58 protein-coding genes and 1 riboswitch (2 of these 59 only partly in view) are annotated in these 55,413 nt (G+C 73.8%); of the genes, 19 read left to right on the top strand and 39 right to left on the bottom strand.

Annotated elements, in window-relative coordinates; genetic code table 11:
- On the top strand, nt 1-429 hold the 3' portion of the coding sequence (locus tag RDV89_RS04870) for a YihY/virulence factor BrkB family protein (RefSeq protein WP_315731817.1). The gene continues 615 nt to the left of window position 1, outside the view; the window shows 429 of its 1,044 coding nt (coding positions 616-1,044); the start codon falls outside the window, past its left edge; it ends in the stop codon at nt 427-429.
- Between the two features lie 32 nt (nt 430-461).
- The gene (locus tag RDV89_RS04875) at nt 462-758 is read left to right on the top strand and encodes a DUF4235 domain-containing protein (protein WP_315731818.1); all 297 of its coding nucleotides are present in this window, start codon (nt 462-464) and stop codon (nt 756-758) included.
- Between the two features lie 19 nt (nt 759-777).
- On the opposite strand, the gene RDV89_RS04880 is transcribed toward RDV89_RS04875, so the two are convergent.
- From RDV89_RS04880 to RDV89_RS04940, 13 genes are all read right to left on the bottom strand, one after another.
- Entirely contained in the window at nt 778-2,175 is a 1,398-nt protein-coding gene (locus RDV89_RS04880; protein WP_315731819.1) for a serine hydrolase domain-containing protein, read from the bottom strand.
- A gap of 7 nt (nt 2,176-2,182) precedes the next feature.
- Nucleotides 2,183-5,083 carry an aminomethyl-transferring glycine dehydrogenase gene (gcvP, locus tag RDV89_RS04885; protein ID WP_315731820.1) on the bottom strand — a complete coding sequence of 967 codons (2,901 nt, stop codon included), beginning with the start codon at nt 5,081-5,083 and terminating at the stop codon, nt 2,183-2,185.
- 72 nt (nt 5,084-5,155) lie between these two features.
- Nucleotides 5,156-5,267, bottom strand: a riboswitch (glycine riboswitch).
- A 128-nt stretch (nt 5,268-5,395) separates the two neighbouring features.
- Nucleotides 5,396-6,010: a MerR family transcriptional regulator gene (locus RDV89_RS04890; protein ID WP_438823259.1), complete on the bottom strand. Its 615-nt coding sequence runs from the start codon at nt 6,008-6,010 to the stop codon at nt 5,396-5,398.
- Between the two features lie 178 nt (nt 6,011-6,188).
- Entirely contained in the window at nt 6,189-6,656 is a 468-nt protein-coding gene (locus RDV89_RS04895; RefSeq protein ID WP_315731822.1) for a bifunctional nuclease family protein, read from the bottom strand.
- 33 nt (nt 6,657-6,689) lie between these two features.
- Complete coding sequence (ftsR, locus tag RDV89_RS04900) at nt 6,690-7,436, bottom strand: transcriptional regulator FtsR (protein ID WP_315731823.1); 747 nt, start codon at nt 7,434-7,436, stop codon at nt 6,690-6,692.
- Nucleotides 7,437-7,438: 2 nt separating this feature from the next.
- A complete protein-coding gene (locus RDV89_RS04905; protein WP_315731824.1) occupies nt 7,439-7,945 on the bottom strand; it encodes a zinc-ribbon and FHA domain-containing protein in 507 nt (168 codons plus the stop codon).
- A gap of 109 nt (nt 7,946-8,054) precedes the next feature.
- Nucleotides 8,055-8,438, bottom strand: coding sequence for a glycine cleavage system protein GcvH (gene gcvH / locus RDV89_RS04910; protein ID WP_315731825.1), 384 nt, complete (start codon nt 8,436-8,438; stop codon nt 8,055-8,057).
- A gap of 48 nt (nt 8,439-8,486) precedes the next feature.
- Entirely contained in the window at nt 8,487-9,227 is a 741-nt protein-coding gene (locus RDV89_RS04915; RefSeq protein ID WP_315731826.1) for a DUF881 domain-containing protein, read from the bottom strand.
- Nucleotides 9,220-9,552, bottom strand: coding sequence for a small basic family protein (locus RDV89_RS04920; protein WP_315731827.1), 333 nt, complete (start codon nt 9,550-9,552; stop codon nt 9,220-9,222). The genes RDV89_RS04915 and RDV89_RS04920 overlap by 8 nt, the downstream gene beginning before the upstream one ends.
- The gene (locus RDV89_RS04925) at nt 9,549-10,463 is read right to left on the bottom strand and encodes a DUF881 domain-containing protein (protein ID WP_315731828.1); all 915 of its coding nucleotides are present in this window, start codon (nt 10,461-10,463) and stop codon (nt 9,549-9,551) included. Before RDV89_RS04925 ends, RDV89_RS04920 begins: the two co-directional genes overlap by 4 nt.
- Nucleotides 10,460-11,119 carry a cardiolipin synthase ClsA gene (gene clsA / locus RDV89_RS04930; RefSeq protein WP_315731829.1) on the bottom strand — a complete coding sequence of 220 codons (660 nt, stop codon included), beginning with the start codon at nt 11,117-11,119 and terminating at the stop codon, nt 10,460-10,462. The genes RDV89_RS04925 and clsA overlap by 4 nt, the downstream gene beginning before the upstream one ends.
- Nucleotides 11,120-11,195: 76 nt before the next feature.
- Nucleotides 11,196-12,242, bottom strand: a complete 1,047-nt coding sequence (locus RDV89_RS04935; protein ID WP_315731830.1) for a hemolysin family protein — start codon at nt 12,240-12,242, stop codon at nt 11,196-11,198.
- On the bottom strand, nt 12,239-13,594 hold the full coding sequence (locus tag RDV89_RS04940; protein ID WP_315731831.1) for a hemolysin family protein: 1,356 nt from the start codon (nt 13,592-13,594) through the stop codon (nt 12,239-12,241). Before RDV89_RS04940 ends, RDV89_RS04935 begins: the two co-directional genes overlap by 4 nt.
- Before the next feature lie 269 nt (nt 13,595-13,863).
- On the opposite strand from RDV89_RS04940, the gene RDV89_RS04945 reads away from it, so the two are divergent.
- Nucleotides 13,864-15,354 (top strand): DUF1800 domain-containing protein, encoded by a 1,491-nt coding sequence (locus RDV89_RS04945; protein ID WP_315731832.1) that lies wholly within the window; start codon nt 13,864-13,866, stop codon nt 15,352-15,354.
- 19 nt (nt 15,355-15,373) lie between these two features.
- Entirely contained in the window at nt 15,374-16,654 is a 1,281-nt protein-coding gene (locus RDV89_RS04950; protein ID WP_315731833.1) for a DUF1501 domain-containing protein, read from the top strand.
- A 9-nt stretch (nt 16,655-16,663) separates the two neighbouring features.
- Here RDV89_RS04950 and RDV89_RS04955 read toward each other — a convergent pair whose 3' ends face one another.
- Genes RDV89_RS04955 through cobT form a run of 3 tightly spaced genes read right to left on the bottom strand, consistent with a single transcriptional unit; the run spans nt 16,664 to nt 19,819 of the window.
- Nucleotides 16,664-17,476 (bottom strand): TrmH family RNA methyltransferase, encoded by an 813-nt coding sequence (locus tag RDV89_RS04955; protein WP_315731834.1) that lies wholly within the window; start codon nt 17,474-17,476, stop codon nt 16,664-16,666.
- 4 nt (nt 17,477-17,480) lie between these two features.
- Complete coding sequence (gene cobA / locus RDV89_RS04960; protein ID WP_315731835.1) at nt 17,481-18,749, bottom strand: uroporphyrinogen-III C-methyltransferase; 1,269 nt, start codon at nt 18,747-18,749, stop codon at nt 17,481-17,483.
- A complete protein-coding gene (gene cobT / locus RDV89_RS04965; RefSeq protein WP_315731836.1) occupies nt 18,749-19,819 on the bottom strand; it encodes a nicotinate-nucleotide--dimethylbenzimidazole phosphoribosyltransferase in 1,071 nt (356 codons plus the stop codon). Before cobT ends, cobA begins: the two co-directional genes overlap by 1 nt.
- Nucleotides 19,820-19,896: 77 nt before the next feature.
- Here cobT and RDV89_RS04970 point away from each other — a divergent pair, with 77 nt between their 5' ends.
- A complete protein-coding gene (locus tag RDV89_RS04970; protein WP_315731837.1) occupies nt 19,897-20,418 on the top strand; it encodes a YbhB/YbcL family Raf kinase inhibitor-like protein in 522 nt (173 codons plus the stop codon).
- 7 nt (nt 20,419-20,425) lie between these two features.
- Here RDV89_RS04970 and RDV89_RS04975 read toward each other — a convergent pair whose 3' ends face one another.
- The 3 genes from RDV89_RS04975 to RDV89_RS04985 form a co-directional block, all read right to left on the bottom strand.
- Nucleotides 20,426-21,088 carry an FMN reductase gene (locus RDV89_RS04975; protein ID WP_315731838.1) on the bottom strand — a complete coding sequence of 221 codons (663 nt, stop codon included), beginning with the start codon at nt 21,086-21,088 and terminating at the stop codon, nt 20,426-20,428.
- Nucleotides 21,085-22,227: an LLM class flavin-dependent oxidoreductase gene (locus RDV89_RS04980; RefSeq protein WP_315731839.1), complete on the bottom strand. Its 1,143-nt coding sequence runs from the start codon at nt 22,225-22,227 to the stop codon at nt 21,085-21,087. The genes RDV89_RS04975 and RDV89_RS04980 overlap by 4 nt, the downstream gene beginning before the upstream one ends.
- A 94-nt stretch (nt 22,228-22,321) precedes the next feature.
- Nucleotides 22,322-23,437: a SpoIIE family protein phosphatase gene (locus RDV89_RS04985; protein WP_315731840.1), complete on the bottom strand. Its 1,116-nt coding sequence runs from the start codon at nt 23,435-23,437 to the stop codon at nt 22,322-22,324.
- A 59-nt stretch (nt 23,438-23,496) separates the two neighbouring features.
- Between RDV89_RS04985 and RDV89_RS04990 the strand changes: the two genes are divergently transcribed.
- On the top strand, nt 23,497-24,546 hold the full coding sequence (locus RDV89_RS04990; RefSeq protein WP_315731841.1) for an alpha/beta hydrolase: 1,050 nt from the start codon (nt 23,497-23,499) through the stop codon (nt 24,544-24,546).
- Nucleotides 24,543-25,085 carry an RDD family protein gene (locus RDV89_RS04995; protein WP_315731842.1) on the top strand — a complete coding sequence of 181 codons (543 nt, stop codon included), beginning with the start codon at nt 24,543-24,545 and terminating at the stop codon, nt 25,083-25,085. Before RDV89_RS04990 ends, RDV89_RS04995 begins: the two co-directional genes overlap by 4 nt.
- Nucleotides 25,086-25,118: 33 nt before the next feature.
- On the opposite strand, the gene RDV89_RS05000 is transcribed toward RDV89_RS04995, so the two are convergent.
- Complete coding sequence (locus tag RDV89_RS05000) at nt 25,119-25,889, bottom strand: sulfite exporter TauE/SafE family protein (RefSeq protein WP_315731843.1); 771 nt, start codon at nt 25,887-25,889, stop codon at nt 25,119-25,121.
- Complete coding sequence (locus RDV89_RS05005) at nt 25,886-26,689, bottom strand: ABC transporter ATP-binding protein (RefSeq protein ID WP_315731844.1); 804 nt, start codon at nt 26,687-26,689, stop codon at nt 25,886-25,888. The genes RDV89_RS05000 and RDV89_RS05005 overlap by 4 nt, the downstream gene beginning before the upstream one ends.
- Before the next feature lie 74 nt (nt 26,690-26,763).
- On the opposite strand from RDV89_RS05005, the gene RDV89_RS05010 reads away from it, so the two are divergent.
- Both RDV89_RS05010 and serB read left to right on the top strand, forming a co-directional pair.
- Complete coding sequence (locus RDV89_RS05010; RefSeq protein ID WP_315731845.1) at nt 26,764-27,489, top strand: Rv1486c family protein; 726 nt, start codon at nt 26,764-26,766, stop codon at nt 27,487-27,489.
- 49 nt (nt 27,490-27,538) lie between these two features.
- The gene (gene serB, locus RDV89_RS05015) at nt 27,539-28,765 is read left to right on the top strand and encodes a phosphoserine phosphatase SerB (protein ID WP_315731846.1); all 1,227 of its coding nucleotides are present in this window, start codon (nt 27,539-27,541) and stop codon (nt 28,763-28,765) included.
- 12 nt (nt 28,766-28,777) lie between these two features.
- On the opposite strand, the gene RDV89_RS05020 is transcribed toward serB, so the two are convergent.
- The 4 genes from RDV89_RS05020 to RDV89_RS05035 form a co-directional block, all read right to left on the bottom strand.
- Nucleotides 28,778-29,308 (bottom strand): SixA phosphatase family protein, encoded by a 531-nt coding sequence (locus tag RDV89_RS05020; RefSeq protein ID WP_315731847.1) that lies wholly within the window; start codon nt 29,306-29,308, stop codon nt 28,778-28,780.
- A 217-nt stretch (nt 29,309-29,525) separates the two neighbouring features.
- On the bottom strand, nt 29,526-30,296 hold the full coding sequence (gene fabI / locus RDV89_RS05025) for an enoyl-ACP reductase FabI (RefSeq protein WP_315731848.1): 771 nt from the start codon (nt 30,294-30,296) through the stop codon (nt 29,526-29,528).
- Nucleotides 30,297-30,367: 71 nt separating this feature from the next.
- Nucleotides 30,368-31,102: a 3-oxoacyl-[acyl-carrier-protein] reductase gene (gene fabG / locus RDV89_RS05030; RefSeq protein ID WP_315731849.1), complete on the bottom strand. Its 735-nt coding sequence runs from the start codon at nt 31,100-31,102 to the stop codon at nt 30,368-30,370.
- A gap of 80 nt (nt 31,103-31,182) precedes the next feature.
- Nucleotides 31,183-31,395, bottom strand: a complete 213-nt coding sequence (locus RDV89_RS05035; RefSeq protein ID WP_315731850.1) for a dodecin — start codon at nt 31,393-31,395, stop codon at nt 31,183-31,185.
- Between the two features lie 93 nt (nt 31,396-31,488).
- Between RDV89_RS05035 and RDV89_RS05040 the strand changes: the two genes are divergently transcribed.
- Nucleotides 31,489-31,845 (top strand): DUF3099 domain-containing protein, encoded by a 357-nt coding sequence (locus RDV89_RS05040; RefSeq protein WP_315731851.1) that lies wholly within the window; start codon nt 31,489-31,491, stop codon nt 31,843-31,845.
- Complete coding sequence (locus RDV89_RS05045; protein ID WP_315731852.1) at nt 31,842-32,057, top strand: hypothetical protein; 216 nt, start codon at nt 31,842-31,844, stop codon at nt 32,055-32,057. Before RDV89_RS05040 ends, RDV89_RS05045 begins: the two co-directional genes overlap by 4 nt.
- A gap of 39 nt (nt 32,058-32,096) precedes the next feature.
- Here RDV89_RS05045 and moaA read toward each other — a convergent pair whose 3' ends face one another.
- Nucleotides 32,097-33,152 (bottom strand): GTP 3',8-cyclase MoaA, encoded by a 1,056-nt coding sequence (gene moaA / locus RDV89_RS05050; RefSeq protein ID WP_315731853.1) that lies wholly within the window; start codon nt 33,150-33,152, stop codon nt 32,097-32,099.
- Nucleotides 33,153-33,202: 50 nt separating this feature from the next.
- Here moaA and RDV89_RS05055 point away from each other — a divergent pair, with 50 nt between their 5' ends.
- Together RDV89_RS05055 and RDV89_RS05060 are read left to right on the top strand one after the other, a co-directional pair.
- Complete coding sequence (locus tag RDV89_RS05055; RefSeq protein ID WP_315731854.1) at nt 33,203-34,057, top strand: SURF1 family cytochrome oxidase biogenesis protein; 855 nt, start codon at nt 33,203-33,205, stop codon at nt 34,055-34,057.
- 52 nt (nt 34,058-34,109) lie between these two features.
- Entirely contained in the window at nt 34,110-34,517 is a 408-nt protein-coding gene (locus tag RDV89_RS05060; protein WP_315731855.1) for a RidA family protein, read from the top strand.
- A 32-nt stretch (nt 34,518-34,549) separates the two neighbouring features.
- Here RDV89_RS05060 and RDV89_RS05065 read toward each other — a convergent pair whose 3' ends face one another.
- Nucleotides 34,550-36,445 carry an ABC transporter ATP-binding protein gene (locus RDV89_RS05065; protein WP_315731856.1) on the bottom strand — a complete coding sequence of 632 codons (1,896 nt, stop codon included), beginning with the start codon at nt 36,443-36,445 and terminating at the stop codon, nt 34,550-34,552.
- 83 nt (nt 36,446-36,528) lie between these two features.
- Between RDV89_RS05065 and RDV89_RS05070 the strand changes: the two genes are divergently transcribed.
- On the top strand, nt 36,529-38,115 hold the full coding sequence (locus RDV89_RS05070) for an adenylate/guanylate cyclase domain-containing protein (RefSeq protein ID WP_315731857.1): 1,587 nt from the start codon (nt 36,529-36,531) through the stop codon (nt 38,113-38,115).
- On the opposite strand, the gene RDV89_RS05075 is transcribed toward RDV89_RS05070, so the two are convergent.
- Together RDV89_RS05075 and RDV89_RS05080 are read right to left on the bottom strand one after the other, a co-directional pair.
- Nucleotides 38,088-39,686 carry an ABC-F family ATP-binding cassette domain-containing protein gene (locus RDV89_RS05075; RefSeq protein WP_315731858.1) on the bottom strand — a complete coding sequence of 533 codons (1,599 nt, stop codon included), beginning with the start codon at nt 39,684-39,686 and terminating at the stop codon, nt 38,088-38,090. The genes RDV89_RS05070 and RDV89_RS05075 overlap by 28 nt on opposite strands.
- Nucleotides 39,687-39,778: 92 nt before the next feature.
- Complete coding sequence (locus RDV89_RS05080) at nt 39,779-40,681, bottom strand: phosphotransferase (protein ID WP_315731859.1); 903 nt, start codon at nt 40,679-40,681, stop codon at nt 39,779-39,781.
- Between the two features lie 62 nt (nt 40,682-40,743).
- Between RDV89_RS05080 and RDV89_RS05085 the strand changes: the two genes are divergently transcribed.
- Nucleotides 40,744-41,802, top strand: a complete 1,059-nt coding sequence (locus RDV89_RS05085; protein WP_315731860.1) for a hypothetical protein — start codon at nt 40,744-40,746, stop codon at nt 41,800-41,802.
- 43 nt (nt 41,803-41,845) lie between these two features.
- On the opposite strand, the gene RDV89_RS05090 is transcribed toward RDV89_RS05085, so the two are convergent.
- From RDV89_RS05090 to RDV89_RS05130, 9 genes are all read right to left on the bottom strand, one after another.
- On the bottom strand, nt 41,846-42,472 hold the full coding sequence (locus tag RDV89_RS05090) for an acVLRF1 family peptidyl-tRNA hydrolase (protein ID WP_315731861.1): 627 nt from the start codon (nt 42,470-42,472) through the stop codon (nt 41,846-41,848).
- A 7-nt stretch (nt 42,473-42,479) separates the two neighbouring features.
- Nucleotides 42,480-42,809 (bottom strand): metal-sulfur cluster assembly factor, encoded by a 330-nt coding sequence (locus RDV89_RS05095; protein WP_315732219.1) that lies wholly within the window; start codon nt 42,807-42,809, stop codon nt 42,480-42,482.
- A gap of 212 nt (nt 42,810-43,021) precedes the next feature.
- Entirely contained in the window at nt 43,022-43,486 is a 465-nt protein-coding gene (sufU, locus tag RDV89_RS05100) for a Fe-S cluster assembly sulfur transfer protein SufU (RefSeq protein WP_315731862.1), read from the bottom strand.
- Between the two features lie 4 nt (nt 43,487-43,490).
- A complete protein-coding gene (locus RDV89_RS05105; protein WP_315731863.1) occupies nt 43,491-44,765 on the bottom strand; it encodes a cysteine desulfurase in 1,275 nt (424 codons plus the stop codon).
- A gap of 39 nt (nt 44,766-44,804) precedes the next feature.
- On the bottom strand, nt 44,805-45,563 hold the full coding sequence (sufC, locus tag RDV89_RS05110) for a Fe-S cluster assembly ATPase SufC (protein WP_315731864.1): 759 nt from the start codon (nt 45,561-45,563) through the stop codon (nt 44,805-44,807).
- A 45-nt stretch (nt 45,564-45,608) separates the two neighbouring features.
- On the bottom strand, nt 45,609-45,947 hold the full coding sequence (locus RDV89_RS05115) for a non-heme iron oxygenase ferredoxin subunit (RefSeq protein WP_315731865.1): 339 nt from the start codon (nt 45,945-45,947) through the stop codon (nt 45,609-45,611).
- Between the two features lie 7 nt (nt 45,948-45,954).
- Nucleotides 45,955-47,187, bottom strand: a complete 1,233-nt coding sequence (gene sufD, locus RDV89_RS05120) for a Fe-S cluster assembly protein SufD (RefSeq protein WP_438823260.1) — start codon at nt 47,185-47,187, stop codon at nt 45,955-45,957.
- Nucleotides 47,184-48,611: a Fe-S cluster assembly protein SufB gene (gene sufB / locus RDV89_RS05125; protein ID WP_315731867.1), complete on the bottom strand. Its 1,428-nt coding sequence runs from the start codon at nt 48,609-48,611 to the stop codon at nt 47,184-47,186. The genes sufD and sufB overlap by 4 nt, the downstream gene beginning before the upstream one ends.
- Nucleotides 48,608-49,333, bottom strand: a complete 726-nt coding sequence (locus RDV89_RS05130) for a helix-turn-helix transcriptional regulator (RefSeq protein ID WP_315731868.1) — start codon at nt 49,331-49,333, stop codon at nt 48,608-48,610. The genes sufB and RDV89_RS05130 overlap by 4 nt, the downstream gene beginning before the upstream one ends.
- Before the next feature lie 120 nt (nt 49,334-49,453).
- Between RDV89_RS05130 and RDV89_RS05135 the strand changes: the two genes are divergently transcribed.
- From RDV89_RS05135 to RDV89_RS05145, 3 genes are read left to right on the top strand one after another with little or no spacing between them, the layout of a single operon-like run.
- The gene (locus RDV89_RS05135) at nt 49,454-50,416 is read left to right on the top strand and encodes an ABC transporter ATP-binding protein (RefSeq protein ID WP_315731869.1); all 963 of its coding nucleotides are present in this window, start codon (nt 49,454-49,456) and stop codon (nt 50,414-50,416) included.
- Nucleotides 50,413-51,186 (top strand): ABC transporter permease, encoded by a 774-nt coding sequence (locus tag RDV89_RS05140; protein ID WP_315731870.1) that lies wholly within the window; start codon nt 50,413-50,415, stop codon nt 51,184-51,186. The genes RDV89_RS05135 and RDV89_RS05140 overlap by 4 nt, the downstream gene beginning before the upstream one ends.
- A complete protein-coding gene (locus RDV89_RS05145) occupies nt 51,183-52,103 on the top strand; it encodes a COX15/CtaA family protein (RefSeq protein ID WP_438823256.1) in 921 nt (306 codons plus the stop codon). The genes RDV89_RS05140 and RDV89_RS05145 overlap by 4 nt, the downstream gene beginning before the upstream one ends.
- Nucleotides 52,104-52,179: 76 nt before the next feature.
- Here the strand turns inward: RDV89_RS05145 and RDV89_RS05150 are convergent, their stop codons facing one another.
- The gene (locus RDV89_RS05150) at nt 52,180-53,130 is read right to left on the bottom strand and encodes a heme o synthase (protein ID WP_315732220.1); all 951 of its coding nucleotides are present in this window, start codon (nt 53,128-53,130) and stop codon (nt 52,180-52,182) included.
- Nucleotides 53,131-53,503: 373 nt separating this feature from the next.
- Here RDV89_RS05150 and tkt point away from each other — a divergent pair, with 373 nt between their 5' ends.
- Nucleotides 53,504-55,413, top strand: the 5' portion of a protein-coding gene (gene tkt / locus RDV89_RS05155; protein ID WP_315731872.1) for a transketolase. Its footprint extends 187 nt past the window's final position; only the first 1,910 of its 2,097 coding nucleotides appear in the window; the start codon lies at nt 53,504-53,506; its stop codon lies off the right edge, out of view.

A 55,413-nucleotide genomic window follows, 5' to 3' on the forward strand; every position in this document is an offset into this window, starting at 1 on the left:
ATCGCCAAGTGGCCGGTCGTGCTGGCCGCGGTGGTCCTGGTGGTCGCGCTGCTCTACTACGTGACCCCCAACGTCCAGCAGCCGCGGTTCCGGTGGATCAGCCTCGGCGCCGTGCTGGCGATCGGCGTCTGGATACTGGCCTCGGTGGCCTTCGGGTTCTACGTCGCCAACTTCAGCAGCTACAACCGCACGTACGGCTCGCTGGCCGGCGTCGTGGTGTTCCTGCTGTGGCTGTGGATCACCAACCTCGCGCTGCTGCTCGGCGCCGAGCTCGACGCCGAGCTGGAGCGCGGGCGCGAGCTGCAGGCCGGGATGGCCGCCGAGGAGAGCATCCAGCTGCCGCCGCGCGACACCCGCACCATCGAGAAGGCCGACGCCCGGCACGCCGACGACGTCGAGAACGGTCGTCGGTTGCGCCGGGGCAGGTAAGCACACGGCACGCACGATCACGAGGAGGGACGATGAGACGCGAGGAACCCGGGAGCCGCTCGGCGAAGCTCCTGTACCGCCCGGTCGGGCTGGTGAGCAGCATGGTCGCCGGTCTGGTGGCCGGCCAGGTCTTCCAGCAGGTCTGGAAGCGCACCCACCCGGGGTCGCCGGACGACGCGCCCCGGCCGCTGGAGTCGGAGTACGAGCTGACCGAGGTGCTCGTCGCAGCGGCCGTGCAGGGGGCGATCTTCGCGACCGTCCGCGCGCTGGTCGACCGCGGCGGCGCCCGGCTCTACCAGCGGGCGACCGGGGACTGGCCGGGCGACTGAGCCGCGGCCCGCGAGGCTGCTACGAGTGCGACGCGCCGGCGTCCGGGTGACCCCCGGGCGCCGGCGCGTCGGGGTCGTAGGGGGTGCGCGTCCACACGAACGTGGACACCTCGAGGTGGCTCACCGACCCGTCCGGACGCCGCCGCACGTGCAGGGTCTCGCCCTCGTGGTAGCCGGCGACCCCCACCAGCGCCCCGTCGACCACGGCGAACCGGTGCACCGCCGCGGCGCCCCGTCGCACGACCACCTGCTGGTCGTCGCCCTCGACGGCGACGACGTACGGCGTGTTGCCCCAGTGCCAGACCCCCACGACGTCGCGCACGGGCGCCGGCAGGTCCCGCGGGGCCGGACGCCAGGGGCGCGGCAGCGTCGGCTCGCGCTCGGCCAGCACGTCGAGCAGCCGCGTGGCGACCTCCGCGGTCGCGGTGCCGGTGGTGCTCGACGCGAGGAGCACCGCGCCGGTGCGCCGCGGCGCGTCCACGAGACAGGCCGCCTGGAACCCCGGCATGGACCCGAGGTGGCCCCGCAGCACGCCCGATCCGCCCCGCAGCAGCTGCAGGCCCAGCCCGTGGGCGGCCGAGAGCCGCGCGTGGCGCGTCCCGCCGACGGGGTGGCTGGCGAGGTCGAGCCACGGCGACGGCAGCACGGCGTCGTCGCCCGCGGCGAGGAACGCGGCGTACCGGGCGAGGTCCGCCACCGTCGACCAGGCCTGCCCGGCGGGTGCCATCGCCCCGGTGTCGGTGGCCGGCTCCGGTGTCAGGGTGCCCTCGTAGGGGTGCACCGACCACCCCGTCGACCACGGCGTCACGGGCAGGTAGGTCGTGCGTCGCATCCCGAGCGGCTCGAGGACGTCGGCGCGCACGACGTCCCACCAGGGGCGACCGCGCAGCCGCGCGACGACCTCGCCGAGGATCGCGTACGCCAGGTTGGTGTAGTGGAACTGCTGGCCGGGCGGCAGCACGGACGCCGCTCCCGGGCCGCCGGGGTTGGCGGCCAGCAGCGCGGCGAACCCCGTGCCCGGGGTGCGCTCCCACCACTCCCCCGTCGGCTCCGAGGCGAGACCGGACGTGTGCGCCAGCAGCGGCCGCAGCCGGACCTCGCCGTGACCGTGCTCGGCCAGCTCGGGCACGACCGTGGCCGCGCGGTCCTCGAGGTCGACGAGGCCGTCGCGCACGGCCTGCAGCACCGTGACCGCGGTGAGGGTCTTCGTGATCGAGCCGATCCGGTACTGCGTGTCGTCCACCGGACCGGGCACGTCGCCCCAGCCGCCCGACCACACCAGCGCGCCGTCGCGCACCACGCCGGCGACGAGCGAGGGGGCCCGCGCGGCGACCTGCGCCGTCGCGACCTCGTGCAGCAGCGCCCGCGCGGTGGACGGCAGGACGGCGCCCGTGTCGGCGCCCGTTTCGGCGCTCACCGGCCGCTCACTCCGCGAACGCGTCCGGGGGCGGGCAGGCGCAGACCAGGTTGCGGTCGCCGTAGGCCTGGTCGATGCGGCCGACCGGCGGCCAGTACTTGTCGGGGTCGTGGCCCTGCGGGAAGACGCCGACCTCGCGGTCGTACGCCCGCTCCCACGGCCCCACGAGCGCCCGGGTGGTGTGCGGGGCGTGGCGCAGCGGCGAGTCCTCCGCGCTCCACTCCCCGTCCGCCACCCGGGCGATCTCCGCGCGGATCGCGACCATCGCGTCGCAGAAGCGGTCGATCTCGCCGAGGTCCTCGGACTCGGTGGGCTCGACCATGAGGGTGCCGGCGACCGGGAACGACATCGTCGGGGCGTGGAACCCGTAGTCGACGAGCCGCTTGGCGACGTCGTCGACCGTCACGCCGGTCGCCTTCGTCAGCGGCCGCAGGTCGAGGATGCACTCGTGGGCGACCAGCCCGGCCTCCCCGCGGTAGAGCACCGGGAAGTGGTCCTCGAGGCGCGCGGCGACGTAGTTGGCGGCGAGCACCGCGACCGCGGTGGCCCGGGCCAGACCGGCGGCGCCCATGAGCCGCACGTACGCCCAGGAGATCGGCAGGATCCCGGCCGAGCCGAGCGGAGCCGCGCTGATCGGGCCGATGCCCTCGCGGCGCTCGGCGTCCGGGTGGAACGGGTGCGAGGGCAGGTAGGGCGCCAGGTGCGAGCGGACCGCCACCGGACCCACGCCGGGGCCGCCGCCGCCGTGCGGGATGCAGAAGGTCTTGTGCAGGTTCAGGTGCGAGACGTCGCCGCCGAAGGCGCCCGGCCGCGCGTGGCCCACGAGCGCGTTGAGGTTGGCCCCGTCGACGTAGACCTGGCCGCCGTGCGCGTGCACGACCTCGCACAGCTCGGTGATGGCGCCCTCGTACACGCCGTGGGTCGACGGGTAGGTGACCATGATCGCCGCGAGCGTCTCGGCGTGCTCCTCGCAGGCCGCACGCAGGTCGTCGAGGTCCACCGAGCCGTCGTCGCGCGAGGCGACCACGACCACCCGCATGCCTGCCATCACCGCCGACGCCGCGTTGGTCCCGTGCGCGGAGGAGGGGATGAGGCAGACGTCGCGCTGGGCGTCGCCGTTGGCCCGGTGGTAGCCGCGGATGGCCAGCAGCCCCGCCAGCTCGCCCTGCGAACCGGCGTTGGGCTGGATCGAGACGCGGTCGTAGCCGGTGACCTCGGCCAGCCACCCCTCGAGGTCGGTGACCAGCGAGGCGTACCCGTCCGCCGCCTCGGCGGGCACGAACGGGTGGAGGTCGGCGAAGCCCGGCAGGCTGATCGGCTCCATCTCGGTGGTGGCGTTCAGCTTCATCGTGCAGGAGCCCAGCGGGATCATGCCGCGGTCCAGCGCGTAGTCGCGCGCCGAGAGCCGCCGCAGGTAGCGCAGCATCTGCGTCTCGCTGCGGTGCGCCGAGAAGACCTCGTGGGTCAGGTACGCCGTCGAGCGGCGCAGCGCGTCCGGCAGCGCGTCCGGGGTGGCGCGGTCGAGGTCGTCGAGGTCGAGGTCGGCGACACGGGGCAGCGCCGTCGCCAGCGCCGCCAGGACGTCCGCGAGGATCCCGCGGGTGGTCGTCTCGGCCGTGGAGACCGCCACGTGGTCGGCGTCGACACCGCGCAGGTGGATGCCGCGCTCGCGGGCCGCGTCCACCACGCCGCCGGCGGCTCCCGGCACGCGCACCAGCACGGTGTCGAAGAGCTCGTCCGCGACGACCTCCCCGCCCCCGGCGCGCACGGCGGCCGCGAGCACGGCCGCGTACCGGTGCGTGCGCCGCGCGATCGTCCGCAGGCCCTCGGGGCCGTGGTGCACGGCGTACATCGACGCCGCGACCGCCAGCAGGACCTGGGCGGTGCAGATGTTGGAGGTCGCCTTGTCGCGACGGATGTGCTGCTCACGGGTCTGCAGGGCCAGGCGGTACGCCGGGCGGCCCTCCGCGTCCACCGACACCCCGACCAGACGACCCGGGAGGCTGCGCTCGAGGCCCGCGCGGACGGACATGTACGCCGCGTGCGGGCCGCCGTGGAACAGCGGCACGCCGAAGCGCTGCGTCGAGCCGATCGCGACGTCGGCCCCGAGGGCGCCGGGCGACTCCAGCAGCGTCAGCGCCAGCAGGTCGGCGGCGACCACGACGAGACCGCCGGCCGCGTGGGTGGCCTCGACGGCCGGCCGCGGGTCGCGGACGCGCCCCGACGCCCCGGGGTACTGCACCAGGGTCCCGCAGACGCCGGACGCGGCGAGGTCGGCGGGCAGCCCGTCGGTCAGGTCGGCGACCACGACCTCGATGCCCATGGCCGCGGCGCGGGTCTCGACCACCGCGATCGTCTGGGGCAGTGCGTCCGCGTCGACGACGAACGGACCGGTCGCGCGCCGCTGGGCACGACGCACCAGGGTCATCGCCTCGGCCGCGGCCGTGCCCTCGTCGAGCAGCGACGCGTTGGCCGTCGGCAGACCCGTGAGGTCGCCGACCATGGTCTGGAAGTTGAGCAGCGCCTCGAGGCGGCCCTGCGAGATCTCGGGCTGGTACGGGGTGTACGCCGTGTACCAGCTGGGATCCTCGAGGACGTTGCGGCGGATCACCGGCGGGGTCACGGTCGGGTGGTAGCCGAGACCCACCATCGAGACGCCAGGCGCGTTGCGCCCGGCGAGCGCACGCAGCTCCGCGGCCACCGTCGCCTCGTCGGCCGCGGGCGGGAGCGCGAGGTCGACGACGCGGTCGCGGATGGTGGCGGGGACGGCGACGTCCATGAGGTCGTCGAGGGAGGCGTACCCCAGGCGCTCCAGCATCGCCGCGACCGCCGAGGCGTCGGGCCCGATGTGGCGGTCGGCGAAGGGGTTCGCCGCGTCGAGCTCGGCGAGGGTGGGCTGATCGGTCATCGAGGCGCTCCAGGACGTCGGTCGTCGGTCGCCTCCCCCTCTGTCCCGACGGCGTCGTCGGTTCAGAGTCGCCTGGCCCGCTCGGTCCTTGGCGCCTGAGAGGTTCCGGGGAGGAATTGCCCCTTCGGCGCTCCACGTCGACGCGGCGGTGCCGTGCCGGTGGAGTCTCTCCCGTGCGGGTTCGTCAGCGTGCGCCAACGTACCACCCCTGTCGTGCCCGTCACAGGACGCCACGAGGCCCGGCTCCTGGGGAGCCGGGCCTCGGTGAGGTCGGTGCGGGTGCGGCGGTGCCGTGGGCGGGCCGCGGGCGGGTCAGCCGATGCGGCGCGCGCGGCGCGCGGCGAGCTCGTCGACCGTCGTCGCGGCGGACGTCTCCGCCTCCGCCGTGGTCCGCTCGCTCGGCAGCTCGGCGAGCGAGCCCTCGATCTCGCGCCAGACACCACCGATGGCGATGCCGAAGACGCCCTGGCCGCCCTGGAGCAGGTCGATGACCTCGTCGTTCGTCGTGCACTCGTAGACCGAGGCGCCGTCGCTCATCAGGGTCACGCGGGTCAGGTCGTCCGTGCCGCGCTCGCGCAGGTGCGAGATCGCCGTGCGGATCTGCGGCAGCGAGATCCCCGCGTCCAGCAGTCGCTTGATGATCTTGAGGATGAGGATGTCGCGGAAGGAGTAGAGCCGCTGCGAGCCGGACCCCTTCGCGCCGCGGATCGCCGGCTCGACGAGGCCGGTGCGGGCCCAGTAGTCGAGCTGGCGGTACGTGATCCCGGCCGCGTTGCACGCGGTCGGCCCGCGGTAGCCCAGGTCGCTCGGGAGCGGCGACACGTCGTCGGTGAAGAGCAGACCCTGCTCGTCGGCGAGCTCGGCAGCCTGCGCCGCCGCCTCGTCGTCAGCACTTCGTGGTGAGTGCTGCTCGTCGTTCGTGCCCACTGCGACCTCCGTCATTTCCTTCGTGCAGCGTAACTCCGGTCGGGGAAGTTTGTCGTGCGGAGCACAACGGTGGAGTTACAACGAAGTCGACGCCCAACCTAGGGTCACCCCCGGGGTCGGTCAACGCGCGACACGCCGTCCGGAACCCTCTATCTCATGTTGAGGGTCACGGTTGGTCTCACCGCGACTCGAAGTCCTCCGGCGAGACGTGGTCGAGGAACTCGCGGAACTTCTCCACCTCGTCCTCCTGCTCGGCCGGCACGGCCAGCCCGGCCTCGTCCAGCACGTCCTCGGCGCAGACGATCTTCGTGCCCGTGCGCAGGGCCAGTGCGATCGAGTCGGACGGGCGCGCACTGACCTCCACGCCCGAGGAGAGCACGAGCGAGGCGTAGAAGATCCCGTCGCGCATCTCGACGATCTGCACCTCGGTGAGCTCGTTGCCCGTGGCCTCGAGGACGTCCTTGAGCAGGTCGTGCGTCAGGGGCCGCGGCGGCGTCACCCCCTGCTGGGCGAAGGCGATCGCCGTCGCCTCCACCGCTCCGATCCAGATCGGGAGGTACCGCTCCCCCGACGCCTCCCGCAGGAGCACGATCGGCTGGTTGGAGGGCATCTCCACCCGGACCCCGACCACATCGACCTCGCGCATGCCCTCCACCCTACTCACCCGGGTGGCAACCCCTCAGCGACCGGGCAGCGAGGACTTCACGAGCGTGGCGTGCAGCCGCACCGTGAGGGCCGCGATCTGGGTCGCGACGTCGGCCGCGCGGGCCTCGGCGGCGGCGTCGCGGCTGCGCCGCACGGGTGCCACGACCTGCTCGACGAGACCGACCTCGCGGTCGGCCGCCGCGCGGAACGCCCGCAGGTGACGCGGTTCGATGCCGAAGGCGTCGAGCTCGCGCGCCGTGTCGGCGATCACCAGGTCCTCGGCGTCGAAGTGTCCGGTGCCCGAGGCGCGCACGAGCCCGAACTGCTCGAGGGTGTCCAGGAACGCCTCGTCGATGCGCGCGACCTTGGCCAGCTCCTTGCGCGTGAGACGCATCGGGGAGCGGCGGGCGAACTCCTCCGGGCCGGGGAGACCGTCGGCGGCGAGCGCCACGGTGGGCACGGTCGGGCGCACGCCCTCGATCGGCGGCGGCTCGAGGCCGCGGTCCATGGCCTCGAGGTGCTCGCCGATCACCTTCAGCGGCAGGTAGTGGTCGCGCTGCATGACCAGCGCGTACCGCAGTCGCTCGACGTCGCCCTCGGAGAACTTGCGGTAGCCCGCGGGCGTGCGCTCGGGCTTGATCAGCCCCTTGTCCTCGTAGTAGCGGATCTTGGAGATCGCCAGCCCGGGGAACTCGGGACGCAGCCGGTCGAGGACCTGGCCGATGTTGAGACGCCCGGCCGTCGACCCCGACGGCGAGGCACCAGCGCCGGAGGCGGCCATGCTCAGACCGGCGCGCCCGAGAAGAAGACGAGGCGGTACTTGCCGATCTGCACCTCGTCGCCGTCCTTCAGCGTGACCTCGTCGATCCGGTCGCGGTTGACGTAGGTGCCGTTGAGGCTGCCGACGTCCGAGACGGTGAACGTCCCGCCGTCGCGGCGGAAGTCCGCGTGCCGGCGCGAGACGGTGACGTCGTCGAGGAAGATCTCGCTCTCCGGGTGACGGCCCGCGGTGACGAGGTCGGTGTCGAGCAGGAACCGGCTGCCGGCTCCCGGCCCGCGCTGGACGACGAGCAGGGCGTGACCCGGCGGCAGCGCGTCCACGGCGGCGGCGTCGACCGCGTTCAGCGCGCGGTCGGAGCTCTCCGTGACGCTCGGCGCGGTGATGGTGATGGTCGCCGTCGACTCGCCGACCTCGCCGGCGGGCGCGGCGGTCACCAGCTTGGTGCCGCACTGCGAGCAGAACCGGGCCTCGTCCGGGTTCTGGCTCCCGCAGGCTGTGCAGAACGGCATCGTGCGGCCTCCCCAAAGATCGTGGCTCGAACCCTCGACGAAAGCCTGAGGGTGACGTGGACAGAACCTATCAGCCACGCCGTGTCGTTCAACCCGGAACCGGGCGAGCTCAGGCCGGGAGGTCCGCCTGGTACGCCGCGGCGTCGAGGAGACCGTCGAGCTGCGCGGGCTCGCTGGGCGAGACCTCGAAGAGCCACCCCTCGCCGTAGGGGTCGGAGTTGATCAGCTCGGGGGTGGCGTCCAGCGCCTCGTTGACGGCGACGACCTCGCCGGAGACCGGGGCGTAGATCTCGCTGACCGACTTGTGCGACTCCAGCTCGCCGCAGGACTGGCCCGCCGTCACCGACTCCCCCACCTCGGGCAGCTGGACGTAGACGATGCCGCCCAGCTCGTCCTGCGCGTACTGGCTGACGCCGATGCGGACCGGCGCGCCGTCCGCACCCGTGCGGATCCACTCGTGCTCGGCGGTGTAGCGGAGGTCGTCGGGGTACACAGGGCTCCTCGGGGGCTCGCTCGGCCGGACGTCGGCGACCCTACCGCCTCAGCCCGCCGGTTCGGCGAAGCTCGGGGCGTCGGGGTCGCGCACGGCGGTGACCTCGATGCTCTCCAGCTCGTCGACCTGCACCGTGGCGGCCTCGTCCTTGGTGAGCTGGGTGGTGGGGCCCTCGGGGAAGGACATCGCACCGGCGAGCGTCGCCGGCTGGCCGATCACCTCCACCACGAACGGCGGGGAGAGCACGACGCCGTCGACGAGGAGGTCGCCGCCGCCCGCGGAGTCGATCCAGCTGGACGCGACCAGCCGCACCGAGTCGTTGATCTCGATGGCCTCGGCGCTGGCCACCCGTAGCTCCTGGACCATGTCGACCACGTCCGCGGCGTCGACCTCGCCCTCGTCCTCCTCGATCGTCACGCGGATGCCCGGCCCGGTCACCGGGACCGTGCCAGCCAGCACCTCGAGCGCCCGGGCCTGGCGGCGGGCCTCCTCGAGCGCCGTGGTGCGGGCGGTGGTGGTCGAGCGCAGGTCGTCGCGCGCCTGCTCGAGCCGTGCGATCTCGTCCTCGGCGCGCTGGGTCGTGCCGGCGATGCCGGCGAGCAGGTCGATGAGGTCCTGCTCCCGGTAGCCCGAGTACGTGTCGTCCTCGGCGGTCGTGCGCACCTGCACGATGCCCGCGAACCCGACGACCGCGAGCAGCACGGCGACGATCACCTGGCTGCGCGAGGGGCGCAGCATGGCGTCGCGCAGCCGGGCCCGGCCGGTGGGGGCCTCCTCGGGCTCAGGCATGGAACACGTGGCGGCGGATCGCGGCCATGTTGGAGAAGATCCGGATGCCCAGCACCACGATCACGCCGGTGGAGAGCTGGCCGCCGACGCCGAGCCGGTCGCCGAGGTAGACGATCAGCGCGGCGATGACGACGTTGCTGACGAACGAGACCACGAAGACCTTGTCGTCGAAGATCCCGTCGAGGTACGCCCGCAGCCCGCCGAACACGGCGTCCAGGGCGGCCACGACGGCGATCGGCAGGTAGGGCTGCAGACCGAGCGGCACCGAGGGCTCGAGGACGAGCCCCAGCACGATCCCGATCAGGAGTCCGAGGGCGGCGATCACGGGCTGGCCTCCGGTGAGGTGGTGGGGGTGGACGGCTCGGCGTAGCGCAGCACCGGGTCGGCGGGCGCGGGCAGCTGCAGCCGCGCGACGTTGTCGGCCTCGACCTGGAGCCCGACGAGGTCGGCGACGGTGAAGAACGCCTGGCCGTACGCGGTGCGGTCCAGGTCGACCTGCAGCGTGCGGGTGTCGCCGATCGCCTCGACGACGTACGGCGCAGTGAGCGAGCGGGTGTTGATGGCGATGGCCTGCCCCGAGGTGACGATGGCCGTGCGCGCGGTCAGGCGCAGGCCGTTGACCGCGATCGCCTCCGCGCCCGCCTCCCACAGGCCCGTCACGAGCCGGCGCAGGTCGGAGGTCCGCACCCGGCCCTCGGCCCGCCCGGACCGGCTGTCGTCGACGGTGATCCGGACGCCCGGGCCCGCCGTCGCGCCGTAGCCGGTGAGCAGGCGCAGCCCCTCGACCTCGCCGACGGCGGCCCCCTCGGCGGCGACGACGTCCTCGAGGTCGCCCGAGAGGTCGTCGGTCGTCTCGCGCAGCTCGGCGACACGGCGCTGCAGCTCGGTCACCCGGTCACGACCCTCGTTGACCCGTCCCACCAGGGTCGTGCGGCTGGTCTCGTCGGTGGCGGCGTTGCGGGAGGTCTGCACGGCGGCGGTGGCCACCAGCAGGCCGAACACGGCGGCGACCACGGCGGCGCGGCGCAGCCCGCGTCCGGCCTCGTCGCCCGCGCCACCCGCGCCGTCCGCGCGGTCGGGATCGGCGGCCTCGCGTGCCCGGCGTCGGGCCGCGACGTGCGCGTAGTCCTCCTCCAACGCCTGCCGGGTGACCCGCTCGAGCAGCGGCAGGGCCGCCGCGCCGGTGGGGCGCGCGGTCCGGGCGTGGTCCGGCCCCGGGGCGTCGTCGGCGCTCACGACCGGCTCGAGGAGTCGGGCGCGCGGTCCTTCGCGCGCGGGGGGCGGGGCCGACGCGGGTCGCGAGCGCGCTTCGGCACCGGCTGGGTGGTCGCGAGCAGGCGCCGGACCTGCCAGGCGTACAGGATCCCGGCCCACCAGTAGAGCGCGATGCCCCAGGCCGCGAACGCCCAGCCGAAGACGAGCGCCAGGGTCGCCACCACGCCGTCGCCGTCGCCGAGGAGCAGCAGGGGGAAGGCGTACAGCAGGTTGAACGTGGCGGCCTTGCCGAGGAAGTGCACGGGCAGGGAGCTGTAGCCGCGGGTGCGCAGGAACGGCACCAGGCCCCACAGCAGGGCGTCGCGCAGCGGCAGGATCACGACGACCCACCAGGGGATGACCTCGCGCATCCCCAGCCCGACGAGCACCGCCAGGATGTAGAGGCGGTCCGCGACCGGGTCGAGGATCTCGCCCACCACCGAGCGCTGGTCGAGGCGCCGGGCCAGGTAGCCGTCCAGGAAGTCGGTCAGGCCGGAGACCATGAGGACCAGGAGCGCGAGGCCGTCCTCCTCGGGCCCGAGGACCAGCCAGAGGAAGAGCGGCACGCCGAGGAGCCGCAGGCCGGAGAGGACGTTGGGGATCGTCCAGACCGCCGAGGTGCGGTTCGTCTCTGCCACGTCCTGGGTACCTGCACTCGCCGTCTCGTCGGGCGCCGTCACCGGCCTTCGGCCGACACCCTAGTCGTCGCCGGGCTCAACCCACGTCCTCGGTGTGCGCCGCGTCGCGGATCTCCCCGACCAGCTCCTCGATCACGTCCTCCAGGGTCGCGAGGCCGACGAGCCCGCCCTCCGCGGAGACGACGCGGGTCATGTGCGCGCCCTTGCGCTGCAGCACCTCGAGCGCGTCGTGGAGCAGGTCCTCGCTCCGCACGCCGGCGAGGGGGCGGATCCACTTGTCGTCCACCACCCGGGAGCGCCGCGACTCGTCGACCTCGAGCACGTCCTTGATGTGCAGGTAGCCGATCAGGTCCTCGCCGTCCGCGACGGGGAACCGGCTGTAGCCGGTGGACGCGCAGAGGGCCTCGACGTCCGCCACGGTCGCGCCGCGCTGGACGGTCGCGAGACCCTCCAGCGGCATGATCACGGCGGCCACCCGCTTCTCGGTGAAGCCCAGCGCGCCGGAGAGCCGGTCGTACTCCCCCGCCTCGATCAGGCCCTCGCCGCGCGACTCCTCCACGAGCGCGGCGACCTCCTCGCGGGTGAAGCTGGAGGACACCTCGTCCTTCGGCTCGACGCGCAGCAGCCGCAGGGTCACGTTCGCCACCGCGTTGAGGCTGACGATGATCGGGCGGAGCACGAACACCACCGCCATCAGCGGCGGGCCGAGCACGACCGCGGCGCGCTCCGGCGCGGCGAGCGCGATGTTCTTCGGGATCATCTCGCCGAGCACCACGTGGAGGTAGACGACGAGCGTCAGCGCGATGGTGAAGGAGATCGGGTACACCAGACCGTCCGGCACGCCGAGACGCTCGAAGACCGGCTCGAGCAGGTGCGCCACGGCGGGTTCGCCGACGGCGCCGAGGCCCACCGAGCAGATCGTGATGCCGAGCTGGGCGCCGGCCATCATCAACGAGACCTGCTCCATCGCGCGCAGCGTGACCTTCGCCCAGCGCGAGCCCCCCTGCGCGAGCGGCTCGATCTGGCTGCGGCGTGCGGAGACGAGCGCGAACTCCGCGCCGACGAAGAAGAAGTTGAGGGCGAGCAGCAGGACGGCCAGGCCGACGGCCACGTAGTCGTTCACGCGTCCTCACCCTCCGCCCGCTCGCCGAGGACGCGCAACGAGACCCGGTCGACCCGCAGCCCGTCCATGTGCTCGACGGTCAGGAGCGCGAGGTGCTCGCGCGTCTCCTCGTCGTCGCCGTCGACCGGGACCGGGACCTCGGCGACGTCGCCGGCCGTCGGGATCCGGCCCACGGCGCGCACCACCAGGCCGGCGACCGTGTCGTAGTCCTCGTGCTCGGGCAGGGCGACGCCCGTGACGTCCTCCACCTCGTCGGGCCGCAGCAGGCCCGAGAGCGACCACGAGCCGTCGCGTCGCAGCCGGGCCCGTGCGCCCAGGCGGTCGTGCTCGTCGGCGATGTCGCCGACGATCTCCTCGACGACGTCCTCGAGCGTCACGATGCCGGCCTGGCCGCCGTACTCGTCGACGACCACCGCCATCTGGAAGCCCTCGGCACGCAGGATGGCGAGCAGCGGGTCGAGCGGCAGGGTCTCCGGCACCATCGTCGGCGCGACCATGATCGAGCGGACCCGCGTCGTCGCGCGTTCGTGGACCGCCACGGCGACCGCGTGCTTGACGTGCACGGCGCCGACCACGTTCTCCTCGGCGTCCAGGACCGGGAACCGCGAGTGCCCGGTCGAGCGCGCGAGGGCGATCACGGCGAGCACGCGCTCGGACTGCTCGAGGCTGTCGGTGCGCACCCGCGGGGTCATGATCTCGCCGGCGGTGCGCCCGCCGAACTCGACCGAACGGCCCATCAGCTCGGCCGTGTCGGCGTCGAGGGTGCCCTGGTCGGCCGAGCGTGCGATCAGCGAGGCCAGCTCGCGCGAGCTGCGGGCCGAGCGCAGCTCCTCCTGCGGCTCCATGCCCAGACGGCGCACGGCACTGTTCGCGGAGTTGTTGAGCACCCGGATCGGCAGCGCCATCACGGCGGTGAAGGCGCGCATCATGCCCTGCGTCGCCTTGGCGGTGCGCAGCGGCAGGGCGATCGCGAGGTTCTTCGGCACGAGCTCGCCGAAGACCATGGTCAGGGCGGTGCCGATCACGAGGCCCAGGGCCACCGAGACCGGTGTGACCGCGCCGTCCGGCATCCCCGCGGCGGTCAGCGGGCCGCGCAGCAGCTGCGCGATCGCGGGCTCCGCGAGGAAGCCGATCGCCAGGTTGGTGACGGTGATGCCGACCTGGGCGCCGGAGAGCTGGGTGGACAGGCTGCGCAGGGCGTTCTGCACGCCCGCCGCGCCGGTGTCGCCGGACTGCACGGCGCGCTCGACCTGGCCGCGGTCGACGGTGACGAACGAGAACTCGGCGGCGACGAACACGCCGCAGGCGAGCACCAGCAGGAGGGAGACGCCCAGCAGGACGAGCTCGGTCACGCTCGCCCCCCGAGGTCGTGCGGTCCGGGGGGCACGGGACTGACGGAGCCGTCCATCGGCGGGGTCGAACCATCCTTCGTCCGGGGGACACGGGTCGGGCGACCCGTGCCGGGCAAAGGTACGCCCGCGACCCGGCGTGACGCACGCGGCACGGTCTTTCGGGCGATTCGCCTCATGGAGGGCCCGCGACGGCCGATGCTGTGTCCGCAGTGCCGGTCGCGACGCCCACCCCCGGGGCGCAGCCCGGTCGTCCTCGGGAGCACCCGCACATGACGCAGTCCCCTCTCGTCCCCCGCCTCGCCGACCCCTACCAGCCCGCGCGCTACCCCGGCGGCGCGCCGCTCGACGCCGCCGGCCTGCACGTCGTGCGGCGCTGGAGCTACGGCTACACCCGCGCGCTGGCCCGCGAGGTCGTCTCCGCCGGCGGCGCCGGCGCGTGGTTCGAGGCGCAGCTGCGGCCCTCCCGGATCACCGACACGGCCGCGGACCGGACGTACGCCTGGTGGCCGTCGCTCGCGCGCCGGCCCGCGGACCTGTGGCAGCGACAGGTCAGCGAGACCGAGTTCGGCTGGCGGGTGATGGCCGACTACGCGCGCTGGGTGATGATGCGCCGGATGATCTCGCGCCGTCAGGTGCTCGAGGTGATGACCGAGTTCTGGGAGACCCTGCTGCACGTGCCGGTCAACGGCGACCACTGGTTCACCCACCGCGTCTCCTACGGCACCACGGTGCGCACCCACGCGCTGGGCACCTACGCGAACCTGCTCAAGGCCTGCATCCTGCACCCGGCGATGGGGATGTTCCTCGACAACGCGGTCTCGACGAAGGCGAAGCCGAACGAGAACCTCGGGCGCGAGCTGCTGGAGCTGCACACCGTGGGCCGCGGCAACCACACCGAGGACGACGTGAAGGACTCGGCCCGGATCCTGACCGGCTACCGCGTGGACCTGTGGCGCACCTGGGCGGCCACCTACACGCCCGCCGACCACTCCACGGGCACCGTCCGGGTGCTGGGGTTCACGCACCCGAACACGAACCCCGACGGGCGCGCGGTCGCGGAGGCGTACCTCGACTACCTGGCCCGGCACCCCGCGACCGCCCAGCGGGTGTGCCAGCGGCTCGCCGCCAAGTTCGTCTCCGACGACCCGCCGGCCCGCCTCGTCACCCGGATGGTGCGCACCTGGCAGTCGAGCGGCACCAGCATCGTCGCCGTGCTGCGCACCCTGGTGGCCAGCCCGGAGTTCCAGGCGGCCCGCGACAGCAAGCTGCGGGACCCGGTCGAGGACGTCCTGGCCAGCTACCGCGCCCTCGGCGTCGGCGTCGCGCAGCCGCGGGTCGACGACGACGCGGCGCTGCAGATGCTGTGGCAGTCGAACGCGATCGGCACGATGCCGTTCTCCTGGCCACGACCCGACGGTCCGCCCATCGACAACCGGTCGTGGGGCTCGAGCTCGCGGGCGCTGGCCTCGTTCTCGATGCACTGGAGCCTGGCCGGCACCTGGTGGCCGCGTTCGGGTGCGACGTACAGGACCCCCGCGCAGTGGCTGCCGCGCACGTCGCTGACCTTCGCGCAGCTGGTCGACCACCTCTCGATCCAGGTCCTCGGCCGGGTCTCGACGGCGACCCTGCTGAAGGCGTGCTGCGAGGTCACCAACTACGCGCCGTCGACCGTGATCAACGCGAACCACCCGCTCGTGAAGTGGGAGTTCCACCGCCTGCTGTCCACGCTGCTGGACTCCCCCGCCCACCTCAGCCGCTGACGCCCCCGGGAGCCTGACGATGTCGATCGACCCCACCCCGGTCGCCCCGGGTGCCGCCTGCTGCGGCGAGTACGCCTCGATGAGCCGCCGCGGGGTCCTGCGCGGCGCCCTGCTCGGCTCCGCGGTCGCGGCCTTCGGGGGCGCCGTGGTGCGCACCGCGCCCGCGTACGCCGGCTCCGCCGCGGCCGCGGCCGGCGGGGGCAACGTCCTCGTCGTGCTCTCCCTGCGCGGCGCCTGCGACGGCCTGTCCATGGTGGTGCCCCACGCCGACCCCGTGTACTACCGCGCCCGACCGCGCATCGCGGTCGCCGCCGACCAGCTGCTGGCCCGCGACGCGATGTTCGGCCTGCACCCGAGCTTCCGGCCGCTGCTGCCGATGTGGACCGCCGGCAGGCTCGCCGCCGTCCACGCGACCGGGCTCCCCGCGCCGAACCGCTCGCACTTCTCCGCCATGGAGGAGGTCGAGGACGCCTCCCCCGGCTCCAGCGCGCGGGAGGGGTGGCTGAACCGGCTGCTGGGCACCACCCCGTCGAGCCACGCGCTCGAGGGCGTGGCGGTCGGCGACGGCCGCGTGCCGACCTCGCTGTGGGGCGCGCAGGCCGTGACGACGATGCGGGACCCCGGCTCCGTCACCCTCGCGGGTGCGGACCAGTGGGACAAGCACGGCGGCCGCCCCCGGTCGGTGTCGACCCTGTGGGGCGCGTCGCAGGCGCCGCTCGCGGACGGCGTACGCACGGCCCTGCAGGTCGTGGACGACTTCGCACCCGTGCGCGCCACCTCGACGGCGCCCGCCAACGGCGCCGTCTACCCCACCAGCGAGCTCGGCAAGGCGCTCGCCCACGTCTCCCGCGTCATCCGCGGCGACATCGGCTCGCAGGTGATCACCGTCGACCAGGGCGAGTGGGACACCCACACCGACCAGGGCACGCTCACCTGGGGCGCGATGCGCGGCAACATCGGCGACCTCGCCTCCTCGCTCGCCGCGTTCTTCACCGACCTCGGCACGACCGGCGACCGCGTCACCCTGGTCGCGCTGAGCGAGTTCGGCCGCCGCGTGCGGGAGAACGCGAACTACGGCACCGACCACGGCTACGGCAACGTCATGCTGGTGGCGGGCGCCGGGGTGAAGGGCGGTCGCTACTACGGCACCTGGACGCCGCTGGTCGACACTCCGGACTCCGACGTCCTCGTGACCACCGACTACCGCAGCGTGCTCGCGGAGGTCGTGCGCAAGCGCTTCGGGGCCAGCACGGCGGCGGTCTTCCCCGGCTTCTCGCCGGCCACCGTCGGCGTGCTCTGAGCCGGGACCTCAGCCCCGCGCTCGACCGGCGGTGACGTAGCAGGCCACCGCGGCGGCGGCCGCGACGTTGAGCGAGTCGACCCCGTGGTGCATCGGGATCACGGCGCGGCGGTCCGCGGCGGCCTGCCACTCGGCGGAGAGCCCGTGGCCCTCGGAGCCGAGGACCAGGGCGACCCGTTCCTGGCCGGCCACGGCGTCCACCACGTCGACCGCGTCGTCGGCCAGCGTGAGCGCCACGGTGGTGAACCCGCGCTCGGCGAGCAGGTCGAGGCCGGTGCGCCAGTCCGGCAGCCGCGTCCAGGGCAGCGAGAAGACGGCGCCCATCGCGACCTTCACCGCGCGGCGGTAGAGGGGGTCGGCGCACCGCGGGGCGAGGAGCACGGCGTCGAAGCCGAGCGCCGCGCCGCTGCGGAAGATCGCGCCCACGTTCGTGTGGTCGACGATCTCCTCGAGGACCAGCACGGAGCGGGCTCCCGCGAGCACGGTGTCCAGGTCGGGCAGCGGCGTGCGGTGCAGGGAGGCCAGCGCCCCGCGGTGCACGTGGAACCCCGTGACCTCCTCGGCGAGCTGCTCGCTGACCACGTAGCAGGGGGCGTCCGAGGCCTCCAGCACGTCGGCGAGCCCGTCGAGCCAGCGCGGCGCCATGAGGAAGGAGCGGGCGGGGTGGCCGGCGGCGAGCGCGCGGCGCACCACCTTCTCCCCCTCGGCGAGGAACAGCCCGTGCTCGGCCTCGACGTGCTTGCGCAGGCTGACGTCGCGCAGGTCGCGGTAGTCGGCGAGGCGCGGGTCGCCCGCGTCGGTGACCTCGACGAGCGTGGCCACGCGCTCAGGCCTCCCGGTCGTCGGCGAGCCGCTCCGGACGGCGGTCGGGGTAGCGGTCGGGGTGCGCGACGGCGACGACCTCGCCGACGACGATGATCGCCGGCGGACGCAGCCCGGAGGCCGCGAGGTCGGCCTCGAGCGTGCCGAGGGTGGAGAGCACGGACTGCTCCGCGGGCATCGTGCCGTCGGCGACCACGGCCACGGGGGTGCCGGCGTCGCGCCCGCCCGCGACGAGCGCGGCGGCGATCGCCCCGGCGTTCGCCACGGCCATGAGCAGCACCAGCGTGCCGCGCAGGCGCGCCAGGGCCGGCCACTCGACCAGCGAGTCCGGGTGGTCCGGCGGGATGTGGCCCGAGATCACCGTGAACTCGTGCGCGACGCCCCGGTGGGTGACCGGGATGCCGGCCACGCCCGGCACGGAGATGGACGAGGAGAGGCCGGGGATCACGGTGACCGGGACGCCGGCCGCCTCGCAGGCCTGGATCTCCTCGTAGCCGCGGCCGAAGACGAAGTTGTCGCCGCCCTTGAAGCGCACGACCCGCTTGCCGGCGCGGGCGCGCTCGACGAGCACGGTGTTGATGGCCTCCTGGCTGGCCGCGCGGCCGCGCGGCAGCTTGGCGACGTCGACCAGCTCGACGTGCGGGGCCAGCTCGTCGAGCAGCTCGCGCGGGGCGAGCCGGTCGGCCACCACGACGTCGGCCGAGGCCAGGGCCTGCCGCGCGGCGACGGTCACGAGGGTGGGATCGCCGGGCCCACCGCCGACGAGCACGACGCCCGGCGTGCGGTCGGCGGCCGCCGAGGTGCTGATCCGCCCGTCGACCAGGGCGGTGACGATCTCGTCGCGCACGGCGGCCGAGCGCATCGGCTCGCGGTTGCCGAGCACGGCGACGGTCACCCCGCCGTGGCGGCCCACCGCGGGGGTCCACGCCGAGGCCTCGCGCGCGTCGTCGGCGCGCACGCAGAAGATGCGACGCTCATCGGCGGCCGTGACCACGGCGTGGTTGACCTCGGGGTCGTCGGTGGTCGCGATGGCGTACCACGCCCCGTCGAGGTCCGCGGGCGTGAACCGGCCCTCGCGCCAGGTCAGCTCCGCCAGCATCCCCTCGAGGGAGGGCGTCAGCACCGGCGAGACGACGAGCACGTCGGCGCCCGCTGCGATGAGCGCCGGCACGCGCCGCTGGGCGACGTGCCCGCCGCCGACCACGACGACGCGGCGGCCGGCTAGGCGCAGACCGACCGGGTACGGCGGGTGCTCGCCCGCACCGGTGCCCATCAGGCGTCCTTGCGGGCGACGCCCGCACCGTCGAAGGTCGCCATCTCGGCCAGGAGCGCGGCGGCGCTGCGCACCAGAGGGGCGGCCAGCGCAGCACCGCTGCCCTCCCCCAGCCGGAGGTCGAGGTCGACCAGCGGACGCAGGCCGAGGTGCTGCAGCGTCGCCGTGTGGCCGAACTCCGCGGAGCGGTGTCCCGCCACCAGGTGGTCCACGACCGCCGGGCACAGCGCCTGGGCGACCAGGGCCGCCGAGCCGGCGATGAAGCCGTCGAGCAGCACCGGCACCCGTCGGGCCGCGGCGCCGAGCAGGAAGCCGGCCAGCGCCGCGTGCTCCAGGCCGCCGACCTCGCTCAGCACCTCGACGGGGTCGACCGGGTGGGCGGCGGGTCGGCGCAGGCGGGCGACGGCCTCCGTGACCACGACCGTCTTGAGGGCGAGCGTGGCGTCGTCGACACCGGTGCCGCGTCCGGTCACCACGGTGGGGTCGGCGCCGGTGAGCGTCGCGACCAGGCAGGCCGACGCGGTGGTGTTGCCGATGCCCATGTCGCCGGTCAGGAGCAGGTCGTGCCCGCGCTCGACCAGCTCGTCGGCGACCCCGATGCCGACCTCCAGCGCGGCCAGCGCCTCCTCGCGGGTCATGGCCGGGCCCACGCGCAGGTCGGCGGTGCCCCGCCGCACGTTGCGGTCCCAGACCACGTCGTCGGCGACGACGGGCGTCGCGACGCCGACGTCGACGACGACGACCTCGGCGCCGCAGGCGCGCGCCAGCACGTTGACGGCCGCGCCGCCGGCGCGGAAGTTCTCGACCATCGAGCCGGTCACCTCGGCGGGCCAGGGCGACACACCCTGGGCGAGCACGCCGTGGTCGCCGGCGAACACGGCGACCACGGGACGGGCCGGGACCGGCGGCGGGCACGTGCCGGCGATGCCGGCCAGCCGCACCGAGAGGTCCTCGAGGACGCCGAGGGAGCCGGCCGGCTTGGTCAGCTGGGCCTGGCGCTCCCGGGCCTCGGCCTGGGCGGCGGCGTCGGGCGGGCCGATCCGGTCAAGGGTGTCGTCGAGAAGTGGCACCCGCGCATTGTCCCCGACCGCCGCCGCGGACCGCGCACCCTGGTCCGGGGGTGGACGGCCTGGCTACGTTCGGGGGCATGAGCCTCGAGCGCCCCGTGACCCCCGACCCGTACCCGCTGCTGCCCGCCACGGCTTCCTTCACCGTGACGAGCGACGACGTGACCGACGGCGCCCCGCTGGCGGACGCCCAGGTCGCCTCGGGCGGCAACACCTCGCCGCAGCTGTCCTGGAGCGGCGCGCCCGAGGGCACGAAGTCGTTCGTCGTGACCTGCTTCGACCCGGACGCGCCGACGCCCAGCGGTTACTGGCACTGGGTGCTGGTCGACGTGCCCGGCGACGTCACGTCGCTCCCGACCGGTGCCGCGGCCGGCGAGCTGCCCGGCGGTGCCTTCCACGTCCGCAACGACAACGGCGACCACGGCTTCATCGGCGCCGCCCCGCCCGAGGGCGACCAGGTGCACCGCTACTTCTTCGTCGTCCACGCGGTCGGCGAGGAGACCCTGGGCGTCGACGACTCGGTCTCCCCCGCCGTCGTCTCGTTCAACCTGGCGTTCAAGACGCTCGGCCGCGCGATCCTCCAGGGCACCTACCAGCACTGACGCCCTGTCACTGCTCGTGCGAGCGGCGCAGCAGCGCCTCGAACGGCACGACCTCGCCGAACTCCTCGTCGGGGCCGGGCAGGGCCGCGCTGCGTCGCTCGCCGAGACGGCCGCCGCCGCGGCCGACCACCATCGCCGCGAGCTCGCCCGCGGCCCGGTGCACCCGGGCGGCCAGGGTGCTGTCGCCGAAGTCCTCCGTGGCCGCGAACACCGCGGTCGGGACCGTGACGGCTCGCAGGTAGGCGAACAGCGGGCGCAGCGCGTGCTCCAGGACCAGCGAGTGCCGGGCCGTCCCGGCGGTCGCGGCGAGCAGCACGGGCGTACCCGCCAGCGTCTCCGGCTCGAGGACGTCGAAGAACGTCTTGAACAGGCCGGAGTACGAGGCCGAGAACACCGGGGTCACCACGATCAGCGCGTCCGCCCGGGCGACCCGGCCGATCGCCTCGGCCAGCTCGCCCGAGGCGAAGCCGGTCAGCAGGTGGTCCGCCAGCGCGTGCGCGTGGTCGCGCAGCTCCACGACGTCGACCACGACCTCGGGGCCGCCGCCGACCTCGTGCAGCGTGGCGTCGCCCACGGCCGCCGTGGTGGCGGCCGCGAGCTGGTCCGCGAGCAGCCGCGTCGACGAGGGCTGCGAGAGCCCCGCCGACACCACGGCGATCCGCACGCTCACGCCGACACCTCCTCGGCCCGGTGGCCGGTGACGTCGTCGACGCCGTGCACGGTCGTGTCGTGGCCACCGCCGGCCGCGGCGACCAGCGACGCGTGGGTCGGCGCGTCCGGCACGCTCGCGGGCCGTCCCTCGGCGAAGCCCTTGCGCATCTCCGGCAGGATCTCGCCGAGCAGGTCGAGCTGCTCGAGCACGGTCTTGAGCGGCAGCCCGGCGTGGTCGACCAGGAACAGCTGGCGCTGGTAGTGGCCGGCGTACTCCTTGAAGCCCAGCGTGCGCTCGAGGACCTCCTGCGGGGACCCGACGGTCAGCGGCGTCTGGCGGCTGAAGTCCTCCAGCGAGGGCCCGTGGCCGTAGACCGGGGCGTTGTCGAAGTACGGCCGGAACTCGCGCACCGCGTCCTGGCTGTTGCGGCGCATGAAGAACTGCCCGCCGAGCCCGACGATCGCCTGCTCCGCCGTGCCGTGGCCGTAGTGCTCGAAGCGCCGGCGGTAGAGCGCCACCATCTGCCGGGTGTGCGAGGCGGGCCAGAAGATGTGGTTGTGGAAGAAGCCGTCGCCGTAGTAGGCCGCCTGCTCGGCGATCTCGGGGCTGCGGATCGAGCCGTGCCACACGAACGGCGGCACGCCGTCGAGCGGACGCGGGGTCGAGGTGAAGCCCTGCAGCGGGGTGCGGTGCGCGCCCTGCCAGTCGACCACGTCCTCGCGCCACAGGCGGTGCAGCAGCGCGTAGTTCTCGACCGCGAGCTCGATGCCCTTGCGGATGTCCTTGCCGAACCAGGGGTAGACCGGGCCGGTGTTGCCGCGGCCCATCATCAGGTCGACGCGCCCCTCGGCGAGGTGCTGGACGTACGCGTAGTCCTGCGCCAGCCGCACCGGGTCGTTCGTGGTGATGAGCGTGGTCGACGTCGAGAGCACCAGCCGCTCGGTCTGCGCGGCCAGGTGCGCGAGCAGGACCGGCGGGTTGGCGGGCGCCGCGAACGGCGGGTTGTGGTGCTCACCGGTCGCGAAGACGTCCAGGCCGATCTCCTCGGCCTTGCGCGCGATCGCCACCGTCGCCCGGATCCGCTCGTTCTCGGTCGGCGTGGTGCCGTTCGTCGGGTCGGTCGTGACGTCGCCGACGGTGAAGATCCCGATCTGCATGCCGCTCACTCCTCGTCTAGTTGAAAGCGAAACTATCACGTCAACGGGACGGGTGCCCGTTCTGTTCCCGGACGGCCGGAGCACGGCCACGGTCTCAGGCGTCGCGGCTCAGCACGAGCACGGCCCGGTCGTCGTCCCCACGACGCACCTGGCGCAGGATGCGCCGCGGCGCTCCGGCGAACCCGGACGCGACGACCCGGCCGGCGGTCGCGCACAGCCACTCCAGGCCCGCGTCGAGGTCGGCCTCGCGCGACTCGATGACGCCGTCGGTGTAGAACATCAGCGCCTCGCCCGGCCCGAGCACGCCCCGGGACTCGACGAGCTCGGGGTCGGGGTCGACACCCAGCGCGGTGCCGCGGGCGGGGTCCGCGAGCCAGGCGCGCGACGACGCGTCGTAGCGCAGCGCCGGCGGGTGGCCCGCGCTGAGGACGGCGAAGCCGCCGTCGACCAGGTCCACGCGGACGTGGACCGCCGTCGCGAACGCCCCGTCGTCGTGGCGGCGCAGGAGGTAGTCGTTCGCCGCGGTCATCAGGGCCTTCGGCGGCAGCGCGCCCAGCAACCCGGCCAGCGCGCCCGCGAAGCTGAGCGCCTGCGGTCCGGCCTGGACCCCCTTGCCGCACACGTCGACCAGGATCATCTCGAGGTGGCGGCCCTCACGGTCGAGCTCCGCGACCAGGAAGTCGCCGGCGTACGCCACCCCGTCGGCAGCCAGTGTCGCCGACTCGGCCCGCCAGCCCCGCGGCAGCGGCGGCACCGTGCTCTGGGCCTGCAGCCGGTCCCGCAGGTCGACGAGCATCGCCTCGCCGACGATCGCGGGCAGCCCGGTGCGCTGGCGGGCGGCGTGCACGAGCACGAGGACCACCGCCACCAGCAGCGCGAGCAGGGCGCTCAGGCGGCCCTGCGAGACGGGTGCGTCGACGAGGACCGCCGCGACGCCGGCGGCCAGGCACAGGCAGGCGTGCACGACCAGCGGGCCGAAGCGCAGCACGAGGAGCCCGGCGAGCAGCCACACGGCGTAGGCGGTGACGGGCATCCACTCGAAGCGCAGCAGCGAGACGCCGAGGCAGGTCAGCACGCCGGCGGCGAGGGCGCCGAGCGCCCAGCGCTGGCCGCGGGGCGTGCCGGTGCGCCACAGGCGGTGCCGGTCGGCGACGAAGGCCGCGACCGAGGCGGTGGCGGCGGGCCGCGGACGCCCCCGAGCAGTGCTCACCGGCCGAGCGTAGGCCAGCCGCGCTGCCCGCGGAGGCGATCGAGTGGTGTGATGGGGCCATGACCGTCGTGGGCCCCGACGCCGTCCTGGGCGCGCCCTACCTCGCCGAGACCATCACGCTGCAGCCGGACGAGGAGGGCGAGGTCGTCGCCACCCTCGTGCACCGGCCCGCCGTCAGCCCGCGCCGCGGAGCGGTGCTGCACGTGCACGGCTTCTGCGACTACTTCTTCCACACCGAGTACGGCGCCTGGTGGGCCGAGCGCGGCTACGACGTGTACGCGGTGGACCTGCGCAAGTACGGACGCTCGCTGCGCCCGCACCAGACGCCCACCTACGTCACCGACCTGCGGGCGTACGGCGAGGAGCTCGACGCCGCCTGGCAGCGCATCACCGAGCGCGACGGGCACGACCGCGTCGTGCTCTCGGGGCACAGCACCGGCGGCCTCGTCGTCGCGCAGTGGGCCCACGACCGCGCTCCGTCGCAGCTGTGCGCCATGGTGCTCAACGCGCCGTGGTTCGACCTGCGGGGGCCGCTGCTGATGCGCACGGTGGGGACCTTCGTGGTCGACAAGGTGGGCGGGTTCGTGCCCCGCCGCGTCATCCCGCGCACCGTCTCCGGCCTCTACGGCCGCAGCCTGCACCGCGACCACGGCGGCGAGTTCGACTACGACCTGCGGTGGAAGCCGCTGGAGTCGGTGCCGGTGTACGCGGGGTGGCTGCGGGCCGTGCGCCGCGCCCACGCCGAGCTGCACCGGGGCCTGGCGGTCGGCGTACCCGTCGTGGTCCTCTCCTCCGACCGCACGACGTCGCCGCGCGAGCTCGACGAGGACGTCTACACCAGCGACATCGTGCTCGACGTCGAGCAGATCCGGCGCTGGTCGCCGTCGGTGGGCGCCCGCCACCTGACGCTGGTGACGGTCCCGGGCGCGATGCACGACGTGGTGCTGTCGCGACCGCCCGCGCGACGCCGCGCGTACGCCGAGCTGGGGAGGTGGCTGGGCGCGTACGTCGAGGGCGAGGTGGTCGTGCCCGAGGACGGTGCGGAGCACTACGGTGGTGCCGATCGCGCACCGGCCGTCGGCGCGCCCGGTGAAGGAGACCCAGCGTGAGCTTCCAGCAGCCCCCCGGCGGGCACGGCGCCGCGAACCCCGGTTCCTACGGGTCCACGGGCCCGCGGCCCGCCGAGCTCGGCGACCGCTTCGTCGCCCGGCTGATCGACGGCCTCGTCGTCGGCGTCCCGACGATCATCCTGGCGGTGATCGTCAACGCCGTGGTCAACGTGGTGCTGCCCCGCTTCGTCGAGGGCTACGTCAACGGGGTCGTCCAGGCGGCCCTGCTCACGGGCGCCTACGTGGCGTACAACTACTTCTTCGAGACCAGCAGCGGCCAGACCATCGGCAAGTCCGTGATGCGGCTCAAGGTCGTGGGTCCCGGCGGCGGCACCGTCACGGGCGCTCAGTCGGTGCGCCGCAACGCCTTCTACGCGGCCGCGCTGCTCGTGGCCGTCCCGTTCCTCGGCGGGTTCCTCAGCACGGTCGCCCAGGTCGCCGCGGTCGTGGCGATCGCGGTGACCATCCAGAAGGACCCGGCGCTGCGCCAGGGCTGGCACGACAGGTTCGCCTCGGAGACCTACGTCTCGAAGATCTGAGCCGCCCGCGGCCCGGTCGGGTCGTCGGGGCGCTCAGCCGAGGAGGAACGCGGCGAGCGCCACGACGCCGACCACCACGATGAAGCCGCGCAGCACGGCGTCGGGCAGCCGGCGGCCGTAGGCGGCGCCGACCTGCGCGCCGACGACCGCGCCGGCGCCGATCAGCACCACGATCAGCCAGTCGATCTCGACGAAGAAGACGAACAGCAGGCCGGCGATGCCGTTGACCAGCGCGACCATCACGTTCTTCATCGCGTTGAGCCGCTGCAGGGTCTCGGGCAGCGCGATGCCCAGGAACGCCATCAGGATGATGCCCTGCGCCGCGCCGAAGTAGCCGCCGTACATGCCCGTCAGCACCACCACGGGCCACAGCCACCGGGGGCCGTTCGGCGGCAGCTCGCCGAGGCCCTTCTCCTCGCGCCGCCGGGCGATCGTCGCCGAGATCCGCGGCCCGGCGACCACCAGCACCAGGCCCAGCAGGATCAGGGCGGGCACGATCGCGGCGAAGGCGCCGTCGGGCAGCGAGAACAGCAGCACGGCGCCGATGACGCCGCCGAGCGCCGAGGCGGAGCCGAACACCACCAGGCGCCGTCGCTGGCCGGACAGCTCGCGGCGGTAGCCCCACGCCCCGGACAGCGACCCCGGCACCAGGCCGATGTTGTTCGAGGCGTTGGCGACGATCGGCGGGACCCCGAAGGCGATCAGGGTCGGGAAGGTGATCAGCGTCCCGGACCCGACCACCGTGTTGATGGCCCCCGCGAACCCTCCGGCGAGGAGGATCGCGACGATCTCGAAGGTGCTCACACGCCGGCCTGGCGCCGCGTGCGGCGCCGCGCCGACCACCGGCCGTCGACCAGGCTCACCGAGAGGGGCGTGTCGAACGTCGCCGACAGGTTCGCCTCGGTCAGCGTGGCCGCGAGCGTGCCCGCGGCCACGACGCGGCCCTCCTTGAGCAGCATCGCGTGCGTGAAGCCCGGGGGGATCTCCTCGACGTGGTGCGAGACGAGGATCGTGGCGGGCGAGTCGGGGTCGTAGGCGAGGACCGACAGCGTGCTCACGAGGTCCTCGCGGCCCCCGAGGTCCAGTCCGGCCCCGGGCTCGTCGAGCAGGAGCAGCTCCGGGTCGGTCATCAGGGAGCGGGCGATCTGCACGCGCTTGCGCTCGCCCTCGCTGAGGGTGCCGAAGGTCCGCTCGGCGAGGTGGGCGACGCTCAGCTCGCGCAGCAGGTCGTCGGCGCGCTGCTCGTCGGGCGCCTCGTACTGCTCCCGCCAGCGACCGACGACGCCGTGCGCCGCCGAGATGACCAGGTCGCGCACCTTCTCGCCGCGCGGGATCCGGTCGGCCACCGCCGCGCTCGCCACGCCGATCCGCGGGCGCAGCTCGAAGACGTCGACGGTGCCCAGCAGCTCGCCGAGCAGGCCGACGGCACCCGAGGTCGGGTGCAGCTGCGCGGCCGCGATCTGCAGCAGGGTCGTCTTGCCGGCGCCGTTCGGGCCCAGCAGGACCCAGCGTTCGCCCTCGTCGACCACCCAGGTGACCTCGTCGAGCAGCACCGCCTTCCCCCGTCGGACCGTCACGTCGGCGAGCTCGAGCACAGCGGTCATGTGCCGCACCCTATCGACCGGCGGCCGCCCGCGGCGCCGGGGCCGCCGGTCCGGTGCGCGCGTAGGCTCGGACGGTGCACGACACGCCTGTCTCGCTGACGCTGGCCTGGTGGGGTACCTCCTGGCTGCGCGGCCTGTCCTCCCCCGACGACCTGCTCGACGCGCTGGCCCAGCACGGCGTACGCCACGTCGTCGCCGCCCTCGACGGCCCCTCGACGCCCCTGCTCGAGGCCCTGGGGCTCCTGCGTGCCGGCGGGGCCACGCAGCTCGGCGCGGCGTTCGGCGCCCCCGGCGACCCGGTCGGCCTCGGCGGCCCCGCGGCGTTCAACGCAGCGGCGCTGGAGGCCGAGGAGGCGGTCGTGGCCCCCGACCTGGGCGTCGGCTGGGTCCCGGCCGGCGTGGGGGCGGCGGTCGAGTGGACCGCGCACGCGGCCCACCGCCGGCCCCTGCCCGACGTGGGCGAGGCCGACCGCGGGCTGCGCTCCGGCGTGCTGGTCGCCGCCGACGCGCTGGCCCGACTCGACGTCGCGCGGTGGAACCCGGATCTGGCCGACGAGCTGATGGACCTCGCGCGGGCCGACGCTCTCGTCGCGCCCCCGGGCGTACCCGCCCGCTGCGTGTCGCTGGCCGCCCGCGCGCTGCGGATGCTGCGCCTCACCGAGCTCGCCGGCCGCGACCACGGCGGAGCCCTCAGCGCGGCCGAGACGCAGGCGCGCCACGACGTGCTCGAGCAGCTGGCCCGGCACGCCCGGCGCGGCCTGACGGCCGCGGGCTCGCCGGAGGTCTGGCCCCCGGCCTGACCCGGACTGACGCACGGACGCCGTCCGGCGGGCGGTAGCCTTCCGCCCGATGAGCACCGACCGACTCCCCGGGTCCGACACCGTCCTGGTCACCCTGACGGGCAAGGACCGACCGGGAGTGACCAGCTCCCTGCTGGCCACCCTCGCCGGAGCGGGCGTCGACGTCGTCGACGTCGAGCAGATCGTGCTGCGCGGCCGCCTGATCCTCGGTGTCCTCGTCACCGCCCCCGACGACGTCACGGGCCTGACCGAAGCGCTCGAGCGCGCGGCCGACGACCTCGACATGCAGGTCGAGGTGGAGCAGGGCACCGGCGACAACAGCCGACGCGGTGCGGGCCGGGTGCACGTCTCGGTGATCGGCGCTCCCCTGCAGGCCGAGGCGCTGGCCGCGATCACCGGTCGCATCGCCGACTCCGGGGCCAACATCGACCGCATCGAGCGGATGGCCCGCTACCCGGTCACCGCGATCGACCTGCACGTCTCGGGCACCGACCCCGAGCGGCTGCGCGAGGTCGTCGCCGCCGAGGCGGCCCGCCAGGGCGTCGACGTCGCGGTGCAGCCGGCGAACCTCCTGCGCCGGGGCATGCGGCTGATCGTCATGGACGTGGACTCCACCCTCATCCAGGGCGAGGTCATCGAGATGCTCGCCGCCCACGCCGGCTGCGAGGCCGAGGTCGCGGCCGTCACCGAGGCCGCGATGCGCGGCGAGCTCGACTTCGAGGAGTCGCTGCGCCGACGAGTCGCACGCCTCGAGGGCGTCGAGGCCTCGGCGCTGGACAGCGTGTACGCCGGCATCCGCCTGGCGCCGGGCGCGCGCACGATGGTGCGCACCCTGAAGCGGCTGGGCTACCGCTTCGCCATCGTGTCCGGCGGCTTCAGCCAGGTCACCGACCGGTTGGCCGCGGACCTGGGCATCGACTTCGCCCGCGCCAACGAGCTGGAGATCGCCGACGGGCGGCTGACGGGTCGCATCGTCGGCCCCGTCGTCGACCGGGCGGGCAAGGCCGCCGCGCTGCGCCAGTTCGCGGCCGAGGTGGGCGTGCCGGTCGAGGCGACGATCGCGGTCGGCGACGGCGCCAACGACCTCGACATGCTCGGCGCCGCGGGCCTGGGCATCGCGTTCAACGCCAAGCCCGCCGTGCGCGAGGCGGCCGAGGTCGCCGTGAACGTGCCGTACCTGGACACCATCGTCTACCTGCTCGGGATCTCCCGCGAGGAGGTCGAGGCGGCCGACGCCGCCGCCGGTCTCGTCACGCCGGCGCCCGGCGTCGACTGAGGCGGCCCGCCGCTAGGGGCGGGCGACGTGGAAGTCGAGGAGCCGGGCGGCGCCCCAGTCGAGGTCGGCCCACGCGACGGGCGTGACCAGCACCGTGACGGCCGCCGTGGGGTGCCCCTGCGCCATCCGCACGGCCGCCCGCTCGCTGCCGCGGCCGTCGTGCAGCAGGTGCGCGAGGGAGGCGATCGTCGGGTTGTGGCCCACCACCACGAGGGTGCGCACGTCCGGGTCGGTGGCGCGCACCAGGTCGAGGGCGGACTCCGGCCCGGCGCCGTAGAGGGCCGGGGACAGGTCGACGGGCACGTCGAGCAGGTCGCCGGCGGCCGCGGCCTCCTCCCAGGTGCGCTGCGTGCGCCGGGCGTCGGAGAGCAGCGCGCGGTCCGGCACGTGTCCTTCGTGGCGCAGCCACTCCCCCAGCGACGCCGCCGCCGCGCGGCCGTCGTCGGTGAGGTCGCGGTCGTGGTCCGTCGCTGCCGCCGAGGCGGCCTCGGCGTGCCGCGCGACGACCAGACGCCGCACGCGGGAGGGCTCCGAGAGGTTCACGCGTCTACTGTCCCACCACTCCCGGACCGGGTGCGGCCGGATCGTCGGATCCGGGGTGGTCGTGGGCTCGTGCGCTACGCTGACCGCGCTCTCATGGGAGGGAGGCTCAGCCTCCCGGGGCACCACGCCCGGCAGGTCCGACTGGGAGGGAGGACCTGCACCACGTCGTGGTGCCCCGCACCCCGTGGGGTGCGGGGCGACGCCGATCCCGGGTCCCTCAGGCGCCCATCGCGTGGAAGCCGCCGTCGACGTGGACGATCTCGCCCGTCGTGGCCGGGAAGAAGTCCGAGAGCAGCGCCACCACGGCGCGCGCGGTCGGGTCCTGGTCCGCGTTGTCCCAGCCCAGCGGGGCGCGGTCCTCCCACGTCTGCTCGAGACGCTCGAAGCCCGGGATGGCCTTCGCAGCCAGGGTCTTGAGCGGCCCGGCCGAGACCAGGTTCACCCGGATGCCGTCGGGACCCAGGTCGCGGGCGAGGTAGCGCGAGCAGGACTCGAGACCCGCCTTGGCCACGCCCATCCAGTCGTAGGCCGGCCACGCCACGGTGGCGTCGAACGTCAGCCCGACGATGGACGAGCCGCGGTCGAGCAGCGGGCGCGTGGCGGTCGCGAGCGACTTCAGGGAGTACGCCGAGACCTGCACGGCCTGGGCGACGTCGTCCCACGGGCCGTCGAGGAACCGGCCGCCGAGCAGCGTCTCGGGGTTGCCGTACGCGATGGAGTGCACGACGCCGTCGAGACCGTCGACGTGCTCGCGCACCTGCGCCTCCAGCCCGGCCAGGTGCTCCGGGTCGGTGACGTCCAGCTCCAGCACCGGGGGCTCGACCGGCAGGCGCTTCGCGATCCGACGGGTGATGCCGAGCGCGCGGCCGAAGTTGGAGATGAGGACGGTGGCGCCCTGCTCCTGCGCGACCTTCGCGGTGGCGAATCCGATGGAGGAGTCCATCGTCACGCCGGCGACCAGGATGCGCTTGCCCTCGAGGATGCCCATCAGGCGGTGCTCCTTCTTGGAGTTCGGGTGGGTGTGCGGGGTGTGCGGGGTGTTCGCGGGGCGGCGGTGGGTCAGTGACCCATGCCGAGGCCGCCGTCGACCGGGATCACGGCCCCGGTCACGTACGCGGCCTGCTCGCTCGCCAGCCACGTCACGGCGCCGGCGACCTCCTCGGGCCGGGCGTACCGGCCCAGCGGCACCTGGGTGCGGATGGTCTCGCGCTGGGCGTCGGTCAGCACCTCGGTCATGTCGGTCTCGACGAACCCGGGCGCGACGACGTTCGCCGTGATCGAGCGGCTGCCGAGCTCGCGCGCCACGGAGCGAGCGAGGCCCACGAGGCCCGACTTGGAGGCGGCGTAGTTGACCTGGCCGGCGGAGCCGAGCAGACCGACGACCGACGAGATCAGCACGATCCGGCCGCGACGCTGGCGCAGCATGCCCTTGGCGGCGCGCTTGACCAGGCGGTAGGTGCCGGTGAGGTTCGTCTCGACGACGGCGCTCCAGTCGTCCTCGCTCATCCGCAGCAGCAGGGTGTCCTTGGTGATGCCCGCGTTGGCGACGAGGACCTCGACCGGCCCGAGCTCCGACTCGACCGTGGCGAAGGCCGCCTCGACCTGCTCGGGGTCGGTGACGTCGCACCGCACGTCGAGCGCCCCCTCGGGGCCTCCGCCGTTGCGGGTGGTCACCGCGACACGGTCACCCTGGGCGAGGAACGCCTCGGCGATGGCGCGGCCGATGCCGCGGTTGCCGCCGGTGACGAGGACGGTGCGCCCGCCGGGCGCGTCGGTCTGCTGCGAGTCGGTCACGCTCCGCGACGCTAGTGATTACCGATAGGTACGCGAAACACCGCGGCCCCGCGCGCCCTCGGGCGGCGGGGCCGCGGGCCTCACTCGTCCTCGAGGCGGAAGCCGACCTTCATCGAGACCTGGAAGTGGTCGACCGTCCCGTCCTTCACGTGGCCGCGCACCTGGCTGACCTCGAACCAGTCGAGGTGACGCAGCGTCTTGCCGGCGCGCTCGATCCCGTTGCGGATGGCCTGGTCGACGCCCTCGGGAGAGGTCCCGACGATCTCGGTGACGCGGTACGTGCGGCTGCTCATGGTGGCTCCTGTCGTCGGTGCGGTCGCGGTGATGCTAGCGCCGGCCCTGCCGGGGCCCGGGGGCGCGTGGGTGGGCGGCGTAGCATCGTGGGCATGCCTCGTCGACCCTTCCAGCGCCGCGCGCAGGACGACGGCGTCGTCAGGATCACCACCGCGCGCACGGCTCCCGGTGAGGAGCTGGACGGGCGCCAGCGCCGCTACATCATCGCGATGACCGTCCGCACCCTGTGCTTCGTGGGCGCCTTCCTGGTCGGCCCGGGGTGGCTGCGCTGGGTCCTGGTCGCCGGGGCGGTCTTCCTGCCCTGGTTCGCCGTCGTCGCGGCCAACGTCACCTCGCAGGAGTCCGACGGGTTCGACCTCGAGGAGGTCGACGCCCAGGCGCTGCCCAGCCCCGGCGAGCGCCGAGGCCTGGGCCCGTCCGACGGCTCCACGGAGGGACCCGCCGCGTGAGCGCTCCCGACGGCGAGCTCGAGCCGATCTGCTCCGCGCGCGGCTGCCGGCTGCCGGCGCTGTGGGCCCTGCGGTGGAACAACCCGCGCCTGCACACCCCGGAGCGCCGCAAGGTCTGGCTGGCCTGCGACGAGCACCGCGCGAGCCTGTCGGACCACCTCGCCGCGCGCGGTTTCCTGCGCGACGTCGTGGCGTACGACGAGGTCGGCTGACCCCACCGGCGTCGGCGCGGCGTCAGCGTCAGCGCGGCGTCAGCCGCCGATGGCCGACATCGGGCGCGTCGGCTGCAGGAACGACGGGTCGTCGATGCCGTGGCCGGGGGCCTTGGTCCACATCGCCGCACGCCAGCGGCGCGCGATCTCGTCATCGTCGGCGCCGCCGCGCAGTGCGGCGCGCAGGTCCGACTCGTGGCGGGCGAACAGGCAGTTGCGCACCTGCCCGTCGGCGGTGAGGCGGACGCGGTCGCAGTCGCCGCAGAACGGGCGGGTCACCGAGGCGATCACGCCGACCCGGCCGCGCAGGCCCGCGCCCGCGTCCACGTCGAAGCGCTCCGCGGGGGCGCTGCCCCGCTGCTCGTCGGCGGGCGTCACGACGAACGCCGCCTCGAGGGAGGCCAGGATCTCGTCGGCGGTGACCATCTTCTCGCGCGACCAGCCGTGCTGGGCGTCGAGCGGCATCTGCTCGATGAAGCGCAGCTCGTAGCCGGCGGCCAGCGCCCACCGCACGAGTTCGGGCGCCTCGCCGTCGTTGAGCCCCCGCAGCAGGACGGCGTTGACCTTGACGGGCGAGAGCCCGGCCGCGTCGGCGGCCTCGATGCCGGCGATGGCGTCGTGGAGGCGGTCGCGGCGCGTGACGGCCGCGTACACCTCCGGGCGCACGCTGTCGAGGCTCACGTTGACGCGGTCGAGCCCGGCGGCGGCGAGCGCCGGCGCGGTGCGGGCGAGACCCAGCGCGTTCGTGGTGATGGAGAGCTCGACGTCCGGGTCGAGGGACCGGACCCGGCCGACGATGTCGACGAGGCCGCGGCGGACGAGGGGCTCGCCGCCGGTGAACCGCACCTCCCGCACCCCGAGGTGCTCGATGCCGATGCCGACCAGGCGCACCACCTCGTCGTCGGTGAGGACGTCGTCGGTCGGCAGCCAGTCGAGGCCCTCGGGCGGCATGCAGTAGGAGCAGCGCAGGTTGCACCGGTCGGTCAGGGAGACGCGCAGGTCCGTGGCGACGCGGCCGTGCTGGTCGACGAGGCCACCGGTGCTCGCGCCCGCCGTCGCACGGCCCGGCAGGGTCGGGAAGGGAAGGGCGGACATGGTCCGAGTCTAGGTGCTGGGGGCACGGAGCGGCCGGATAGCCTGGGGCGGTGGGTTCCTTCCGCTTCCTCCTCTCGCGCCGGTGGGTCCTGTTCGGCGTGGTGGTGGTCCTCCTGACCTACCTGGCCTACGTGCTGGGGCAGTGGCAGTTCCACCGGCTCGACGACCGCCGGGACCGCAACGAGCTCGTGGAGCGCAACGAGGGCCAGGCGGCCGTCGACGTCCGCGAGATCATGTCGCCCGACGTCCCGCCGACCGCCGAGCAGGAGTGGGCGGCCGTGACCGCCGTCGGCGAGTACGCCGTGGAGGACTCGGTCGTCGTGCGCTACCGCACCCGCGACGGCGCGCCGGGGGTCGACGTGGTCGTGCCGCTGGTGCTCGACGACGGGTCGAGCGTGCTGGTCGACCGGGGCTGGATGGCCACCGACAACAGCGGCGCGCTGAGCGGCACGGACACCGACCTGCTGCCGGCTCCCCCGGCGGGCGAGGTCGAGATCACCGGCTGGGTGCGGCGCGACGCCGAGGGCAGCAGCACGTCCGTGTCCGCGCAGCAGTCGACGCGCGCGATCTCCTCGGCGTCGATCGGCACGGCGCTGGACCGCGACGTCCTGGCCGGCTTCGTCGACCTCGCCACCGAGTCGCCGGAGGCCGCCGATCCGCTCTCCCCCCCGCCGCTGCCCGACCTCGGCGAGGGGCCGCACTTCTTCTACGGCCTGCAGTGGTGGTTCTTCGGGCTCCTGGCCGTCTTCGGCTTCTTCTACCTGATGTACGACGAACGTCGGGGCGGTCCTGCCCGTCGCGAGCAGCTGCGCGCCGAGAAGCGCGACCGGCTGGAGGCCGAGGAGCAGCGCCAGGCGCAGGTGCAGGCCCGGCTGCGCGCCGAGCGGGAGCGCTCCGGCACCTGACCGGCGACTACCGTCGGGGCGACCGCACCCGATCGCGTCGAAGGAGCCAGTGATGACCGTGCACCTCAGCCACCCGGACGGCCTGCTCGAACAGGACGACTACGCACCCCTCGCGGTAGCCACCGGTACGCGGACCGTGCTGCTGGCCGGTCAGGCCGGCGTCGATCCGCAGGGTCGGCCGACCGCCACGGACCTCGCCGGCCAGGTCCACTCCGCGCTCGCCAACATCGCCACCGGGGTCCGTGCGGCCGGCGGTGACGTCAGCGACGTCGCCCGGCTCACGGTCTACGTGGTCGGCTGGAACACCGACATGGCGGCCGAGCTCTACGAGGGCACCGCACGGGCGCAGGGCACCCACGGCTACAGCACCCCGCTGCCGCCCCTCACGGTGATCGGCGTCCAGGCCCTCTGGTTCCCCGCGCTCCTCGTCGAGATCGAGGCGACCGCGATCCTGGACTGACCTCCCGAGAACCCGAGCGAGCCGGCCCGGCCTCAGCGGGTGACCGGCGTGTCGTCGACCAGCTGCGTGCCGTGCAGCTGGGCGTACAGGCCCCCGCGGGCCAGCAGCTCGGGGTGCGTGCCGGCCTCGACGATCCGTCCGCCGTCGACGACGAGGATCTGGTCGGCCGAGCGCACCGTCGAGAGGCGGTGCGCGATCACCAGGGAGGTACGCCCGTCGAGCGCGGTGGCCAGTGCCTCCTGCACGGCCTGCTCGGACTCGCCGTCGAGGTGCGCCGTCGCCTCGTCGAGCACCACCAGCGGCGGCGCCTTGAGCAGCAGCCGTGCGATCGCGAGCCGCTGGCGCTCGCCGCCGGAGAGCCGGTAGCCGCGGTCGCCGACCACGGTCTCGAGGCCCTGCGGCAGCGACCGGACGAGACGGGCGATGCGGGCCGCCTCGAGGGCCGCCCAGATCTGCTCGTCGGTCGCGTCGGGCCGGGCGTAGCGCAGGTTCGCGCCGATGGTGTCGTGGAACATGTGGGAGTCCTGGGTGACGTAGCCGACGACGTCCTCCAGCGAGTCCAGCGTCACGGCGCGCACGTCGTGCCCGGCCACCCGCACGGTCCCCCGGTCGACGTCGTATAGGCGCGCGACCAGGTGGGTGATGGTCGTCTTGCCGGCCCCCGACGGACCGACGAGCGCGACCGTCTCCCCGGGCTCGGCGACGAAGGTGACGTCGTGCAGGACCGGCTCGGAGCCGCGTCCGCGGTCGGCGCCGCCGACCGTCTCCAGCGACGCGAGCGTGGTGGTGGCGGGGTCCGGGTAGGCGAACCCGACGTGGTCGAGCTCGAGGCGCACGCCCCGGCTGCCGGCGGCGAACTGCAGCGGCACGGCGTCGGCCCGCTCGACCACGGTGGACGGCAGGTCGAGCACCTCGAAGACGCGCTCGAAGCTCACCAGGGCGGTCATCACGTCGATGCGGACGTTCGACAGGCCCTGCAGGGGCCCGAGCAGCCGCAGCAGCAGCGTCGCCAGGGCCAGCAGCGTGCCCAGCGTCAGCTCTCCCCGGACGACCAGGTAGCCGCCGACGCCGTAGACCAGCGCGGTCGCGAGCGCCGGCACCAGCAGCATCACGGAGGCGAACAGACGCGTGAGCAGGGCGATCCTGACCCCGACGTCGCGCACCCGCGTCGCCTTGAGGGCGAAGTTCACGTCCTCCTCGGTGCGACGGCCGAAGAGCTTGAGCAGCATGGCGCCGCCGACGTTGAAGCGCTCGGTCATCACGTTGCCCAGGTCGGCGTTGCCGTCCATCTGCTCGCGGGTCAGGACCGCCAACCGGGCGCCGACCCAGCGCGAGACGACGAACAGCAGCGGGAACATGACGAGGCACAGGAGGGTGACCTGCCAGCTCAGCGCCAGCATGGTGATGCCCACGACGAGCGCGGAGACCGAGTTGGCGACCACGTTGGACAGGACGGTGGTGAACGCGCGCTGGGCGCCGACCACGTCGTTGTTCAGCCGCGACACGAGGGCGCCGGTCTGGGTCCGGGTGAAGAACGCCAGGCCCTGGCGCTGCACGTGGCCGAAGACCTGGATCCGCAGGTCGCGGATCAGGCCCTCCCCGATCCGGGCCGAGAGCCAGCCCCCCAGCACGCCGAACGCCGCGTCGACCAGCGCGACGCCGGCGATCGCCACCGCCACCCACACGATGACGCCGACCTCGCCCGCGACGATCCCGTCGTCCACCAGTCGCTGCACCAGCAGCGGCGTGACGACGACCAGGAGGGCGTCGAGGACGGTCACGGTGCCGAACCCGGCCAGCAGACGGCGGTGCGGGACGGCCGCTCCGAGCACCCGACGCACCACCGCCGGGTCGACCCGGGAGCCGACGGCCGAGCGGTCCGTGCGCAGGTGACGCCACGCCGCGCCCATCCCCGTCATCCCCGACATGTCCGTGCCAACCTCCTGGGACCGCGGGCTGTTCCCGCGCGACCTCCCGCCAGCCTCGCACGCGCGGCCCTACGATGCTCGCCGTGAGCGGTGCCACCCACGGGGTCTACGGTTCGCGCCTGCTCGGTCGCCCCGACCAGTCGGCGCGGGCGCTGCGGGTGCGGGTGCAGGTCCTGCTGACCTTCATCCTGCTGGTGGCCAACCTCGTCGGCGCGGTGGTCGTGGTCGCGCTGCTCCTGCTCGTGCGCCCCGACGAGCCGCTGCGCGACGGTTACTGGCTGGCCCACGTGATCGCCGTGCCGGTCTACGTCGCCGTCGCGGTGCTCGTCGGCACCGTCACGATCACGCGCCGGCTCCTCGCCGCGCTGCTGTGGGCACGGGAGAACCGCCCGCCCACCGAGGCCGAGCAGCGGGCCACGCTGCGGGCGCCGCTGGCCGCGATGGTGCGCCAGGGCGGCCTGTGGGCCGCGGCGGTCGTGCTGTTCACCGGCCTGGCCGTCGTGCTGCAGCCGTCCCTGGCCCTGACGGAGGGCATCGCCGTGTCCGTCGCCGGGGTCATCGTGTGCGCGATCTCCCTGCTGTGGACCGAGTTCGTGCTGCGACCCATCACCGCCCGTGCGCTGTCGGCCGGGGTGCCGCCGCGGCGCCGCGGGTCGGGCGTACGCCGTCGGCTCGTCGTCTTCTGGGCCGTCGGCACAGGGGTGCCGGTCGCCGTGCTGATGCTGGCCGCGCTCCTCGCGCTCACGGGTGACGAGCAGCTCGGGCTGACCCGGCTGGCGGTGGTCGTCATGGTGCTGGGCGGGGTGGTGATGCTCTTCGGCTTCATGATCACCGGGCTCACGGCCCGCTCCGTCGTCGGGCCCATCGCCTCCGTCCAGGACGCGCTGGAGCAGGTGCGCCGGGGGCGTCTCGACGTCGAGGTGCCCGTCTACGACGCCAGCGAGCTCGGTCACCTGCAGGCGGGGTTCAACGAGATGGCGGCGGGCCTGCGCGAGCGCGAGCGCATCCGGGACCTGTTCGGTCGCCACGTCGGCCAGGAGGTGGCCGCGGCGGCGGTGGGCGGTGACGTCGAGCTGGGCGGCGAGACGCGCGAGGTCACGGTGCTGTTCGTGGACCTGATGGGCTCGACGACGCTCGCCACGCGGCTCGAGCCCACGGAGGTCGTGACCCTGCTCAACCGGTTCTGCGCCGTCGTGGTCGACGAGGTCGACCGGGCGGGGGGCCTGGTCAACAAGTTCATGGGCGACGCGGTGCTCGCGGTGTTCGGGGCCCCGGTGGAGAACGCGCGCCACGCCGAGGACGGGCTGCGGGCCGCGCGTGCCATCGCCCGTCGTCTCGCGGCTGAGGTCCCCGAGGTCGAGGCCGGCGTCGGCGTCGCGACGGGGAACGCCGTGGCCGGCAACGTCGGCGACGAGCGCCGGTTCGAGTACACGGTCATCGGCGACGCGGTGAACTCGGCGGCGCGGCTCACCGAGCTGGCGAAGCGCCGGCCCGGCCGCGTGCTGGCGGCCGCCGCCACGGTCGAGGCCGCCGCTGCCGACGAGGCCGCTCGCTGGAGCGTCGAGGGCGCCGAGGTGCTGCGCGGTCGGGGCGCACCCACGCGGCTCGCCGTGCCCCGCGAGGAACACGCGCCGGCGGAGCCTCAGGCCAGCGAGACCAGCTCGGCGTAGGAGGCGTTCCAGAGGTCCTCGACGCCGTCCGGGAGGATCAGCACGCGGTCCGGCTCGAGGGCCAGCACGGCCCCCTCGTCGTGCGTGACGAGGATGATGGCGCCCTCGTAGCGACGGATCGCGTCGAGCACCTCCTCGCGCGAGGCCGGGTCGAGGTTGTTGGTCGGCTCGTCGAGCAGCAGCACGTTGGCGCTGGAGACGACCAGCGAGGCGAGCGCGAGGCGGGTCTTCTCGCCGCCGGAGAGCACCGCCGCCGGCTTGTGCGCGTCCTCGCCCGAGAACAGGAACGAGCCCAGCACCGTGCGCGCCTCGGTGTCGGTCAGCTGCGGCGCCGCGCTCTGCATGTTCTCCAGCACGGTGCGCGACGTGTCGAGCGTCTCGTGCTCCTGGGCGTAGTAGCCGACCTTCAGCCCGTGCCCGGGCACGACGGCGCCGGTGTCGGGCTGGTCGACACCGGCCAGGATCCGCAGCATCGTGGTCTTGCCGGCGCCGTTGAGGCCGAGGATGACGACCCGGGAGCCCTTGTCGATCGCGAGGTCGACGCCGGTGAACACCTCGAGCGCGCCGTAGGTGCGCGAGAGGCCCTCCGCCGTGAGGGGGGTCTTGCCGCAGGGCGCGGGCGACGGGAACTTGATCTTGGCGACCTTGTCGGCGGCGCGCTCCCCCTCGACGCCGGCCATCATCTTCTCGGCGCGCTTGAGCATCGACTGCGCGGCCTGCGCCTTGGACGCCTTGGCGCGCATCTTGTTGGCCTGGTCGGTGAGGGTCTTCGCCTTGTTCTCGGCGTTCATGCGCTCGCGCTTGCGCCGCTTCTCGTCCGTCTCGCGCTGGGTCAGGTAGTGCTTCCAACCCATGTTGTAGACGTCGATGACGCAACGGTTCGCGTCGAGGTGGAACACCTTGTTGACCGTGTCGGCCAGCAGGTCGTTGTCGTGGCTGATCACGATGAACCCGCCGCGGTGCGCCTTGAGGAACTCCCGCAGCCACACGATCGAGTCGGCGTCCAGGTGGTTGGTCGGCTCGTCGAGGATCAGCACGTCGGCGCCGGAGAAGAGGATCCGGGCGAGCTCGACCCGGCGGCGCTGGCCGCCGGAGAGCGTCTTCAGCTGCTGGCCCAGGATCCGGTCGGGGATGCCCAGGCTCGCGGCGATCGTCGCGGCCTCGGCCTCCGCGGCGTAGCCGCCGCCCGCGTGCAGCTCGGCGTCCGCGCGGGCGTACCGCTTCATCGCCCGCTCGGCGACGTCCGGGTCCTCGGAGCCCATCTGGGCCTCGGCGTCGCGCAGGCGCCGCACCACGTCGTCCAGCCCGCGCGCCGACAGGATCCGGTCGCGGGCGAGGACCTCGGGGTCGCCGACGCGCGGGTCCTGGGGCAGGTAGCCGACGTCGCCGGACGAGTGGACGGAGCCGGAGGCGGGCAGGGCGTCGCCGGCCAGGATCTTGGTGAGGGTGGTCTTGCCGGCGCCGTTGCGGCCGACGAGGCCGATCTTGTCGCCCGCGGCCACGCGGAACGAGACGTTCTCCATCAGGAGACGTGCGCCCGCACGGACCTCGACGTTCTGTGCGGTGATCATCGACGGAGGACTCTACGGCGGTGGCGCGGCGAGGACCGCATCGCAGCGGGCCGTGCGGGCGTCGATCGGCTCACACCGGCGGCGTCCGGGCCTCACAGCAGGGCCTCCAGGTGGGCGTACTGCCGCTGCAGGACCCGCAGGGTCGGCGCGACGCTCGGGTGGCGGAACTTGCCGGCGAGCGCGCCCTCCCCGGCGGCGGCTCGGGCGAGCACCCACTCGGCCCGGTTCACGATGGTGTAGACGGCCGTGACCCGGGCGCCGTACAACACCTCGGCCGGCGAGGCCAGGTCGGTCGGGAGCCCGGCGACGTAGGCGTCCAGCAGCACCTCGAGGGACTCGGGAGCGCTGAGCGCGAGGTAGCCGAGGTCGCCGCCGACCGGCCCCGTGCCCAGGGTCGACCAGTCCAGGGTCAGCGCGGTGTCGCCGTCGCGGGCCGGGAAGTTCCCCGGCACCGGGTCGCCGTGCTGCAGCACCTGCGGCAGGGCGTCGATCCCGGCCAGGTGGTGCCGACGGCGCTGCCAGAGCCGGTCGGCCAGGTCGGCGAGACTGGTGCGCTGCAGGGTCGTCCAGCCGCCCCGCCACTCGACCCTGCTCAGCCGCCCGGCCAGCTGGCCGCGAGCGAGCCAGGGCACCGCGGGTGGCGCGCAGCCGGCGAACGCACCCAGGCGCGACGCCAGGTAGAGGGCCGGCGGCGGGTCGGGTGCGACGTACGCGTGGCGCAGCGTGACGCCCTCGGCGTCCTCGGTCACGTCGAGCACCGGCACCGAGCGCAGCCCGGTGGTGCCGTCGACCACCCCCGACGCCGCCACGGCCGCGGAGCGGCGCCACCACGCGTCGTGCGTCGGCACCGCGAGCTCCTCGGGGTCGTCGGGCCCGGGCGCGACGAGCCGCTTCACGACGCTCGGCGGCGTCGTGGTCCGGTCGAGCCAGACACCGCCGGTGCTCGGGCCCCGCCCGCCGCGCAGTGCCTCCCACCCGTCGTCGGGGCGCCACATGGTCGGGAGTCTGGCAGACGGATCGACCGTTTCCGGGGCGCCGTGCGGGGAAGGCCGGGTGCATGTCCGCCCGACGCAGCGTCTCGACGACCGCTCCCACCGCCGCCCTCGCCGTCCTCGTGCTCTCCGCGTCCCTCGCGGCGTGCGGCTCGTCGTCGGACGACGCCGCGGAGTCCTCGGCGCGGGACCGCTCCGGCGCGGTCGAGGACGGCCTGGTGCGCTGGGGCGTCGCCTCCCTGCCGACGACCGCCTACGAGGCGTCCTTCGTCTCCGTGGGCGACCTCGACCGCGCGAGCGCGCTGGCCGAGGCCGAGCGGCCCGACGGTGTCGACGACGAGGCGGGCTACGAGGACTGGCTGGACGCCGTGACCGGGGTCGAGGGCTCCGTGGCGCTCACCCTGCCCGAGGTGCTCGGCGGCTACTGGGGCGAGGCCCCGGACGTGGTCGCCGCCGAGATCGGCACCTCGGCCGTCACGGCCGAGCGCTTCGCCGAGCTCGTCTCGGCCCCGGGCCGTGCCTCGGTCGTGGCCGGCCCGGTGGACCTCGACGCCCTCGAGGAGGCCTACGGCCCCGGCGAGGAGGGTCGCTGGCGGATCGGCGAGGGCCAGGACCTCTCCACGGACCTGACCGAGCGCAGCGCGCTGCGCCCGCTGGGCCAGCCGGTGCACGTGCAGGCCGAGAAGGACCTCCTCACGGCGGCGTTCGTCGCGTCGGACCTCACGCTGGCGCTGGCCCAGGACCGAGGTGACGAAGGGGCGCTGGAGGTCGCGGAGGCGCTCGACGTCCACGAGGTCTACGTCGCGGACCTCGTCGTGGGCGCGTCGCCCGGTGACTCGCGGTCGCTGCCCGAGGCGTTCGACGCGGTGGGTGTGGGACTGACCGGCGACGCCGACGCCCCGCTGGTGGTCGCCTACCACCACGCGTCGTCGGAGGAGGCGGAGGCCAACGCCGACGCGCTGGCCGACGTGCTCGACGCCGACGGCGACGCGCGGGGCTTCGAGCTGCTGGAGACCTCCGTCGACGGCAGCGTCCTCACCGCGACGCTGTCGCTCGACGACCTCCCCCTGTCGGCAGGGCGGGACGCCCTGCTGCGCCGCGCGCCCTTCGTCTCGCACGCCTGAGCGTGGCGCCGGGCCACGCAGGTGCGCCCGCTCCGGCCGCCGGTCAGGTGCCGGGCGCGTTGTGCACGTCGACGCTCAGCGCCTGGGCGTCCTCGACCGCTCGGAGCAGCACGTCGCGCCGCGGGTCCGGGCCGGGCAGGAACGGCCCCGTCACCCGCACGTTGCGCAGGCGCCGGTCGTCCAGGACCTCGGCCACGGCGGCACGGTCGCCGCCCACCACCGCGTCCAGGTGCCGGTTCTCGTCGCTGCCCCACACCGCGTACGCGTGGTCGGCCGCGGCGTCGAAGGCGGCCCGCGCCTGGTTGGCCCGGCGCCGGGCGAACCGCTGCTGGCTCTGCCCGCCCGCCTTGGTGCGACCCTGCACGTGCCGCCGGCCGACCTTGCTCGCGACCACGGTGCGTACCTCCACCAGCGCCACGGCGAACCCGCCCTTGCGCACCAGCAGCACGCCCCAGCGCTCCGGAGGGGCGGCGGCGACCGCCAGCGCCTCGGGGGTGGGCGCACCCGCGTGCCGGGCGTCGAACGGGAGCGAGGCGCGGAACCAGGACCCGTCGGGCGCGCGGCCGTCCAGTCGCCCGTCCTCGAGGACGAGCTCAGGAGCGCCGTGCCGCTCGCCGAACGACGCGACCCAGCGCGACCACCGCCCCGCGGGCACGAGGACGGTGGTCATCGCCGGCTCAGACGTTGAAGCCGAGTGCGCGCAGCTGGTCGCGCCCGTCGTCGGTGATCTTGTCCGGGCCCCACGGCGGCATCCAGACCCAGTTGATCGCGACGTCGTTGACGATGCCCTCGAGCGCCGAGACCGTCTGGTCCGTGATGACGTCGGTGAGCGGGCAGGCCGCGGAGGTCAGCGTCATGTCGATGACGGCGTTCGTGTCCTCGTCGACGTGCACGCCGTAGACGAGACCGAGGTCGACGACGTTGATCCCGAGCTCGGGGTCGACGACGTCCTTCATGGCCTCGGTGACGTCCTCGACCGACGTGGACGACGAACGGCTGGTCGACACGCCGCCGGAGGCCTCCGGGACCTCGGGCAGGTCGTCGGCGGTGCCCGCCGCGTGGGTCGTGTCGGCGCTGGCGGCCTCGCCGCCGGTGCGGGCCGGGGCGTCGACGCCGGGCGCGACCTCGCCCGGCCGGGGCGGGGTGGGCCCGTCGGTGACCTCGCCGGTGACGGGGCCGTCCGTGGTCGCCACGGTCTGCTGGTCGGGGGTCTCGGTGCTCATGCCTTCTCCTCGATGACTCGGGCGGTCGCGTCCTTCCACGCCATCCACGACAGCAGAGCGCACTTGACGCGTGCGGGGAACTTGGCGACGCCGGCGAAGGCGATGCCGTCCTCCAGCACGTCCTCGTCCGGCTCCACCTTGCCCCGACCCTGCATCAGGGTCAGGAAGTTCTCGTGGATGCTCACGGCCTCGGCGACCGGCTTGCCGATCACCAGGTCGGTCAGCACCGAGGCCGACGCCTGCGAGATGGAGCAGCCGAGCGCGTCGTAGGACACGTCGGCCACCGTCTCGGCGCCGGGCTCGCCGACGAGGTGCACCCGCAGGGTGATCTCGTCGCCGCACGTCGGGTTGACGTGGTGCACCTCGGCCTCGTGGGGGTCGCGCAGACCCTTGTTGTGGGGGTTCTTGTAGTGGTCGAGGATGATCTCCTGGTAGAGCGCATCCAGATCCTGTGCCGTCATCGCCTCATCCCAACCGGAAGTACGAGCGGGTGTATTCCAGCGCCTCGACGAGGGCGTCGATCTCCGCCGGGGTCGTGTAGAGGTACGACGACATCCGCGTCGAGCTCTGCACCCCGAACCGCGCGTGCGCGGGCTTCGCGCAGTGGTGACCGGCACGCACGGCGACGCCGCGGCTGTCGAGCACCTGCGCGATGTCGTGCGGGTGCACGCCCTCCATCTCGAAGCTGACCGCTCCCCCGCGGGCGGCGGGGTCGAGCGGACCGAGCACCGTCAGGCCGGGGATCGTGGCCAGGCCCTCCAGCGCGTACCCCGTGATCGCCTGCTCGTGGGCGTGGATGGCGTCCAGACCGAGGTCCGAGAGGTAGTCGACCGCGGCGCCGAGGCCGACGGCCTCGACGATCGGCGGGGTCCCGGCCTCGAACTTGTGCGGGATGTCGGCGTACGTCGAGCGCTCCATCGCCACGGTCGCGATCATCTCGCCGCCGCCCAGGAACGGCGGCAGCTGCTCGAGGACCGCTCGGCTTCCCCAGAGCACGCCGATGCCGGTCGGACCGACCACCTTGTGGCCCGTGAAGACCAGCAGGTCGGGACGCTCCTCGGGCGCCATGCCCGCGAGGTCGATCGGCAGCTGCGGCGCGGCCTGGGAGGCGTCGACGACCACGAGCGCACCGACCTCGTGGGCGCGGCGGGCGATCTGCGCGACCGGGTTGATCGTGCCGAGCATGTTCGACACCCAGGTGAGGGTGACGACCTTCGTCCGCTCGGTGATCAGCTCGTCGACGTCCGACAGGTCCAGCTGCCCGTCGTCGGTGAGCCCGAACCAGCGCAGCGTCGCGCCCGTGCGCTCGGTGAGGAGCTGCCACGGCACGATGTTGGAGTGGTGCTCCATCTCGGTGGTGACGACGACGTCGCCCTCGCCGATGCCGCGCTCGCCGCGCGCCCACGCCAGCGTGTTCGCGACCAGGTTGAGCGCCTCCGAGGCGTTCTTCGTGAAGATCACCTCGTCGCGCGACGGGGCGCCGATGAAGGCCGCCACCTTGTCGCGCGCCGCCTCGAACGCCTCGGACGACTCCGCACCGAGCTGGTGCATCGCCCGCGCGACGTTCGCGTTGTGCCGCTCGAGGTGGTCGACCATCGTGTCGATGACGCACTGCGGCTTCTGCGAGGTGTTCGCGCTGTCGAGGTAGACCAGCGGCAGCCCGCCCGCGAGCGTGCGCTCGAGGATCGGGAAGTCCTTGCGGACCACCTCGAGCTGGGGCAGCAGTCCAGCGATCGACATGGCGTTCCTTTCAGACGGACGTGACGGGGCGCGGACGGTTCAGACCGCGGCGTTGACGTACTTGTCGTAGCCCTCGGCCTCGAGCTGGTCGGCCAGCTCGGGGCCGCCCTGCTCGGCGATGCGGCCGGCCACGAACACGTGGACGAAGTCGGGCTTGATGTAGCGCAGGATGCGCGTGTAGTGCGTGATCAGCAGGACGCCCTTGTCGCCGCCCTCGGCGAACTGGTTGACACCGGCCGAGACGACCTTGAGCGCGTCGATGTCGAGGCCCGAGTCGGTCTCGTCGAGGATGGCGACCTTCGGCTGCAGCAGGTTGAGCTGCGCGATCTCGTGGCGCTTCTTCTCGCCGCCCGAGAAGCCCTCGTTGACCGAGCGCTGGGAGAACGAGGCGTCGAGGCCGTTGGCGTCGAGCGCGGTGTTGACGTCCTTGACCCACGTGCGCAGCTTGGGCGCCTCGCCGTCGATCGCCGTCTTGGCGGTGCGCAGGAAGTTGGCCACCGAGACGCCGGGCACCTCGACGGGGTACTGCATCGCGAGGAACAGGCCGGCGCGGGCGCGCTCGTCCACGCTCATCTCGAGGACGTCCTCGCCGTCGAGGGTCACGGTGCCGCTCGTGATGTCGTACTTCGGGTGACCGGCGATGGAGTACGCCAGCGTCGACTTGCCCGAGCCGTTGGGGCCCATGATCGCGTGGGTCTCGCCGTCCTTGATGGTCAGCGTGACGCCCTTGAGGATCTCCTTGGGGCCGTCCTCGGTGGTCACCGAGACGTGCAGGTCCTTGATCTCCAGCGTGCTCATGTCTCTCTTCGTCCTTTGTGGGGGTCTAGGGGCGGGGTCGGCGGCTCAGTCGCTCGGCCGGACCCCGTTCAGGGTGGTGGTGACGTCGACGTACACCTCGCCGTCGCGCACCTCCACGGGGAAGGTGGCGACCGGCTCGGTGGCGGGCAGGCCGCTGGGCTGGCCCGTGCGCAGGTCGAACTCGGAGCCGTGCAACCAGCACTCGATGCGGCAGTCCGCCACCTCGCCCTCGGAGAGGGCGACCAGGGCGTGGCTGCACTGGTCCTCGACGGCGTAGAACGTGTCGCCGTCGCGCGCGACCGCGACGTCCTGACCGCCGAGGGTCACGGCGTACGCGCCGTCGGCCGCGACGTCCGCGACCGCGCAGGCTCGCTCGAAGGCCATGCCGGGCTCAGACCGTGCCGCTGAGCACGTGGCGCTCGAGCTCGGACTCGACGACCGCACGCAGGCGCTCCTCGAGCTCGGGCACGCCGACGCGGCGGATGAGGTCGTTGAAGAAGCCGTGCACGACGAGCCGTCGGGCCTCGCCCTCGCTGATCCCCCGGCTGCGCAGGTAGAACAGCTGCTCGTCGTCGAAGCGGCCGGTCGCGGACGCGTGGCCGGCGCCCTCGATCTCGCCGGTCTCGATCTCGAGGTTCGGCACCGAGTCGGCCTGGCAGCCGTCGGTGAGCACGAGGTTGCGGTTCTCCTCGTACGTCTCGATGCCCTCGGCCACCTTGCGGATCAGCACGTTGCCGATCCACACCGTGTGCGCGCCCTCGCCCTGCAGCGCGCCCTTGTAGACGACGTTGCTCTTCGTCTTCGGGGCGGTGTGGTCGGCGAAGAGCCGGTGCTCGATGTGCTGGCCGGCGTCGGCGAAGTAGAGGCCGAGCAGCTCGGCGTCGCCGCCGGGGCCCGCGTACTCCACGTTGGTGGAGGTGCGCACCAGGTCGCCGCCGATGGTGAACTCGCTGGCCCGCACCCGGGCGTCGCGGCCGACGCGGATGCCGACCTGGCCGGCGTGCACCGAGTCGTCGCTCCAGTCGTTGACCGTGACGAGGTCCAGCTGCGCGCCGTCGCCGACGAGCACCGAGGTGGCGTGGCTGTAGCGGGCGGCACCCGAGTGCTCGACGAGCACGGTGGCCTTGGCGAAGCGGCCGACCCGCACGACGAGGTGGCCCCACACGACCTGGTCGAGCCCGGTGCCGGTGAGGTCGATCCGCACGGGCTCGTCCAGCTCGGTCTCGGCGGGCACGTCGAGCAGCATGGCGCCCCCGGCGTTGGCCACGGCCAGCGCGGCGAGACGGTCGAAGGGCAGGAACTCGCCCAGGTCGCGGGCCTCCTCCGCGCTGATCGGGGTCAGGGTGACCCCGGCCGGCAGCTGCGTCTGCCACTCCAGGTGCGCGTCAGACGGCACGTCCTCGAGCAGCCCGCGCAGGCGCTTGAGGGGGGTGAACCGCCAGATCTCCTCGCGGCCGGTCGGCTCGGGGTGGGCCGCCAGGTCGTAGGAGGGCTCCGGGTGGAGGTGGCTGGAGACCTTGCCCGTCTCCACGGCCCGCGCGGCGGCGGGCGTCTCGTCGATGACTGTCACTTCTCGTCTCTTCGTCGGTGTCTCGGGTGTCGGGGGCAGCGGTGCCGGCGTCAGCCGACCGCGCCCTCCATCTGCAGCTCGATGAGCCGGTTGAGCTCGAGGGCGTACTCCATCGGGAGCTCCTTCGCGATCGGCTCCACGAAGCCGCGCACGATCATGGCCATCGCCTCGTCCTCCTCGAGACCGCGGCTCATCAGGTAGAAGAGCTGGTCCTCGGAGACCTTTGAGACGCTCGCCTCGTGGCCCATCGACACGTCGTCCTCGCGGATGTCGACGTAGGGGTACGTGTCCGAGCGGCTGATCTGGTCGACCAGGAGCGCGTCGCACAGGACGTTCGACTTGGAGCCGTAGGCGCCCTCGTTGACCTGGATGAGGCCGCGGTAGGACGTGCGGCCGCCGCCGCGGGCCACCGACTTCGACAGGATCGAGGACGAGGTGTGGGGCGCCGCGTGCACCATCTTGGCGCCGGCGTCCTGGTGCTGGCCCTCGCCGGCGAACGCGATGGAGAGCGTCTCGCCCTTGGCGTGCTCGCCCATGAGGTAGACGGCCGGGTACTTCATCGTCACCTTGGAGCCGATGTTGCCGTCGACCCACTCCATCGTCGCGCCGGCCTCGCAGGTCGCGCGCTTGGTGACGAGGTTGTAGACGTTGTTCGACCAGTTCTGGATGGTCGTGTAGCGCACGCGGGCGCCCTTCTTCACGACGATCTCGACGACGGCCGAGTGCAGCGAGTCGGAGCTGTAGATCGGCGCCGTGCAGCCCTCGACGTAGTGCACGTACGAGTCCTCGTCGGCGATGATCAGCGTGCGCTCGAACTGACCCATGTTCTCGGTGTTGATCCGGAAGTAGGCCTGCAGCGGGATGTCGACGTGGACGCCCTTGGGCACGTAGATGAACGAGCCGCCGGACCACACCGCCGTGTTGAGCGCGGAGAACTTGTTGTCGCCGACAGGGATGACGGTGCCGAAGTACTCCTTGAAGAGCTCCTCGTGCTCCTTCAGCGCCGTGTCGGTGTCGACGAAGATGACGCCCTTCTCCTCGAGGTCCTCGCGGATCGAGTGGTAGACGACCTCCGACTCGTACTGCGCGGCGACGCCGGCGACGAGGCGCTGCTTCTCCGCCTCGGGGATGCCGAGCTTGTCGTAGGTGTTCTTGATGTCCTCGGGCAGGTCCTCCCAGCTGGTGGCCTGCTTCTCGGAGGAGCGCACGAAGTACTTGATGTTGTCGAAGTCGATGCCGCCGAGGTCCGAGCCCCAGGTCGGCATGGGCTTGCGGTCGAAGAGCTTGAGGCCCTTGAGGCGCAGGTCCAGCATCCAGCCGGGCTCGCTCTTCTTGCCGGAGATGTCGCGCACGACCGCGTCGTTGAGCCCGCGCTGCGCGGTGGCGCCGGCGTCGTCGCTGTCGGACCAGCCGAACTCGTACCGGCCGATGCCGGCGAGGCCGGGGTTGAGCTCGTCGATGCTCGGGGTGGACGTCATGCGGACGCTCCGTTCTGGTCGGTGCTGCTGGTGGGACCGGTAGGCGGTAGGTCGGGGATGCAGGTGGTGCAGACGCCGTCGCCGTGGGCGATGGTGGCCAGTCGCTGCACGTGGCGGCCCAGGACGGCGCTGATCGCCTCCGTCTCGGCCTCGCACAGCTGGGGGAACTCGCTCGCGACGTGGGAGACCGGGCAGTGCTGCTGGCACAGCTGGTCGCCGATCGGCGACCCGCGCACGCCGGCGGCGTAGCCCTCGTCGGTCAGCACCCGGGCGAGCACCTCCGCGGGACTCAGCTCGGGCTCCGCGTCCTGGACGGCGGCGAAGTCGCGCTCGATGAACGACACGCGCTGCCGGGCGAACTCGGCGACGGCCTCCGGGCCCTGGGTGCGGGCGAGGAAGCGCAGCGCCTGGACGGCCAGCGTGTCGTACTGCTGGTCGAACTGCTCGCGGCCGGTGTCCGTCAGCGCGAACACGCGCGCGGGGCGACCGCGACCGCGGGCGCCGCCGGGTCGCTGCTGGCGGTGCTCGAGCTTGCCGTCCTCGACCAGCTGGTCGAGGTGGCGGCGCACCGCGGCGGGCGTCAGCTCCAGACGGTCGGCGAGCTGCGCCGCGGTCGAGGGACCGGCCTCGAGGATGCTGCGCACCACCCGTGCGCGCGTAGGGGCGTCGACGTCGTCGGACCCGACGGGCCTGACTCCGGCAGCACTCCTGGTGAATTGCACTACGCCAGTGTGACGTTATTCGAGTTGCCGCTTCAAGCAAGGGTCGCCTTACCGGCCGGGGCCGCCCCGAGGGGCGCCCTCGACGTGAGCCGGACGGCGTCCGGCTCCTACACTTGTCCGGTGCCCGTCCCCGCTGCTCCTGCCGTCGTCGTCGACGGCCTGGTGATGCGGTACGGCGACACCCTGGCCGTCGACGCCCTCAGCCTGCGGGTCGAGTCCGGCACGATCACGGCCGTCCTCGGCCCCAACGGTGCCGGCAAGACGACGACGCTGGAGACCTGCGAGGGCTACCGCCGCCCGCAGGCCGGCACGGTGCGGGTCCTGGGCCTCGACCCCGTCCGCGACCGGCGTGCCCTGCTCCCCCGCGTCGGCGTCATGCTCCAGGCCGGCGGGGCCTGGTCGGGCGTGCGTGCGGTCGAGATGCTGCGCCACGTCGCCGCCCTGCACGCCCAGCCGCTGTCGGTGGACCTGCTGGTCGAGCGCCTCGGTCTCGCCGAGTGCGGGCGTACGCCCTTCCGCCGGCTCTCCGGCGGCCAGCAGCAGCGCCTCGGTCTGGCGATGGCCCTCGTCGGCCGGCCCGAGCTGCTGTTCGTCGACGAGCCGACGGCCGGCATGGACCCGGCCGTGCGTCGCGCGACCTGGGACCTGCTCGAGGAGCTGCGGGCCGACGGCGTCACGACCGTGCTGACGACGCACTACCTCGAGGAGGCCGAGCGCCTCGCCGACCACGTGCACGTGATCGACCGCGGGCGCCTGATCGCCAGCGGGTCGCCCTTCGAGCTCACCCGCGCCGGCGGCGCGACCACGATCCGGCTCGTGGTCACCGAGCCCTTCCCCCCGCACGCGCCGGCCTCGCTGCAGGCATCGCTGGGGCCCGCCACGGAGGTCACCCCCGTCAACGCGCAGAGCCTGCTGATCACCGGTCCCGCCGACGCCTCGACGCTCTCCACGGTCTCGGCCTGGTGCGAGCGGCACGGCGTGCTCCCGGAGTCGCTCACCCTGGGCCAGCGCACCCTCGAGGACGTGTTCCTGCAGCTGACCGGGCGCGAGCTCGGCGAGCCGGCGGGCGGGGGCGCCCGATGAGCGGCACCTTCGCGCCGGCCCCCGGCGCCGCTCCCCTGGCGCGCCAGGTGCGGGCCCAGGCGTCGATGGAGACCCGGCTGATGCTGCGCAACGGCGAGCAGCTGCTCGTCGCGCTGGTCATCCCCGCGCTGGCGCTCGTGGGCGGCGTGGTCGCCGGGCGGCGCGGCGGGATCGAGCTCGAGGGCTCGGCCGTCGACACGCTGACCCCGGGCGTCCTCGCCCTGGCCGTCATGTCGACGGCCTTCACCTCGCTGGCGATCGCGACCGGCTTCGAGCGCCGCTACGGCCTCATCAAGCGCCTCGGCGCCTCGCCGCTGCCGCGTCACGGCCTCCTGCTCGGGAAGCTCGGCGCCCTGCTGGTCGTCCAGGTCGTGCAGGCCTGCGTCCTGGTGCCGGTCGCGCTCGGCCTCGGCTGGAGCCCCGACGGCGGGCTGGTCGGCGTGCTCGCCGCGCTGCTGGCGGTCCTGCTCGGCGCGGCCGCGTTCGCCTCCCTCGGCCTGCTCATGGCGGGCACGCTGCGGGCCGAGGCCACGTTGGCCGCGGCCAACCTCGTCTACCTGCTGCTCCTGGTCGGCGGTGCCGTCGTCCTGCCCCGCAGCTCGTACGGCGCCGCCGGTGACGTCCTCCAGGTGCTGCCCTCGGCGGCACTGGGCGACGCCCTGCGCACCGCGTTCCTCGACGGCCAGGTGGCCGTCGTCCCCCTGCTCGTCCTCGTGGGCTGGACCGTCGTGGGAGCGACGGCCGTCTCGCGGCTGTTCCGTTGGGAGTGACGTTGTCCGTCCGCACCGAGGCCGCCCCCGGCGGCCCCCCGAGCACCGTGACCTCGGTGGCCCAGCGCGTGCTGGTGCCGCTCGCGATCGCCAACCTCGTCGCCAACATCGGCATCGTCCTGACGGGCGGGGTCGTCCGTCTGACGGGCTCGGGCCTCGGCTGCCCGACCTGGCCGCGCTGCACGGACGACTCGTACGTGCCCCACGGCAGCCTCGGCATCCACGGCGCCATCGAGTTCGGCAACCGGCTGCTGACCTTCGTGCTGGCGGCCGTCGCCCTCGCGACCTTCCTCGCGGCGTGGCGGGCCGGACGCCGGCGCGCGGCCCGGGTGGCGTTCGTGATCGGCCTCGGCATCCCCGCCCAGGCCGTGATCGGCGGCATCACGGTGCTCACCGACCTCAACCCGTGGCTGGTCGCGTTCCACCTGCTGCTGTCCCTGGCGATGATCGGCCTGTGCGTGCTGCTGCTCGACTGGCTGCGCCACCCGCGGACCTCCCGCCGGCACGCGGATCCGGTGCGTCGCACCGCCCTGGCGACCTTCGGCGTCGGCTGGGTCGTGCTCTACCTCGGCACCGTCGTGACCGGCAGCGGGCCGCACGCCGGTGACGCGGACTCCCCCCGCACGGGCCTGGACCCGGCGTTGTTCTCGCACATCCACGCCTGGGCCGTGTACGCCCTCGTCGGACTCAGCGTCGTGCTCCTCGTGCTCGCCCGGCGCAGCGGCGACGCGTTCCTCGTGCGGGCGGCCGTCGCGCTGATCGCCGTCGAGCTCTCGCAGGGCGTCGTGGGCTACGTCCAGTACTTCACGGGCCTGCCGATCGTGCTGGTCGCCCTGCACCTCGTCGGCGCCGCGCTCACCTCGGCGGCACTGGCCTGGGTGCTGGTCCGCTCGCGCCGCGTGCCCACGCCCGCCTGACCGCTCCGCTCGCGCCGAGCCGGCACCCACGGGGCGCCCTGGCGGGCGCCGGCAGTGCGGCGGTGCGCGCCCCGGGTCAGCCGATCAGCGGGTCGATCGCGATGGCGACGAAGAGCAGCGACAGGTAGAGGTTCGACGTGTGGAACAGCCGCATCGGGTTGATCAGCGTCAGCTGCTCGGTGCCCACCGCGCGCCGCCAGAGCTTGTGCGCCTCGACGAGGAACACCGCGCCGAGCACCGCGGCGGCGGCCGGGTAGAACCAGCCAGTGCCGGCGACGGGCCACAGCACCAGCGAGATCGCGACGGTGGCCCACGTGTAGAGCACGATCTGCTTGCCGACCGACGCCGCGGGCGCCACGACCGGCAGCATCGGAACGGCCACGTTCGCGTAGTCCTCCCGGTAGCGCATGGCGAGCGCCCACGTGTGGGGAGGCGTCCAGAAGAAGACGATGAGGAAGCAGATCACCGGCGGCCACGCCAGCTCGTTCGTCACCGCCGTCCAGCCGATCAGGGCCGGGAAGCAGCCGGCCGCGCCGCCCCAGACGATGTTCTGGGTCGTGCGGCGCTTGAGCCACATCGTGTAGACGAAGATGTAGAACGCGTTCGCCGAGACCGACAGGGCCGCCGAGAGCGGGTTGACCCAGACGAAGAGGATCACCGTCGACAGCACGCCGAGCGTGAGGCCGAAGACCAGCGCGGAACGAGGCGTGACGATGTGCCGCGGCAGCGCGCGCCGACGCGTACGACGCATCTGCTCGTCGATGTCGCGGTCGTAGACGCAGTTGAGGGCCGAGGCCGAGCCCGCCGAGAGCGCGCCGCCGACCACGGTGGCGGCGACCAGCCCGAGCGGCGGGATCCCCCGCGCGGCGAAGAACATCACCGGCACGGTCGTCAGGAGCAGCAGCTCGATGACGCGCGGCTTGGTGAGGCCGACGTAGGCGGCGACGACGTCGCGCAGCGAGGCGCGCCCGGCCGGAGCCGGCTCCTCGCGGACGCCGAGGTCGTCGGCCGTCTCCTCCTCGCTCAACGAGCCGGGAGGCACGGGAGGAAGCGCGTCGGACACCGCACCAGCATGCACGTCGGCCCCTGCGGGTCCGTCGGGACCCCCGGTCGACGGGCCGGGAGGCGACGCCTCCTCCGGCACGCGGGCGGCGGAGACCGACTTTCCGGCGTACGTCACAGAGGTCCTCGTCAGCGTCAAGCGGCCGCCGCGTTTCCAGCTGGCGGAACGACGGCCGGGGCGGTGCAGTGCGGGGTCGAGTCTAAACCGGGGCGGCGCTAGGCTCGGCATCGGCCGTGCCCGCGCGTGGGTACCGGTGATCACACGCCGCCGGGCGCACGCCCACCCACCGCGCCGCACGGGCGCCGCACCCCCGCACAGCCCCCCGGAGAGGAACCACGTGACCGAGACCAAGCTGGACTGGACCGAGCTCGACCAGAAGGCGGTGGACACCGCCCGCGTCCTCGCGATGGACGCCGTCCAGAAGGTCGGCAACGGACACCCCGGCACGGCGATGAGCCTGGCGCCGGTGGCGTACCTGCTGTTCCAGAAGGTCATGCGGCACGACCCGGCGCACCCGACCTGGATCGCGCGCGACCGCTTCGTGCTCTCGTGCGGCCACTCGAGCATCACGCTCTACACGCAGCTGTTCCTCGGTGGCTTCGGCCTCGAGATCGAGGACCTGAAGGCGCTGCGCACCTGGGGCTCGAAGACCCCGGGCCACCCGGAGTACGGCCACACCGCGGGCGTCGAGGTGACCACCGGTCCCCTGGGCCAGGGCGTCGCGAACGCCGTCGGCATCGCGATGGCCGCGCGGCGCCAGCACGGCATCCTCGACCCGACGGCCGCCCTCGGCGAGAGCCTGTTCGACCACGACGTCTACGCGATCTGCTCGGACGGCGACCTGCAGGAGGGGGTCTCCGGCGAGGCGAGCTCCATCGCGGGCACCCAGCAGCTCGGCAACCTCACGGTGATCTACGACCGCAACCGGATCTCGATCGAGGGCGACACCGACGTGGCGTTCAACGAAGACGTCGCGAAGCGCTACGAGGCGTACGGCTGGCACGTCCAGACCGTCGACTGGACCAACGGCGGCGAGCGGTACGAGGAGGACGTCCCGGCGCTCTACGACGCCGTCCGGTCCGCCCGCGCCGTCGACGACCGTCCGTCGCTGATCGTGCTCGACACCGTCATCGCGTGGCCCGCGCCGAACGCGCAGGGCACGGAGGCCGCGCACGGCAGCGCCCTGGGCGACGCCGAGGTGGCCGCCACCAAGGAGGTCCTGGGCTGGGACCCCGAGCAGACCTTCCAGGTGCCGCCGGAGGTCCTCCAGCACACCCGCGCGCTCGCCGAGCGTGGCGCGGCGTGGGGCGCGGAGTGGGACGAGAAGTACGCCGCCTGGGCGGCCGCCAACCCCGAGCTCGAGACGCTGCTGCACCGGCTGAAGGCCCACGAGCTCCCCGCAGACCTCGCCGACGCGCTGCCGACCTTCCCCGCCGACCCGAAGGGCGTCGCCACCCGCGCCGCCTCCGGCAAGGTGATCAACGCCCTGGCGCCCGTGCTGCCGGAGCTGTGGGGCGGCTCGGCCGACCTCGCCGGCTCGAACAACACCACGATCAAGGATGCGCCGTCGTTCATCCCGGCCTCCCGCTCCACCAAGGACTGGGAGGGCGACCCGCTGCAGGGCCGGGTGCTGCACTTCGGCATCCGCGAGCACGGCATGGGCGCGATCATGAACGGTATCGCCGCGGACGGGCTGACGCGCGTCTTCGGCGGCACGTTCCTCACGTTCTCCGACTACATGCGCGGCGCCGTCCGCGTCGCGGCGCTCAGCAAGCTGCCGGTCACCTACGTGTGGACCCACGACTCGATCGGCCTCGGCGAGGACGGCCCGACCCACCAGCCGGTCGAGCACCTCGCCGCCCTGCGCGCCATCCCCGGCCTCGACGTGGTGCGGCCCGCCGACGCCAACGAGACCGCGGCCGCGTGGGCCGCGATCCTGGCCAACAGCGACCGTCCGGCCGCGCTCGCGCTCTCGCGACAGAACGTCCCGGTCTTCCCGCGCGGCGAGGACGGCTTCGCGACCACCGACGGCGTGGCGCGCGGTGCGTACGTGCTCAAGGACGCCGACGGCGGCCAGCCCGACGTCGTGCTGCTCGCCACGGGCTCCGAGGTCCAGCTGGCCGTCGCGGCGGCGGACAAGCTTGCCGAGGACGGCGTGAAGGCCCGTGTCGTCTCCGTCCCCTGCCTCGAGTGGTTCGCCGAGCAGGACCTCGCCTACCAGGAGAGCGTCGTGCCGCCGACCGTCAA

The sequence above is a fragment of the Nocardioides imazamoxiresistens genome, assembly GCF_032378595.1.
Classification (GTDB): Bacteria; Actinomycetota; Actinomycetes; order Propionibacteriales; family Nocardioidaceae; genus Nocardioides; species Nocardioides imazamoxiresistens.

What these genes read in the sequence shown, in the direction of transcription:
- RDV89_RS04875 (WP_315731818.1), top strand. Translation starts at nt 462, where the DNA reads ATGAGACGCGAGGAACCCGGGAGCCGCTCGGCGAAGCTCCTGTACCGC.
- gcvP (WP_315731820.1), bottom strand. Translation starts at nt 5,083, where the DNA reads ATGACCGATCAGCCCACCCTCGCCGAGCTCGACGCGGCGAACCCCTTC.
- RDV89_RS04895 (WP_315731822.1), bottom strand. Translation starts at nt 6,656, where the DNA reads ATGCGCGAGGTCGATGTGGTCGGGGTCCGGGTGGAGATGCCCTCCAAC.
- ftsR (WP_315731823.1), bottom strand. Translation starts at nt 7,436, where the DNA reads ATGGCCGCCTCCGGCGCTGGTGCCTCGCCGTCGGGGTCGACGGCCGGG.
- RDV89_RS04905 (WP_315731824.1), bottom strand. Translation starts at nt 7,945, where the DNA reads ATGCCGTTCTGCACAGCCTGCGGGAGCCAGAACCCGGACGAGGCCCGG.
- RDV89_RS04915 (WP_315731826.1), bottom strand. Translation starts at nt 9,227, where the DNA reads ATGCCTGAGCCCGAGGAGGCCCCCACCGGCCGGGCCCGGCTGCGCGAC.
- RDV89_RS04945 (WP_315731832.1), top strand. Translation starts at nt 13,864, where the DNA reads ATGACGCAGTCCCCTCTCGTCCCCCGCCTCGCCGACCCCTACCAGCCC.
- RDV89_RS04950 (WP_315731833.1), top strand. Translation starts at nt 15,374, where the DNA reads ATGTCGATCGACCCCACCCCGGTCGCCCCGGGTGCCGCCTGCTGCGGC.
- cobA (WP_315731835.1), bottom strand. Translation starts at nt 18,749, where the DNA reads ATGGGCACCGGTGCGGGCGAGCACCCGCCGTACCCGGTCGGTCTGCGC.
- RDV89_RS04970 (WP_315731837.1), top strand. Translation starts at nt 19,897, where the DNA reads ATGAGCCTCGAGCGCCCCGTGACCCCCGACCCGTACCCGCTGCTGCCC.
- RDV89_RS04980 (WP_315731839.1), bottom strand. Translation starts at nt 22,227, where the DNA reads ATGCAGATCGGGATCTTCACCGTCGGCGACGTCACGACCGACCCGACG.
- RDV89_RS04990 (WP_315731841.1), top strand. Translation starts at nt 23,497, where the DNA reads ATGACCGTCGTGGGCCCCGACGCCGTCCTGGGCGCGCCCTACCTCGCC.
- RDV89_RS05005 (WP_315731844.1), bottom strand. Translation starts at nt 26,689, where the DNA reads ATGACCGCTGTGCTCGAGCTCGCCGACGTGACGGTCCGACGGGGGAAG.
- serB (WP_315731846.1), top strand. Translation starts at nt 27,539, where the DNA reads ATGAGCACCGACCGACTCCCCGGGTCCGACACCGTCCTGGTCACCCTG.
- fabI (WP_315731848.1), bottom strand. Translation starts at nt 30,296, where the DNA reads ATGGGCATCCTCGAGGGCAAGCGCATCCTGGTCGCCGGCGTGACGATG.
- RDV89_RS05035 (WP_315731850.1), bottom strand. Translation starts at nt 31,395, where the DNA reads ATGAGCAGCCGCACGTACCGCGTCACCGAGATCGTCGGGACCTCTCCC.
- RDV89_RS05040 (WP_315731851.1), top strand. Translation starts at nt 31,489, where the DNA reads ATGCCTCGTCGACCCTTCCAGCGCCGCGCGCAGGACGACGGCGTCGTC.
- moaA (WP_315731853.1), bottom strand. Translation starts at nt 33,152, where the DNA reads ATGTCCGCCCTTCCCTTCCCGACCCTGCCGGGCCGTGCGACGGCGGGC.
- RDV89_RS05060 (WP_315731855.1), top strand. Translation starts at nt 34,110, where the DNA reads ATGACCGTGCACCTCAGCCACCCGGACGGCCTGCTCGAACAGGACGAC.
- RDV89_RS05065 (WP_315731856.1), bottom strand. Translation starts at nt 36,445, where the DNA reads ATGTCGGGGATGACGGGGATGGGCGCGGCGTGGCGTCACCTGCGCACG.
- RDV89_RS05075 (WP_315731858.1), bottom strand. Translation starts at nt 39,686, where the DNA reads ATGATCACCGCACAGAACGTCGAGGTCCGTGCGGGCGCACGTCTCCTG.
- RDV89_RS05080 (WP_315731859.1), bottom strand. Translation starts at nt 40,681, where the DNA reads ATGTGGCGCCCCGACGACGGGTGGGAGGCACTGCGCGGCGGGCGGGGC.
- RDV89_RS05085 (WP_315731860.1), top strand. Translation starts at nt 40,744, where the DNA reads ATGTCCGCCCGACGCAGCGTCTCGACGACCGCTCCCACCGCCGCCCTC.
- RDV89_RS05090 (WP_315731861.1), bottom strand. Translation starts at nt 42,472, where the DNA reads ATGACCACCGTCCTCGTGCCCGCGGGGCGGTGGTCGCGCTGGGTCGCG.
- sufU (WP_315731862.1), bottom strand. Translation starts at nt 43,486, where the DNA reads ATGACGGCACAGGATCTGGATGCGCTCTACCAGGAGATCATCCTCGAC.
- RDV89_RS05105 (WP_315731863.1), bottom strand. Translation starts at nt 44,765, where the DNA reads ATGTCGATCGCTGGACTGCTGCCCCAGCTCGAGGTGGTCCGCAAGGAC.
- sufC (WP_315731864.1), bottom strand. Translation starts at nt 45,563, where the DNA reads ATGAGCACGCTGGAGATCAAGGACCTGCACGTCTCGGTGACCACCGAG.
- RDV89_RS05115 (WP_315731865.1), bottom strand. Translation starts at nt 45,947, where the DNA reads ATGGCCTTCGAGCGAGCCTGCGCGGTCGCGGACGTCGCGGCCGACGGC.
- sufB (WP_315731867.1), bottom strand. Translation starts at nt 48,611, where the DNA reads ATGACGTCCACCCCGAGCATCGACGAGCTCAACCCCGGCCTCGCCGGC.
- RDV89_RS05140 (WP_315731870.1), top strand. Translation starts at nt 50,413, where the DNA reads ATGAGCGGCACCTTCGCGCCGGCCCCCGGCGCCGCTCCCCTGGCGCGC.